This window comes from Shinella sp. G-2, from assembly GCF_050172695.1.
Classification (GTDB): Bacteria; Pseudomonadota; Alphaproteobacteria; order Rhizobiales; family Rhizobiaceae; genus Shinella.
Genome location: NZ_JBBEYH010000009.1, coordinates 57,013 through 112,357 on the forward strand (window position 1 = coordinate 57,013; position 55,345 = coordinate 112,357).

The 55,345-nt window shown below is 63.4% G+C and carries 58 protein-coding genes, 1 tRNA gene and 1 pseudogene (3 of these 60 only partly in view); 30 read left to right on the forward strand and 30 right to left on the reverse strand.

All coding sequences use genetic code 11. From position 1 onward, the window contains the following. A protein-coding gene (locus V8U06_RS15995) for an AEC family transporter (RefSeq protein WP_427141495.1) crosses the window boundary here: on the forward strand, positions 1–20 show its 3' end. It extends 943 nt beyond the left edge of the window; only the last 20 of its 963 coding nucleotides appear in the window; the start codon falls outside the window, past its left edge; the stop codon is at positions 18–20. On the opposite strand, the gene V8U06_RS16000 is transcribed toward V8U06_RS15995, so the two are convergent. Further along, positions 1–1,184, reverse strand: partial view of a UbiH/UbiF family hydroxylase gene (locus V8U06_RS16000; RefSeq protein ID WP_427141496.1) — the 5' portion only. It extends 13 nt beyond the left edge of the window; only the first 1,184 of its 1,197 coding nucleotides appear in the window; it begins with the start codon at positions 1,182–1,184; the stop codon falls past the left edge of the window. The two genes, V8U06_RS15995 and V8U06_RS16000, sit on opposite strands and share 33 nt — an antisense overlap. Positions 1,185–1,427: 243 nt before the next feature. Here V8U06_RS16000 and pcsA point away from each other — a divergent pair, with 243 nt between their 5' ends. The 7 genes from pcsA (at position 1,428) to V8U06_RS16035 (ending at position 8,854) form a co-directional block, all read left to right on the forward strand. Further along, positions 1,428–2,153, forward strand: a complete 726-nt coding sequence (gene pcsA, locus V8U06_RS16005; protein ID WP_226919190.1) for a phosphatidylcholine synthase — start codon at positions 1,428–1,430, stop codon at positions 2,151–2,153. A gap of 78 nt (positions 2,154–2,231) precedes the next feature. After that, positions 2,232–3,203 carry a quinone oxidoreductase family protein gene (locus V8U06_RS16010; protein WP_427141497.1) on the forward strand — a complete coding sequence of 324 codons (972 nt, stop codon included), beginning with the start codon at positions 2,232–2,234 and terminating at the stop codon, positions 3,201–3,203. Between the two features lie 44 nt (positions 3,204–3,247). Continuing rightward, positions 3,248–4,822, forward strand: coding sequence for an ABC transporter ATP-binding protein (locus tag V8U06_RS16015; protein WP_427141498.1), 1,575 nt, complete (start codon positions 3,248–3,250; stop codon positions 4,820–4,822). Continuing rightward, on the forward strand, positions 4,812–5,906 hold the full coding sequence (locus V8U06_RS16020; RefSeq protein ID WP_427141499.1) for an ABC transporter permease: 1,095 nt from the start codon (positions 4,812–4,814) through the stop codon (positions 5,904–5,906). The genes V8U06_RS16015 and V8U06_RS16020 overlap by 11 nt, the downstream gene beginning before the upstream one ends. Then, a complete protein-coding gene (locus tag V8U06_RS16025; protein ID WP_427141500.1) occupies positions 5,906–6,826 on the forward strand; it encodes an ABC transporter permease in 921 nt (306 codons plus the stop codon). The genes V8U06_RS16020 and V8U06_RS16025 overlap by 1 nt, the downstream gene beginning before the upstream one ends. A 48-nt stretch (positions 6,827–6,874) precedes the next feature. After that, a complete protein-coding gene (locus V8U06_RS16030; RefSeq protein ID WP_427141501.1) occupies positions 6,875–7,945 on the forward strand; it encodes a BMP family ABC transporter substrate-binding protein in 1,071 nt (356 codons plus the stop codon). Positions 7,946–8,149: 204 nt separating this feature from the next. After that, a complete protein-coding gene (locus tag V8U06_RS16035; RefSeq protein WP_427141579.1) occupies positions 8,150–8,854 on the forward strand; it encodes a FadR/GntR family transcriptional regulator in 705 nt (234 codons plus the stop codon). Between the two features lie 32 nt (positions 8,855–8,886). Here V8U06_RS16035 and V8U06_RS16040 read toward each other — a convergent pair whose 3' ends face one another. From V8U06_RS16040 to V8U06_RS16070, 7 genes and pseudogenes are all read right to left on the reverse strand, one after another. Then, complete coding sequence (locus tag V8U06_RS16040; protein ID WP_427141502.1) at positions 8,887–9,234, reverse strand: hypothetical protein; 348 nt, start codon at positions 9,232–9,234, stop codon at positions 8,887–8,889. A gap of 24 nt (positions 9,235–9,258) precedes the next feature. Beyond that, the gene (locus V8U06_RS16045; protein WP_427141503.1) at positions 9,259–9,534 is read right to left on the reverse strand and encodes a hypothetical protein; all 276 of its coding nucleotides are present in this window, start codon (positions 9,532–9,534) and stop codon (positions 9,259–9,261) included. Between the two features lie 78 nt (positions 9,535–9,612). After that, entirely contained in the window at positions 9,613–10,137 is a 525-nt protein-coding gene (locus V8U06_RS16050; protein WP_427141504.1) for a DUF992 domain-containing protein, read from the reverse strand. A gap of 169 nt (positions 10,138–10,306) precedes the next feature. Next, complete coding sequence (locus V8U06_RS16055; RefSeq protein WP_427141505.1) at positions 10,307–10,519, reverse strand: hypothetical protein; 213 nt, start codon at positions 10,517–10,519, stop codon at positions 10,307–10,309. A gap of 295 nt (positions 10,520–10,814) precedes the next feature. Beyond that, a pseudogene (locus V8U06_RS16060) lies at positions 10,815–11,448 on the reverse strand (glutathione S-transferase family protein). 159 nt (positions 11,449–11,607) lie between these two features. Continuing rightward, a complete protein-coding gene (locus V8U06_RS16065; RefSeq protein ID WP_427141506.1) occupies positions 11,608–11,757 on the reverse strand; it encodes a hypothetical protein in 150 nt (49 codons plus the stop codon). Positions 11,758–11,915: 158 nt separating this feature from the next. After that, positions 11,916–12,863, reverse strand: coding sequence for a DMT family transporter (locus V8U06_RS16070; RefSeq protein ID WP_427141507.1), 948 nt, complete (start codon positions 12,861–12,863; stop codon positions 11,916–11,918). A 109-nt stretch (positions 12,864–12,972) separates the two neighbouring features. Between V8U06_RS16070 and V8U06_RS16075 the strand changes: the two genes are divergently transcribed. Then, positions 12,973–13,428: an Lrp/AsnC family transcriptional regulator gene (locus V8U06_RS16075; protein ID WP_427141508.1), complete on the forward strand. Its 456-nt coding sequence runs from the start codon at positions 12,973–12,975 to the stop codon at positions 13,426–13,428. Positions 13,429–13,582: 154 nt separating this feature from the next. Here V8U06_RS16075 and V8U06_RS16080 read toward each other — a convergent pair whose 3' ends face one another. Next, positions 13,583–14,137, reverse strand: a complete 555-nt coding sequence (locus tag V8U06_RS16080) for a TetR/AcrR family transcriptional regulator (protein WP_226919175.1) — start codon at positions 14,135–14,137, stop codon at positions 13,583–13,585. Positions 14,138–14,244: 107 nt separating this feature from the next. Here V8U06_RS16080 and V8U06_RS16085 point away from each other — a divergent pair, with 107 nt between their 5' ends. Both V8U06_RS16085 and V8U06_RS16090 read left to right on the forward strand, forming a co-directional pair. Continuing rightward, on the forward strand, positions 14,245–15,735 hold the full coding sequence (locus V8U06_RS16085; protein WP_427141509.1) for an MFS transporter: 1,491 nt from the start codon (positions 14,245–14,247) through the stop codon (positions 15,733–15,735). A 209-nt stretch (positions 15,736–15,944) separates the two neighbouring features. Beyond that, positions 15,945–16,283 carry a hypothetical protein gene (locus tag V8U06_RS16090; RefSeq protein WP_427141510.1) on the forward strand — a complete coding sequence of 113 codons (339 nt, stop codon included), beginning with the start codon at positions 15,945–15,947 and terminating at the stop codon, positions 16,281–16,283. Between the two features lie 69 nt (positions 16,284–16,352). Here V8U06_RS16090 and V8U06_RS16095 read toward each other — a convergent pair whose 3' ends face one another. From V8U06_RS16095 to V8U06_RS16120, 6 genes are all read right to left on the reverse strand, one after another. Further along, the gene (locus V8U06_RS16095; protein ID WP_226919172.1) at positions 16,353–17,450 is read right to left on the reverse strand and encodes an ABC transporter ATP-binding protein; all 1,098 of its coding nucleotides are present in this window, start codon (positions 17,448–17,450) and stop codon (positions 16,353–16,355) included. Between the two features lie 2 nt (positions 17,451–17,452). Beyond that, positions 17,453–18,496: an NAD(P)-dependent alcohol dehydrogenase gene (locus tag V8U06_RS16100; protein WP_427141511.1), complete on the reverse strand. Its 1,044-nt coding sequence runs from the start codon at positions 18,494–18,496 to the stop codon at positions 17,453–17,455. Positions 18,497–18,513: 17 nt separating this feature from the next. Then, positions 18,514–19,326 (reverse strand): carbohydrate ABC transporter permease, encoded by an 813-nt coding sequence (locus tag V8U06_RS16105; protein ID WP_427141512.1) that lies wholly within the window; start codon positions 19,324–19,326, stop codon positions 18,514–18,516. Further along, complete coding sequence (locus V8U06_RS16110; protein ID WP_427141513.1) at positions 19,323–20,186, reverse strand: carbohydrate ABC transporter permease; 864 nt, start codon at positions 20,184–20,186, stop codon at positions 19,323–19,325. Before V8U06_RS16110 ends, V8U06_RS16105 begins: the two co-directional genes overlap by 4 nt. Before the next feature lie 66 nt (positions 20,187–20,252). Beyond that, positions 20,253–21,530 (reverse strand): ABC transporter substrate-binding protein, encoded by a 1,278-nt coding sequence (locus V8U06_RS16115; protein ID WP_427141514.1) that lies wholly within the window; start codon positions 21,528–21,530, stop codon positions 20,253–20,255. A gap of 201 nt (positions 21,531–21,731) precedes the next feature. Continuing rightward, a complete protein-coding gene (locus V8U06_RS16120; RefSeq protein ID WP_427141515.1) occupies positions 21,732–22,673 on the reverse strand; it encodes an AraC family transcriptional regulator in 942 nt (313 codons plus the stop codon). A gap of 211 nt (positions 22,674–22,884) precedes the next feature. On the opposite strand from V8U06_RS16120, the gene V8U06_RS16125 reads away from it, so the two are divergent. From V8U06_RS16125 to V8U06_RS16135, 3 genes are all read left to right on the forward strand, one after another. After that, a tRNA-Ser gene (locus V8U06_RS16125) sits at positions 22,885–22,974 on the forward strand. A gap of 510 nt (positions 22,975–23,484) precedes the next feature. After that, the gene (locus V8U06_RS16130) at positions 23,485–24,204 is read left to right on the forward strand and encodes a hypothetical protein (protein WP_427141516.1); all 720 of its coding nucleotides are present in this window, start codon (positions 23,485–23,487) and stop codon (positions 24,202–24,204) included. A 14-nt stretch (positions 24,205–24,218) separates the two neighbouring features. Continuing rightward, a complete protein-coding gene (locus V8U06_RS16135) occupies positions 24,219–24,713 on the forward strand; it encodes a hypothetical protein (protein WP_427141517.1) in 495 nt (164 codons plus the stop codon). A 175-nt stretch (positions 24,714–24,888) separates the two neighbouring features. On the opposite strand, the gene V8U06_RS16140 is transcribed toward V8U06_RS16135, so the two are convergent. The 3 genes from V8U06_RS16140 to V8U06_RS16150 all read right to left on the reverse strand — a co-directional run bounded on the left by V8U06_RS16140 (position 24,889) and on the right by V8U06_RS16150 (position 28,549). Beyond that, complete coding sequence (locus tag V8U06_RS16140; RefSeq protein WP_427141518.1) at positions 24,889–26,385, reverse strand: RNA-directed DNA polymerase; 1,497 nt, start codon at positions 26,383–26,385, stop codon at positions 24,889–24,891. Further along, positions 26,382–27,248 (reverse strand): restriction endonuclease, encoded by an 867-nt coding sequence (locus V8U06_RS16145; RefSeq protein ID WP_427141519.1) that lies wholly within the window; start codon positions 27,246–27,248, stop codon positions 26,382–26,384. Before V8U06_RS16145 ends, V8U06_RS16140 begins: the two co-directional genes overlap by 4 nt. 245 nt (positions 27,249–27,493) lie before the next feature. Then, the gene (locus tag V8U06_RS16150) at positions 27,494–28,549 is read right to left on the reverse strand and encodes an acyltransferase family protein (RefSeq protein ID WP_427141520.1); all 1,056 of its coding nucleotides are present in this window, start codon (positions 28,547–28,549) and stop codon (positions 27,494–27,496) included. Positions 28,550–28,761: 212 nt separating this feature from the next. Between V8U06_RS16150 and V8U06_RS16155 the strand changes: the two genes are divergently transcribed. The 8 genes from V8U06_RS16155 (at position 28,762) to V8U06_RS16190 (ending at position 36,611) form a co-directional block, all read left to right on the forward strand. Then, positions 28,762–28,977 carry a hypothetical protein gene (locus V8U06_RS16155; RefSeq protein ID WP_427141521.1) on the forward strand — a complete coding sequence of 72 codons (216 nt, stop codon included), beginning with the start codon at positions 28,762–28,764 and terminating at the stop codon, positions 28,975–28,977. A gap of 239 nt (positions 28,978–29,216) precedes the next feature. Then, positions 29,217–30,218: a septal ring lytic transglycosylase RlpA family protein gene (locus V8U06_RS16160; RefSeq protein WP_427141522.1), complete on the forward strand. Its 1,002-nt coding sequence runs from the start codon at positions 29,217–29,219 to the stop codon at positions 30,216–30,218. Positions 30,219–30,330: 112 nt separating this feature from the next. Next, the gene (locus tag V8U06_RS16165; protein WP_427141523.1) at positions 30,331–31,494 is read left to right on the forward strand and encodes a D-alanyl-D-alanine carboxypeptidase family protein; all 1,164 of its coding nucleotides are present in this window, start codon (positions 30,331–30,333) and stop codon (positions 31,492–31,494) included. A gap of 128 nt (positions 31,495–31,622) precedes the next feature. After that, positions 31,623–32,306 carry a dTMP kinase gene (tmk, locus tag V8U06_RS16170; RefSeq protein WP_427141524.1) on the forward strand — a complete coding sequence of 228 codons (684 nt, stop codon included), beginning with the start codon at positions 31,623–31,625 and terminating at the stop codon, positions 32,304–32,306. After that, positions 32,303–33,334, forward strand: coding sequence for a DNA polymerase III subunit delta' (locus tag V8U06_RS16175; RefSeq protein ID WP_427141525.1), 1,032 nt, complete (start codon positions 32,303–32,305; stop codon positions 33,332–33,334). The genes tmk and V8U06_RS16175 overlap by 4 nt, the downstream gene beginning before the upstream one ends. A gap of 112 nt (positions 33,335–33,446) precedes the next feature. Beyond that, positions 33,447–34,997, forward strand: coding sequence for a methionine--tRNA ligase (metG, locus tag V8U06_RS16180; protein WP_226919157.1), 1,551 nt, complete (start codon positions 33,447–33,449; stop codon positions 34,995–34,997). 4 nt (positions 34,998–35,001) lie between these two features. Continuing rightward, positions 35,002–35,781, forward strand: coding sequence for a TatD family hydrolase (locus tag V8U06_RS16185; RefSeq protein WP_427141526.1), 780 nt, complete (start codon positions 35,002–35,004; stop codon positions 35,779–35,781). Between the two features lie 2 nt (positions 35,782–35,783). After that, complete coding sequence (locus V8U06_RS16190) at positions 35,784–36,611, forward strand: MBL fold metallo-hydrolase (RefSeq protein WP_427141527.1); 828 nt, start codon at positions 35,784–35,786, stop codon at positions 36,609–36,611. On the opposite strand, the gene V8U06_RS16195 is transcribed toward V8U06_RS16190, so the two are convergent. After that, positions 36,599–37,552 carry a phosphoribosylaminoimidazolesuccinocarboxamide synthase gene (locus V8U06_RS16195; RefSeq protein ID WP_427141528.1) on the reverse strand — a complete coding sequence of 318 codons (954 nt, stop codon included), beginning with the start codon at positions 37,550–37,552 and terminating at the stop codon, positions 36,599–36,601. The two genes, V8U06_RS16190 and V8U06_RS16195, sit on opposite strands and share 13 nt — an antisense overlap. Positions 37,553–38,523: 971 nt before the next feature. After that, a complete protein-coding gene (locus V8U06_RS16200) occupies positions 38,524–39,042 on the reverse strand; it encodes a hypothetical protein (protein ID WP_427141529.1) in 519 nt (172 codons plus the stop codon). 313 nt (positions 39,043–39,355) lie between these two features. Between V8U06_RS16200 and V8U06_RS16205 the strand changes: the two genes are divergently transcribed. Both V8U06_RS16205 and V8U06_RS16210 read left to right on the forward strand, forming a co-directional pair. Further along, the gene (locus tag V8U06_RS16205; protein ID WP_427141530.1) at positions 39,356–39,883 is read left to right on the forward strand and encodes a GNAT family N-acetyltransferase; all 528 of its coding nucleotides are present in this window, start codon (positions 39,356–39,358) and stop codon (positions 39,881–39,883) included. Between the two features lie 184 nt (positions 39,884–40,067). Next, complete coding sequence (locus V8U06_RS16210; RefSeq protein ID WP_226919149.1) at positions 40,068–40,490, forward strand: DUF4864 domain-containing protein; 423 nt, start codon at positions 40,068–40,070, stop codon at positions 40,488–40,490. A 17-nt stretch (positions 40,491–40,507) separates the two neighbouring features. On the opposite strand, the gene tgt is transcribed toward V8U06_RS16210, so the two are convergent. The 6 genes from tgt to coaD all read right to left on the reverse strand — a co-directional run bounded on the left by tgt (position 40,508) and on the right by coaD (position 44,931). Further along, positions 40,508–41,638: a tRNA guanosine(34) transglycosylase Tgt gene (tgt, locus tag V8U06_RS16215; protein WP_427141531.1), complete on the reverse strand. Its 1,131-nt coding sequence runs from the start codon at positions 41,636–41,638 to the stop codon at positions 40,508–40,510. After that, a complete protein-coding gene (gene queA, locus V8U06_RS16220; protein WP_427141532.1) occupies positions 41,635–42,702 on the reverse strand; it encodes a tRNA preQ1(34) S-adenosylmethionine ribosyltransferase-isomerase QueA in 1,068 nt (355 codons plus the stop codon). The genes tgt and queA overlap by 4 nt, the downstream gene beginning before the upstream one ends. A gap of 8 nt (positions 42,703–42,710) precedes the next feature. Beyond that, a complete protein-coding gene (locus tag V8U06_RS16225; RefSeq protein ID WP_226919146.1) occupies positions 42,711–43,160 on the reverse strand; it encodes a DMT family transporter in 450 nt (149 codons plus the stop codon). Positions 43,161–43,237: 77 nt separating this feature from the next. Continuing rightward, positions 43,238–43,753, reverse strand: a complete 516-nt coding sequence (locus tag V8U06_RS16230) for a peptidylprolyl isomerase (protein ID WP_226919145.1) — start codon at positions 43,751–43,753, stop codon at positions 43,238–43,240. Positions 43,754–43,836: 83 nt separating this feature from the next. After that, complete coding sequence (locus V8U06_RS16235; RefSeq protein ID WP_226919144.1) at positions 43,837–44,403, reverse strand: peptidylprolyl isomerase; 567 nt, start codon at positions 44,401–44,403, stop codon at positions 43,837–43,839. 33 nt (positions 44,404–44,436) lie between these two features. Further along, positions 44,437–44,931 (reverse strand): pantetheine-phosphate adenylyltransferase, encoded by a 495-nt coding sequence (coaD, locus tag V8U06_RS16240; RefSeq protein WP_427141533.1) that lies wholly within the window; start codon positions 44,929–44,931, stop codon positions 44,437–44,439. 249 nt (positions 44,932–45,180) lie between these two features. Here coaD and V8U06_RS16245 point away from each other — a divergent pair, with 249 nt between their 5' ends. Together V8U06_RS16245 and V8U06_RS16250 are read left to right on the forward strand one after the other, a co-directional pair. Continuing rightward, positions 45,181–45,306: a hypothetical protein gene (locus V8U06_RS16245; protein ID WP_256463798.1), complete on the forward strand. Its 126-nt coding sequence runs from the start codon at positions 45,181–45,183 to the stop codon at positions 45,304–45,306. An 11-nt stretch (positions 45,307–45,317) separates the two neighbouring features. Beyond that, on the forward strand, positions 45,318–45,467 hold the full coding sequence (locus V8U06_RS16250; RefSeq protein WP_226919142.1) for a hypothetical protein: 150 nt from the start codon (positions 45,318–45,320) through the stop codon (positions 45,465–45,467). A gap of 149 nt (positions 45,468–45,616) precedes the next feature. Here the strand turns inward: V8U06_RS16250 and gyrA are convergent, their stop codons facing one another. Further along, positions 45,617–48,394: a DNA gyrase subunit A gene (gene gyrA / locus V8U06_RS16255; RefSeq protein WP_427141534.1), complete on the reverse strand. Its 2,778-nt coding sequence runs from the start codon at positions 48,392–48,394 to the stop codon at positions 45,617–45,619. 248 nt (positions 48,395–48,642) lie between these two features. On the opposite strand from gyrA, the gene V8U06_RS16260 reads away from it, so the two are divergent. After that, on the forward strand, positions 48,643–49,272 hold the full coding sequence (locus tag V8U06_RS16260; protein ID WP_226919140.1) for a MarC family protein: 630 nt from the start codon (positions 48,643–48,645) through the stop codon (positions 49,270–49,272). A 28-nt stretch (positions 49,273–49,300) separates the two neighbouring features. On the opposite strand, the gene V8U06_RS16265 is transcribed toward V8U06_RS16260, so the two are convergent. From V8U06_RS16265 to V8U06_RS16275, 3 genes are all read right to left on the reverse strand, one after another. Next, positions 49,301–49,864, reverse strand: a complete 564-nt coding sequence (locus V8U06_RS16265; protein ID WP_427141535.1) for a GNAT family N-acetyltransferase — start codon at positions 49,862–49,864, stop codon at positions 49,301–49,303. 63 nt (positions 49,865–49,927) lie between these two features. After that, positions 49,928–50,353, reverse strand: coding sequence for a cupin domain-containing protein (locus V8U06_RS16270; RefSeq protein WP_226919138.1), 426 nt, complete (start codon positions 50,351–50,353; stop codon positions 49,928–49,930). Positions 50,354–50,452: 99 nt separating this feature from the next. Then, entirely contained in the window at positions 50,453–50,998 is a 546-nt protein-coding gene (locus tag V8U06_RS16275) for a single-stranded DNA-binding protein (protein WP_427141536.1), read from the reverse strand. Positions 50,999–51,287: 289 nt separating this feature from the next. Between V8U06_RS16275 and uvrA the strand changes: the two genes are divergently transcribed. From uvrA to V8U06_RS16290, 3 genes are all read left to right on the forward strand, one after another. Continuing rightward, the gene (uvrA, locus tag V8U06_RS16280; protein WP_427141537.1) at positions 51,288–54,206 is read left to right on the forward strand and encodes an excinuclease ABC subunit UvrA; all 2,919 of its coding nucleotides are present in this window, start codon (positions 51,288–51,290) and stop codon (positions 54,204–54,206) included. A 50-nt stretch (positions 54,207–54,256) separates the two neighbouring features. Further along, positions 54,257–54,532: a DUF4258 domain-containing protein gene (locus tag V8U06_RS16285; RefSeq protein WP_427141580.1), complete on the forward strand. Its 276-nt coding sequence runs from the start codon at positions 54,257–54,259 to the stop codon at positions 54,530–54,532. Between the two features lie 335 nt (positions 54,533–54,867). Beyond that, positions 54,868–55,345, forward strand: partial view of a DUF72 domain-containing protein gene (locus V8U06_RS16290; RefSeq protein ID WP_427141538.1) — the 5' portion only. It continues 326 nt past the right edge of the window; only the first 478 of its 804 coding nucleotides appear in the window; the start codon lies at positions 54,868–54,870; its stop codon lies off the right edge, out of view.

A 55,345-nucleotide genomic window follows, 5' to 3' on the forward strand; every position in this document is an offset into this window, starting at 1 on the left:
CGGGCGACCCGTTCCCGTAGCATGTCGCGCAGGGCTTTGAGCGAGCCGAGCGGCTCGATGCCTTCGCGCATGACGATGCCGCGTAGCGGCCCGAGCGCCGATAACAGATGCAGTCCCGCCGAGCGCAGGAACTGCACGGGCAGGAAATCCGACAGGAGCGAGCGGTTGAGCAGGTCGACGCTGAGCGTGCGCGAGCGCACATCCGCCTGCCGCTTGCGGTCGAAGCGTTCGCCGACGGTGGCCGGCTCACTGGAGAGAGCCTCCCGCAACGCCATGATATCGCGCAGGCTGAGATTGAGGCCCTGCGCGCCGATGGGCGGGAAGGCATGCGCGGCCTCGCCGACCAGCACGAAGCGCCCCTTGCCGAACCGCGCCGCCGTCATGCCCGACAGCGGAAAACTTTGCGCGCCACCCTCGACGGAAACCTTGCCGAGCATGGACTGCATGCGCGCCTCGACCGCCTGGCCGAGATCGGAGGTGGAGAGATCGCGCAGGCGCGCCGCCTCCGCCGGTGGCAGGACCCAGACGAGGCTGGAGCGACGGCCGGGCAGGGGCACCTGTGTGAAGGGGCCGCTCTCGGTGTGAAACTCGGTGGAGACATTGCCGTGCGGGCGTTCATGCGTGAAGTTGAGCACGAGCGCGGCCTGCGGATAGGACCAGGTCTTCACGTCGATGCCGGCGCTGTCGCGGATCTTAGACTTGCGCCCGTCCGCCCCGACGACGAGACCGGCCGTGACGCGCTCGCCCGTGTCGAGCACCAGTTCGACGCCGGCCTCGAACGCGGTTGCTGCCGTCACGCCGTTTTCCAGCCGCGCGATGCCCTGATGCGCGGCGATGCGCGCATCGAGCACGGTCAGGAACGGGGCATTGGGGATGTTGTAGCCGAAGGCCTCGAGGCCGACTTCGCCGGCGCGGAAGGCGACGGGCGGGGCGCGCAGCAGGCGGGACGTGCCGTCGAGAATCTGCATGGTTTCCAGCGCTGCGGCGTGCGGGGCGATGTCGTCCCACAGGCCGAGGGTCTTCAGGAAGGCGATGGACTGGTCCATGAGCGCGGTCGTGCGGCCGTCGCCGGCGCGCGCGGGCGGCGCAATCAGCGCGACGCTGCGGCCCGATTCGGCAAGCGCCAGGGCGGCGAGGCTGCCGGCAAGTCCGGCGCCGACGACCGCGATATCGAATTGTCTCATGACCGACCTCCTGGGCGGGAAGCGTTTCCCACAGATTTGCGCTGCTTCTATCGCGCCAAGACTAGGCCCGCAAAGAGGCAATTTCCATGGGATGAATCGGCGCAGGCCATGGAACCACCCGGCGGCGGGGCGATTTCCACTGGCGATGCCGGGCAATCAATGCATATTACCGGCAGTGACCGCACAAGAGGGCACATCCGGCCACGGCCGGGACAGGCCCCAAGGGATGGACTGCGAACGGCAATGAAGTTCTTCAACTACAAGCGCGTGCCCTACGCGGAAATCCGCGCCTTTTCCGTTCATATCCTGACGGCATCCGGATCGTTTCTCGCGTTTCTCGGCGTCGTGGCCGCCGCCGAACACCGCTTCGTGGACATGTTCTGGTGGCTGGGCCTGGCGCTGCTGGTCGACGGCATCGACGGGCCGATCGCGCGCAAGGTGCGCGTCAAGGAAGTGCTGCCGAACTGGTCGGGCGATACGCTCGACAACGTCATCGACTATGTGACCTATGTGCTTCTTCCGGCCTTCGCGCTTTACCAGAGCGGCATGATCGGTGAGCCCTGGTCCTTCGTCGCGGCGGGCGCCATCGTCGTGTCGAGCGCCATCTACTATGCCGATATGGGCATGAAGACCGACGAATATTTCTTCTCCGGCTTTCCCGTGGTGTGGAACATGGTGGTCTTCACGCTCTTCGTGATCAAGCCAAGCGAATTGACGGCCTCGATTATCGTCTTCGTCTCCGTCTTCCTCACCTTCATGCCGATCAACTTCCTGCATCCGGTGCGCGTCGAGCGGCTGCGCTCCGTCAATCTTGCGATCTTCTTCCTCTGGGCGGCCCTCAGCGGCTACGCGCTTCTCCTGCATTTCGATACGCCCGACTGGGTGGTCTGGGGCGTCGTCGGCACGGGGCTCTATCTCTATGGCATCGGCGCCGTGCTGCAGGCCTTCCCGAATCTTGGCCGCAAGTAGAGCATGTCCAGCCGAAGCGGCATCGCCTCGGTGTCGGACAAGGCGACCAGACAAGAGAACAGAACAACGGAGCATGACATGACCAAGGCGATCGTCGTCCGCAGCCTCGGCGGACCGGAAGTTCTGAAGCTCGAGGACGTGCCGCTGAATGCGCCGGGTCCGGGCGAGGTGCAGATCAAGCAGGCGGCCGTGGGCCTCAATTTCATCGACGTCTATTTCCGCACCGGGCTTTACAAGGCCGATCCGCCCTTCATTCCCGGCAAGGAAGGGGCGGGCACGGTCACGGCGATCGGCGAAGGCGTCACGGATTTCGCCATCGGCGACCGCGTCGCCTATGCCTCGGCCGACGGCGCCTATGCGGCCGAGCGCAATGTCGCGACGAAGCATCTGGTGAAGGTGCCGGACGGCATTTCGCTGGAAACGGCGGCGGCCATGATGCTGAAGGGCATGACGGCGCAATACCTGCTGCTCCAGACCTATCCGGTGAAGCCGGGCAGCGCGATCCTGTTCCATGCCGCCGCCGGCGGCGTCGGCCTCATCGCCGGCCAGTGGGCGAAGGCGCTGGGCGCGACGGTCATCGGCACCGCGGGCTCGCAGGCGAAGATCGATCTCGCGCTCGCCAACGGCTACGACCATGTCATCGACTACGGCAAGGAAGACTTTGTCGCCCGGGTGCGGGACCTGACCGACGGAAAGGGCGTCGACGTCGTCTACGATTCCGTTGGCAAGGATACGTTCCCCAAGTCGCTGGATTGCCTGAAGCCGCGCGGGCTCTTCGTCAGCTTCGGCAATTCCTCCGGTCCCGTCGAGGCCTTCAACATGGGCCTGCTCTCGCAGAAGGGATCGCTCTACGCAACGCGCCCGACGCTCTTCGCCTATATCGCGACGCGCGAGGCACTCGATGCATGTGCAAACTCGCTCTTTGATGTTGTGCAAAGCAACAAAGTGCGTATCAATATTCATCAGACTTATCCGTTGGCGGATGCGGGGCGCGCGCACACGGATCTGGAAACAAGAAAAACAAGTGGAACGACATTGCTCATCCCCTGACAAGCCCCCAATGGGCGCCGGGGCATGAGACGAGAGGGGGCAGAGTGTCAGCCGTTGGAGCACCCGGGGGCAGTCCGTTGCTGGCTGTCCGCAGCCTGACAAAACTTTTCGGTACGTTTGCCGCCTGCAACGGCATCGACCTCGATATCCAGCCCGGCGAAATCCACGCCCTTCTCGGCGAGAACGGCGCGGGCAAATCCACCCTCGTGAAGATGCTCTTCGGCGTTCTGGCCCCGACGAGCGGCGATATCCTGTGGAAGGGCGAATCCGTCCGCATTTCCAGCCCGGGCGCCGCGCGCCGGCTCGGCATCGGCATGGTCTTCCAGCACTTTTCGCTCTTCGAGGCGCTGACGGTGGCCGAGAACATCGCCCTGTCGCTGAGCCCCGGCATTTCGCTTTCCAAGGTGGCGGAAGAGGCTTCGCGTCTTTCCCACCTCTACGGCCTGCCGCTCGATCCGAACGCCCATGTCGCGGATCTGTCGGTCGGCGAGCGCCAGCGCATCGAGATCGTGCGCGCGCTGCTGCAAAACCCCGAACTCATCATCCTCGACGAGCCGACCTCGGTGCTGACGCCGCAGGAGGCGGACCGGCTGTTCGAGACGCTCGCCAAGCTTAAGGCCGAGGGCCGCTCGGTTCTCTATATCAGCCACCGGCTGGAAGAGGTGCAGCGCATCTGCGACCGCGCCACGGTGCTGCGCCACGGCAAGGTCACCGGCGCCTGCGATCCACGCAAGGAAACGCCAGCCTCGCTCGCCCGCATGATGGTCGGCAGCGACGTCGCTTCGGTGAGCGCGGCGGGCACGAACACCAAGGGCGAGGTGCTGCTGGAAGCGCGCCATCTGAGCGTTCCCGCAAGGACGCCCTTCGCCGTCGCACTGAAGAATGTCTGTCTGAAGGTGCGGGGCGGCGAGGTGCTGGCGATTGCCGGCGTCGCGGGCAACGGCCAGGGCGAGCTGTTCGACGCGCTGTCGGGCGAATATCCGGTGGCGGATGCGTCCGCCGTCTTCGTGCGCGGCAAGGCCGCCGGCAATCTCGGCATTACCGCCCGCCGCCTGATGGGCGCGGGCTTCGTGCCCGAGGAGCGCCATGGCCATGCGGCGGTGCCCGGCCTGCCGCTTTCCGACAATCTCGTCCTGGCGCGCAACCAGTCGGACCGCAAGACGTTCCTCTCCGGCGGCGTGCTCGGCATCATCCGCCATGCCGTCGTGCGCATCGCCTCGAAGCGCATTTCCGAAAACATGGACGTGCGCAAGAGCGGCGAGGACCCGGCCGCCGGCTCGCTCTCCGGCGGCAACCTGCAGAAATACATCGTCGGCCGTGAACTCGACCGCCAGCCGGCCGTGCTGATCGTCAACCAGCCGACCTGGGGCGTCGATGCCGGCGCGGCAAGCCGCATCCGTCAGGCGCTGGTGGACCTTGCCAGGGCCGGTTCGGCCGTGCTGGTCATCAGCCAGGACCTCGACGAGATCTTCGAGGTGGCGACGGAAATCGCCGTCATCAGCGAGGGGCGGCTGTCCGACGCCTATCCCGCACGCGAGCTGACGCGCGAGAAGATCGGCCTCCTGATGGGCGGCATGTACGGCAAGACCGAAGGCGAGGAGGCGGCTCATGCGCATTGAACTGGAAAAACGCGCCAATCCGTCCACCTTCTTCTCGCTGCTGTCGCCGTTCCTGGCGCTGGGCCTTACCGTCATTGCCGGCGGCATCATGTTCGCGTTGCTCGGCAAGAGCCCGGGCTCGGCGCTCTACAGCTTCTTCATCGAGCCGCTGCTCGACGTCTGGTCGCTGCACGAGATCGCCATCAAGGCCGCGCCGCTGATCCTGATCGGCGTCGGTCTCTCCGTCTGCTACCGGTCCAACAACTGGAACATCGGCGCCGAGGGCCAGTTCATCGCCGGCGCCATAGCCGGCGCCATCGTGCCCGTCGTCTTCCACGACTGGCATTCCTCGCTCGTCCTGCCGCTGATGCTGATCTTCGGCATGATCGGCGGCGCGCTCTATGCCGCCATTCCCGCCTTCCTCAAGGCGCATATGAACACCAACGAGATCCTGACGAGCCTGATGCTGGTCTATATCGCCCAGCTCTTCCTCGACTGGCTGGTGCGCGGCCCCTGGCGCAGCCCGGATGCCTATAACTTCCCCGTGACGCGCGACTTCGCGCCGGAAGCGATCCTGCCCGAGCTCGTTTCCTCGGGACGGGCCAATCTCGGCTTCGCCTTCGCCGTCATCGCCGCCATCGGCCTGTGGATCATGATGCGCTACACGCTGAAGGGCTTCGAGATCACCGTGCTCGGCCAGTCGGAGCGGGCAGGGCGCTTTGCCGGCTTCTCCTCCAAGCGCATGATCTGGTTTTCCCTGCTGCTGTCCGGCGCGCTCGCCGGCCTTGCCGGCATTTCCGAAGTCAGCGGCACCATCGGCAAGCTGCAGCCGATCATTTCACCGGGCTATGGCTTCACCGCCATCATCGTCGCCTTCCTCGGCCGTCTCAATCCGCTGAGCATCATCGCGGCGGGCCTCTTCCTGGCGCTGACCTATGTCGGCGGCGAGGCGGTGCAGCTGACGCTCAGCGTCTCCGACAAGGTCACGCGTGTCTTCCAGGGGCTGCTGCTGTTCTTCGTGCTCTCCTGCGACACGCTCATCCAATACAAGATCCGGCTGGTCTTCTCCCGCCTCGGCCGGTCCAGCGAAGGCGGAGCGCACTGATGGGCATGATCGAAGCAATCCTTCTGACGGTCATCACCGCGGCGACGCCCCTGGTGCTCGCCTCCATCGGCGAGCTCGTCACCGAACGCACCGGCGTGCTCAATCTCGGCGTGGAAGGCATGATGGTGATGGGCGCGGCCATCGCCTTCGCCGCCACCCAGGTTACCGGCTCGCCCTATATCGGCATTCTCGCCGGCATCGTCGGCGGCGCGCTGTTCTCGCTGCTCTTCGGTTTCCTGACGCTGACGCTCGTCGCCAACCAGGTGGCGACCGGCCTCGCGCTGACCATTCTCGGCCTCGGCGTGTCCGGCCAGATCGGCGAGCCCTATGTCGGCATGTCCGGCGCGAAGCTCCAGCCCATCGAAATCCCTGTCCTCGCCGACATTCCCGTCCTCGGCCCGCTGCTCTTCCGGCAGGACATCATCTTCTACCTGTCGATCGCGCTGGTCATCGGCGTCAACTGGTTCCTGTTCAAGAGCCGTACCGGCTTGAAAATCCGCGCCATCGGCGACAACCATGCCTCGGCCCACGCGCTCGGCATCCATGTCATCCGCACGCGCTACCTTGCCGTGATGTTCGGTGGCGCCTGCGCGGGCCTTGCCGGCGCGCAGCTTTCGCTCGTCTATACCCCGCAGTGGGTGGAGAACATGTCGGCCGGGCGCGGCTGGATCGCACTGGCGCTCGTCGTCTTCGCGTCCTGGCGGCCGTGGCGGGTGCTGCTCGGCGGTTATCTCTTCGGCGCGGTGTCGATCAGCCAGCTGCACGCCCAGGCCTTCGGCATCGGCATTCCCTCGCAGTTCCTGTCGGCTCTTCCCTATGCCGCCACTGTTATCGTACTCATTCTGATATCGCACAATCGACGCATGACGCTGATCAACACGCCTGCCTCGCTCGGCAAGCCGTTCGTGCCCGATCGGTGATGAAGAACAAGAAGACGGGATACAACCACTCCAACCACAGAGGATAAAATGAAGAAAATCATTCTCGCTCTCGCAACCTCGGCCGCGGTTCTCGGCTTTGCCGCCGTCGCCAGCGCCCAGGACAAGACGAAAATCTGCTTTATCTACGTCGGCTCCAAGACGGACGGCGGCTATTCGGAAGGCCACGACCGCGGCCGCCAGGAACTCGAAAAGGCGATGGGCGACAAGATCGAGACCGCCTTCCTCGAAAACGTGCCGGAAGGCCCGGATGCCGAACGCGCCGTCGAGCGCATGGCGCGCTCGGGTTGCGCGCTCGTCTTCACCACGTCCTTCGGCTTCATGGACGCGACGATCAAGGTCGCCCAGAAGTTCCCGGACGTGAAGTTCGAACACGCCACCGGCTTCAAGAGCGCCGAAAACGTCGGCACCTACAATGCCCGCTTCTATGAAGGACGCTACATCCAGGGCGTGATCGCCGCCAAGGTGTCCAAGAAGGGCGTCGCCGGCTACATCGCCTCCTTCCCGATCCCCGAAGTCGTGATGGGCATCAACGCCTTCATGCTCGGCGCGCAGTCCGTCAACCCGGACTTCAAGGTCAAGATCGTCTGGGCCAACACCTGGGCCGATCCGGGCAAGGAAGCCGACGCGGCCAAGGCGCTGGCCGATCAGGGCGTCGACATCCTGACGCAGCACACCGATTCGACCGCGCCGATGCAGGTTGCCGCCGAGCGTGGCATCCACGCCTTCGGCCAGGCTTCGGACATGATCGCCGCCGGCCCGAACACCCAGCTGACCGCCATCGTCGACACCTGGGGCGCCTATTACATCAAGCGCACGCAGGCGGTTCTCGACGGCACCTGGAAGTCGGAGCAGATCTGGGACGGCCTGAAGGACGGCATCCTGACGATGGCGCCCTACACCAACATGCCCGACGACGTGAAGAAGGCCGCCGAAGAGGTGGAAGCCAAGATCCGTTCGGGCGAGCTGCACCCCTTCACCGGTCCGGTGAAGAAGCAGGACGGTTCGGACTGGCTGGCAGCCGGCGCCGTTTCGGACGACGGCACGCTGCTCGGCATGAACTTCTACGTCGCCGGCGTCGACGACAAGCTGCCGCAGTAAGCGGCAACGCACGAAGGAAAGGAAAAGGCGTCTCGCAAGGGACGCCTTTTTCGTGTGTCCCATGGGGATGCGACAGGAACATCCTTTGCGGAATCGGCAGGGCGCTTTATACCTGCGGGATGGTTCCGCAGCAGAAGGAGTGCTTCGGACCGGAGGAGGGGACGATTTTTGCGCAAGGGTCTGCTTGAGACGGTCATCAGCGGGATGAACACGCGCACCAGTCATGCGCAGGTCGTCAACGAGCTGGGCCGGGCGATCATCGCGGGCGAGTATCCCGTGGGCGCCACGCTGCCGGGCGACGCGGAGCTTGCCGCCCGCTTCAAGGTTTCCCGCACCGTGCTGCGCGAGGCTATGAAGACGCTTGCCGCCAAGGGCCTCGTCGTGCCGCGCGCGCGCATCGGCACCCGCGTGACGCCGAACACCCAGTGGAACCTCTTCGACAGCGATATCCTTACCTGGTATTTCGCCGTCGGCATCAACGAGGATTTCCTGCTGCACCTGTCCGAAGTGCGGCTCGCCTTCGAGCCGCATGCCGCGGCGCTCGCCGCGCGCCATGCCACGGAAGCCGATATCAGCCAGATGATGCGGCTCGCCGTCGCCATGGGCGATGCGGAGCACACGGCCGAATCGCTGGCGGTCGCGGACCTGAAATTCCATCTCTCGGTGCTGGAGGCCTCGCGCAATCCGTTCCTGCGCACCGTCGGCAGCCTGATCGAGGCGGCGCTGGTCGGTGCCTTCAAGCTGTCCTCGCCCGCCGACCGGGGCAAGACGGGCGACGTCGCCGCCACCCATATCCGCATCGTCGAGGAAATCGACCGGCGCGACGAGGACGGCGCGCGGCGCGCCATGGAGAATGTCATCAAGGTCGGCCGCGAGCGCGTCGTGCAGGCGCTGCGCGACGGGAAATAACCCGTCGCGCCAAGGTTCTTTCAGGCGGAAGGTCAGTCGTCGTTGCTGGCGTTCAGCTCTTCCGGCCGCTTGCCTTCATCCGCTCCGTGCGTCGCAAGCTGGGCGGCACCCATCGACTGGTAGAGATTGAAGAGGGCTTCGCTGGCGCGTGCCGCGAGGCGGAACCATTCGCTGTTTCCGGCAATCGCCGGATGGTGCAGAAGCTGGTCGTCGACGAGGTCGAGCACGATGGAGGCGGTGTGCACGGCCTCATGGAAACCGAAGGACCCCGAGGCATAGTGCGCCAGCAGCGCCGGCGGTGTCATGGCGCGCTCTTCGGCCAGAATGTCGAGCTGTTTCAGCCGTTCGTCTTCGAGTTCGATGTCGGTGCTTTCCAGCATGGTCGCCTCCATTGGTCTGACGCCTCAGAAGTATTCGATTCGCACGCGCCGGTGGATCAAAAGAAGCGAGCGGTCGGGCTGGATGCGATAGGTTTCCACCACGCGCCGGCCGAGATTGTCCTGGAAGACATGATCGAAGGTGCTGCCCACCGGCGCCTTGCGCAGCTTCGTGCGCGGCTGGCCGCCATAGGTGATGCTGCCGGGAATGGGAGCGATGCCGGGGCCATCGCTGATCGCGCCTTCGGCGACGCAGCCGGCCAGCAGAAGTGCGGCGAGAAACGGTGGAACGAGACGGATCATGGGCGAACTCCTCCGGAACACAGTCTACCGCAAAACGCACAATAGCAAACGGGCGGCCGAAGCCGCCCGTAAAAAGTGTCAGCCCGCGGGCGTCAAAGTCACCGACGTGCCGGTGGCCGCGAGGTTGAGGCCGATCTGGCCGCTGATGCTCACCGTCTGCAGGTGGATCGAGCCGGACGTGCCGCCGATCAGGAGGTTGGTGCCGACACCGACGCCGACCGTGGCTTCCGCCGTCGCGCCCTGGTAGAGGCCGCCGAGCGAGCCCTGGTGATAGCCGGCCGTCGGTGCGAAGACCGCCCAGACGATACGGCCCTGCGTCGTGAAGCCGAGGTCCACGCCCATCTTGCGGATGACGCCGGTATAGGCGTCGCGCTCGCCATTGGTTGCGCTGAAGACGCAATCGACGCTCTTGGCCGAGCCGAGCACGTAGCCGACGCCACCACCGACCTCGCAGGTCAGCATGCCGATCTTCACCCCGTCACGCGCGCCGCGGTCGACATAGACCGGCGCCTCGTCCCGGATGACCATATCCGCTGCGCCAGCCGTCGTTGCGAGAGCCTGCGCGAGGGTCAACACCAGGACGCTTCCAAGCTTCTTGTTCATTTGTGCACTCCTTCTAACTGGCACGATAATGGCGAATCCGGTGCATTGGTTCCCGGCCGCAGGTCATCTCATGGCGAAGATCGTGGCGGAGTGTGGGCGCTCGCGTGTCGCCGCACAGGTAGATGCCGGCAAAAACGGCCTGCGAAACTTCCGCGCAACAGGCGAAGCATCAGACGGTGTTGATGGTCGGCAGGTGCGAGATCACCTCGTCGCGCGTCTTTTCGTCGAGCGGCGCGATGTGCTCGTTCCAGAAGGCTTCGGCAGCGGGGCTTTCGTGCTCCCACGTGCGGGTGCTGAGCTGGTTGTCGTCGATCTTGGCAAGCCGTCCGCCGCCGAGGCGGAGATAGTCTGCGGCAAGTTGTGCTGTCGCGGTGCGTTCCATGGCGGCCTCTCCGGTGGTTACATGGGATGAAACCGAAATCGGAACGGCCGGCGCATTGTTCCGCGCAATAAAAAAGGCCGGGGCGAAAACGCACCGACCTTCCTCATCATCACCTGTTCACCCGTGCCAGTACATCCGTGGTCAAAAGCAGCAGGCGATGGCGGCAGTTGCGAGCGGCAGAGGCCTTCCAGCGCTCCTTAGCAATGCCGATGGGCGTGATATAGGAGGCCATTGTGTTCAAATCAAGGGCAGGGCGGCAGATCGTGCATTTCGTTTGGCGGCGCGCCCGAAAGGGCTAGCCGCGCTGCGCGTCCGCCGCTGCGAAATGCGCCATCTGGTCGTCCCGGGCCTTCAGGAAGGCCGGGCGCTCGGTGATGCGCGCCACATAGGCCTCCGTCGCGGGGCGCGCGCCGAAGGCGCGGATTTTCGGCACGCGCAGCACATCGGCCATCAGCAGGTCCGCCACCGTGAACCGTCCGCCCGCAAGCCATTGCCGCTCGCCGAGAACGCGCTCCATATGGTCGAGGCGGCTTTCCAGCCAGCCGGTGAGGTGGTTGTCCCTGGCGCCCGTCACCTCGAGGAACCACCAGGGCACGGACACCATCTCGACCGAATTGAGCGCGGCGATCGTCCATTGCAGCGTTTCGGCCTCGCCGACGGGATCGCGGGGCATCAGCGTTTCGCTTTTCCGCGCCAGATGCAGCAGGCCCGCACCGCTTTCGAACAGGGTAAGCGCCGTCGCTCAGAAACGGCACCTGGCCGAAGGGTTGCAGCGCCAGATGCGCGGGGCCGCGGTCGTCGAAGGGCACCGTTCGCACGCCATAGGCAAAGCCGGCCTCCTCGCAAGCCCAGCGCAACCGCATGTCGCGCACGAAGCCGCGCGGCCCCTTGGGCACCCAGTCATAGGTCCAGACGATCGGTTCGCTCATGCTGTCCAGTTCCTGTTGGCGCGGCGCACTGCCGAGGCCCGGCGACAAAAGGGCAGGGCCTGTGGTCGTACTCTAGCATGCCGTATCGGCCGCCCGGCGCATTTCTTGGTGGCGCGTAGAGACCGTATCGGACGCAGGCAACCGAACAAGGACTACCGCTCAATTGAGCTTTCGTGTGTCCATCGCCCCGGGATTTTCCCGATTTTCCAGCAACACCATCTGCAGAAGATAGACCAGGAATGGCCGTCCGTCCTGGTCTGCAAGCTTCGTTGCTATTTCGATCAACCGTTCGATTTCGCGCTGATGCACCTCGGTCCCCTTGCAATGCACACCGGTCGAGTTTCACGTCAGACGGGGACAAAGTCCATGTACGGAAGCGTACCGTTCGCCCACAGGGCACCGGAAACTTTGGTGCAAATCGGCGTTGCAGACCGCACCGGGCTGCAACTTTATCGCCTTTGGTCCGCTTACGGCTTCCCGGTCTGAAGGCGTGGGGTTTCCGTCCCGCCGTTCCTGTTGACCGCGATGACACCCATCGTCATCAGCACAATCGCCGCCGCCGTAACGGGGGAAAGCGGTTCTCCGAGAAGCGGAATGGCGAGGAGCGAGGTCAGGCCCGGCGACAGCGAACCGATGGCGGCGCTCTTCGCCGCGCCCAGACGGGATATCGCGAAGGCATATCCCATCGTCGAGACGAGCCCCGTGCCAACACCCTGCACGATGGCGAAGGGCAAGGCATCGTGAAGGCTGAAGCTGCCCAGATTCGTCTGGAAGGCCCCGCAGGCCATGGCGATGACCATGACGATCAGCGATCCCACTGACAGAAGGATTGCGTTCGATATGGCGTCGAGACCGGTCCTGCGCAGGCCGAGCGTATAGGCGGCCCAGACGACACTGGCGAGAAGAAGGGTTGCAACGCCGACCAGGGTATCGGACGTCACCGCGCGCCATTGACCGCCCAGAAGGCAGATGACGCCGAGAAGGATCAGGCCAAGCGGCCAAACCACCCGGCGCGGCACCTTCCGTCCGAGGAACAGGAAACCGATGGCCGCCACGGCCAGCGGCGTGGTGCCGGGGATGAGCGCGCCGACATAGGCCGCGGATGTCAGCCGGGCGCCTTCCGAGGCGATGAAATAGAAGGGTACGCCGCCTGCCAGCACGAGCAAAACCGCCCGCCGGTCTGCCTTGCGGATGGCATCGAGGCGGCCCGGTATCAAGGGCAGCAGGGCGAGGGCGGGAACGGCGAACCGAATGAGGGCGACATCGGCGGTCGCCAGCGGCGACATGCCGATCGCGCGCATGGTCAGGGCGAAACCCGCCCAGATCAACACCACCACCGCCAGGACGACATAGCCTGTAACGGAAGAGTCTTGCCAGCGGGCCGACGGGTAAAGTCCAGCGGATGTATCGGTCATGTGACGCCCCAATGAATCTGACGTCAAATTACACCTGTTCAAAGGGCAGTATCGTGCTAACCTGACCTCAAAACAGGGCATCTTTGGCAGAATCTGCCACGAGGAGATCATGGACGACAAGGATCGGCAGATTATCTGGTCGCTGCAGAAGGACGGCCGCCTTTCAAATCAGGAACTCTCCGAACAGGTCGCCCTGTCGCCTTCGCCCTGTCTGCGGCGCCTGCGGCAGCTTGAGGAAAGCGGCGTGATCAAGGGCTATACCGCAATCGTCGACGAGGAGATGTACGGGCTTCCGATCACCGCCTTCGTCCGCATCCGGCTTGAGCGGCACTCTGAACAGGCCATCGCCACCTTCGAGCGACGGGTGCGCGCCATCGACGAGATCCAGGATTGTTATGTGATGACGGGAGAGGTCGACTATCTCTTGCGCGTCATCGTCGGGAGCCTCAAGGAATACGAAGCTTTCGTCCGCCAGCAGCTTCACGCCATCGAAGGCGTCGCGGGGATCGACACCAGTTTCGCCTACGGAACCGTGAAAAAGTCGACGGTCTTTCCCAAGATCTAGAGTTTGTCAGGGAAAAGTGGGAACCGGTTTTCCCGAACAGACAAACGAAAACAAAAGAATTTAGAGCGTTTCCAGCCGAAGCGGGATCGCTTCGGCATCGGATAATGCGGTAAAACAAAATGCTCCGGGACGCTGGCGGAGCGTCCGTAGACGGTCACATGTCTGCAAAGGACAGGTACACGGAACGCAATCCATCGAGGATCTCCCGGCGTTCCCTGTCGGACCACGAATGGAACCCGAACAGTTCCGTGCTGTAGAACCCCATCAGCGCCAGATACGCCATCAAGGCCGCTCTTGGCCGCTGGCCGGAGGCCATCGCTTTCAAGTCCAGATCGGTCCACGCGCGCATGATGCGTTGCAGTCCGTCGTCGTTCGACATGGAGGCGCTGACGGTGACCGCGACGGCCTTGTCGATTTCGTCGAGCTTCTTCTCGGCCGAGGCGATGCGGCCAAAAAGTTCGGGATGCGGCGTATCGGCGGCATTGGCCACGCATTGATCGACATAGGCCATATCCGCCTTCACGCGGCGATCGACCAGGGCCTCGAGAAGCGCGCTCTTGGATTTGTGGTCGTAGACGACCATCGCCTTGCTGACGCCGGCCTCCTTCGCGACGGCGTCGATCGAAAGGCCCGCCGCCCCGAGGCGCGCGACCACCCTTTCGGCCGCATCGAGGATATCGTCATTCGTTGTCTTGCGCGGTCTGGCCATTTCATTTCCTTGTCAGGGCCCCATGTTCTGCCCCTGTCCGGCTTGCAAACTATACGAACGATCGTATATTTACGCAATAAATAAACGATCGTTCATTAATTAGTGACATGATGCATACGCCCAGCCGCTGGCTTGTTCTCGCCGCCGTCATGATGGCATTCGTTCCCGTCGTCGTGGACATGACCATCCTCCACATCGCCATCCCGTCGCTGACGCTTGCTCTTGGCGCATCGGGAACCGAGGTCCTGTGGATCATCGACGTCTATCCGCTGGTCATGGCAGGCCTGCTGGTTCCGATGGGAACGCTTGCGGACAAGCTCGGATGCCGCCGCCTGCTTCTTGTCGGCCTCGGCATCTTCACGGTGGCGTCCGTCGCCGCCGCATTTTCGACGTCCGCCGTCATGCTGATCGCCGCTCGCGCGATGCTCGGCATCGGCTCGGCGATGATCATGCCCTGCGTGCTCGCCGTGATCCGCCAGGCATTCGAGGATGACGCCGAACGGGCGACAGCGCTTGGCGCGTGGAGCGTCGTGGGGATGGCGGGCGCGGCGATCGGGCCGCTGGCGGGCGGCCTTCTTCTGGAGCATTTCTGGTGGGGATCGGTGTTCCTCGTCAACGTCCCCATCATGATGATCGTCGTACCGATGGTCTGGGTTCTGATCCCAAGGCGTCCGGGAAATTCCGCGGCAACCTGGAAACCGGGACAGGCGCTGATCGTCATCGCCGGCCTCATGCTCACGGTCTATGGTATCAAGACCGGCGTGAAGAGCGGGCTGAACACCCAGTCCCTGGCGGCCCTCTCGGCCGGCGCCGTCCTGCTCGTGTGGTTCGCAAGGATGCAGGTATCGTCGAAGGCGCCGATGCTGGACCTCTCCCTGTGCACGAAGCCGGCGATAGCCGTGGGCTTCCTCATGGCCTTCGTCGCCAACGGATCGCTCGCAGGGTTCGAACTCGTGCTGGCACAGGAGCTGCAGTTCGTTCTCGGCAAGACGCCGCTCGAGGCGGGCCTGTTCATGCTGCCGCTGGTCGCCGCCGCCGCCGTCGGCGGTCCGGTCGGCGGCAAGCTCGCCACGTGGTTCGGGCTGCGTCCCGTGGCCTCGCTGTCGATGGCCGTTTCCTCTGCTTCGCTGGTGGCGCTAGCCTTCGCCGACTTCAAGAACCCCGGGGTGGTCGTTCCCGCCTTATTGGCCGGTCTCGGTTTCGCGCTCGGCGTCGGGCTGCTTGCTTCCTCCATCGCCATCATGGGAAGCGTGTCCGAGGAGAAGGCGGGAGCGGCCGGCGCGCTTGAAAGCGTGGGCTACGAGCTTGGCGGCGGGCTCGGCATCACGATCTTCGGTGTTCTCGTGAACTCCATCTACCGGCATTCTTTCGGTGCGCCTGCGGGCGCGACGGAAAATGCCGCGAACTCCATCGGTGAAGCGATGACCGCCGCGAATGCCGTCGGTGGCGACCTCGGCTCCGAAATTGCCGAGGCAGCCCGGCTGGCATTCGTCGACGCACATGGAACCGTGTTGATGTCGGTGGCGCTCATCATCGCCTTGCTGGCCGTCGTCGTCTTCGTTTCCCTACGGGGCCAGACGCTGGCGAACGCGCACTGACGCCCTGGAAGAGGCAGACGTTGCCGGCGGCGCCAGTCGCTGTCATCCCGGTTGTTGACGCTTCCTCGCTTCGCTACGGTCGCCATACATGCGAAGCTGAATATGAACCGACCCACAGAGGCCAGTTCCGTCGGGAGGCTTCGCGCCGACCTTCGGCGCGCCAAAGGCAGGCCGGTTTGGAAGAGGCACAGATCCCGGGAAGGAATGGAATGTCTGCAATCGACGAGCCCGACGAAGCGAACATGGTCTGCGCCACGGTCAACGCGCCGCATGGTGCAGGGTCGACCACGATCCAGGCCTATCTCGCGGCGCATCGACCCGATCGTGCATTGGCGTTCAAGATTTCAGCGCCATCGGCTGAGGCGGGCCACTGGCTCGAACCGGTGTTCGCCAAGGCGGGCGTCTCTCTGCGCAGATCGGCCGACGGATGTTTCGTGGGAACCGCCACCGGCCAGACCTGGGCCGAACTGCTGGTGAAGCAGGCAGAGCGTCTGGACGCGCAGTCGATCTCGCTGTCTCCCCTTCGTCCGGGAAACGCGTCTCGATGATGCAAATCCTCCCGACAGGAATCGGGAGGGGCTTTGCAATCGGCGCGGAATGGCCGGTCAGGACCGCTGTCAGGATCGATGTCTCAACACCGAAAGACCTGTCGTCCGGTCGAAGAGATGCAGGTTGTCTTCGCTGGCGGAGAAGGCCACCGCTGCACCGCGCGCGGGTTGGCCGGTCGCCGGCACGAGGGCGCCGATCTCCCTGTCGCCCACCCGGAAGGACACGAGGGCGTTGTCGCCGTGGAACTCGATGAGATCGGCGAGGCCGCAGAGCGTGTTTTCCCGATCCTCCGGGCTTGCCGCCACGGACAGGGAGGACGGGCGGATGCCGAGGGTCAGGGCCTGCCCGTCTTCGATGGCGAACCGCGCGCGGCCGACCCGGAAGCGTTGGCCGTCCCCTTCGAGAAGCCAGGTCTCGCCGTCGGAGCGCGCCGTGACGTCGAGAAAATTCATGTTCGGCGTGCCGATGAAGCCGGCGACGAAGAGCGTGCGCGGGCGTTCGTAGATTTCCGCGGGCGTGCCGACCTGCTCGATCGCACCGCCCTTCATGAGGACGATACGATCGGCCAGCGTCATGGCTTCGAGCTGATCATGCGTGACATAGATCGTCGTGGTCTTCAGGCTCTGGTGCAGGCGGGCGATCTCGACGCGCATGTGGTTGCGCAGCTTGGCGTCGAGATTGGACAGCGGCTCATCGAAGAGGAAGACGCGCGGCGTCTTGATCATGGCGCGGGCAATGGCCACGCGCTGCTGCTGGCCGCCCGAAAGCTCGGTCGGCTTGCGCGCAAGATAGGGCTCCAGCCCAAGCGTCGCGGCGACGGTTTTGATGCGCCGGTCGATCTCGGACGCCTCGACCTTCATGCGCCGGAGGCCGAAGGCGATGTTGTCGTAGATCGTCATGTGCGGATAGAGCGCATAGTTCTGGAACACCATGGCGACGCCGCGATCGCGCGGCTCCAGATCGTTGACGGTGCGCCCGGCGATGGAGACTTCGCCGCCCGATATCTCCTCCAGCCCGGCAATCATGCGCAGCAGCGTCGACTTCCCGCAGCCCGATGGCCCGAGGAAGACGACGAATTCGTGGTCCTCGATCTCGAGGTTGAAATCCCGGATGACATTGACGGCGCCATAGGCCTTGTCGACATGGGCGCAGATGATGTTCGCCATGCTCAATTCTCCCCCTGCACGCGGATTTGCAGCTTCACGTCGGTGGGCCTTGCTTCGGCGGCCCGTTCGAAGGCGGCGACGCTCTCGCCAAAGGCATAGGTGCCGGTGATCAAGGGTTTCAGGTCGACCTTGCCGGAGGCGATGAGTTCGAGCGCGCGATCGAAGACATTGGCGTAGCGGAAGACGGTTTCGACACGGACCTCCTTGGAGATCGCGCCGGGCACGTCGAAGCGCACCGCATCGACCGGCAGGCCGACCAGCACGACGGCGCCGCCCGGCCGCACCAGATCGAAAAGGTGATCGAAGGCCTTGGCGCTGCCGCTTGCTTCGAAGACCACGTCGGCGCCCCAGTCCGCCGTTGCCTTGAGGACGGCGGCGGCAAAGGTCGTCTCGGTGAGGTTCACCGGCTCGATGCCGGGATAGGCTGCGGCAATCTGCAGTTTTTCGGCGGAAAAATCGGAAATGAGCACCCGGCTGCAGCCGGCGGCCAGCGCGGCGAGCGCCACCATGATGCCGATCGGGCCGGCGCCGATGACGGCGGCGACATCGCCCGGCACGATGCGCGCCCGCGTGGCCGCCTGCATGCCGATGGCGAAGGGCTCGACCATCGCGCCTTCCGCGAAGGATACGGTGTCCGGCAGGCGATAGGTGAAGGCCGCGGGGTGCACGGCATAGGGGGCGAGAACCCCGTGCACCGGCGGCGTCGCCCAGAAGCGCACGGCCGGATCGACATTGTAGAGGCCGAGCTTCGAGGCGCGCGAGGAGAGATCGGGAATGCCCGGCTCCATGCACACCCGGTCGCCGACCTTCAGCGAGCGGACATTGTCGCCGATTTCGACGACGGTGCCGGCCGCCTCGTGGCCGAGCACCATGGGTTCGTGCACCACATAGGCGCCGATGGCGCCGTGCGTATAGTAGTGCACGTCGCTGCCGCAGACGCCCACCGTGTGAACGGCGATCTTCACATCGTCAGGCCCGACGGAAAGCGGGAGGTCGATGTCACGCAGGGCCAGAACGCCCTTTTTCTCGAGTACCAAGGCTTGCATGGGAGAATGTCCTGTCATCAATTGCTCTTGCGCCGGAACGCGTTGTTGAGAAGGCCGCTCAGGATGCCGATAAGCAGGAGCGGCGGAATGGAAAGCAGCACCACGGAGGCGTTCAGGATGCCCCAGGGCACATCGCGGCCGAGCTGGGTGAGTTCCGAAGCGACGATCGGCAGCGTCTTGGCATCCGAGGTCGTCAGCATCAGCGCGATCAGGAACTCGTTCCAGACCAGCACGAAGGCGAAGGCGACGGCGCCGATGAGCGAGCGCGAGGCGACGGGCAGGGCGATGCGCAGGAACACCGCATAGGGGCCGTAACCATCGACGCGCGCCGCTTCCTCCACCTCCTTCGGCACCCGGGCGAAGGCCGGCACGCCGAGCCAGATGACGGTGGCAAGCGTCAAAAGGGTATAGGTCACGACCAGCGATATCCGCGTGTCGTAGAAGCCGAGATCGAGCCAGATCACCATCAGCGGTATCGCCACCGCCACCGGCGGCAGGAAACGCAGCGACAGCACGAAGAACTGGATATCGGCGGACCACCGGTTCGGATAGCGCGCGATGGCATAGGCGGCCGGCAGGCCGAGCAGCGCGCCGACGAGCACCGAGCCGCCGGCCGCGATCAGCGAGTTGATAAGGCCGGCCGCGACGCTGTCCCGCCCCAGCACATAGGCGAAGTTGTCGAGCGTCGGCGTGAAGAGGAAGAGCGGGGTAGGGGTGACGATATCCACCCGGTTCTTGAAGGCGTTGATCGCCGTCCAGACCATGGGGAAGACCGCCGAAAAGGCCGCAAGATAGAGGACGGATTTGCCGAGAATGCGCGAGAGGCTCATGGCTTCACCCTCTTCCAGATCACGGTGAAGATGACGGTGGTGGCCAGCATCATGAGCACCGCCATGCTTGAAGCGTAAGAGATGCGGCCGGACTCGATGAAACCTTGCGAGAAGGCGTACATGTCGAGCGTTTCCGTCGCGATGCCGGGGCCGCCGCGCGTCATGACATAGATGAGGTCGAAGGCGCGCAGGGATTCGATCATCTTGATGAAGGTGAGCGAGATGAGCGGCGCCTTGAGCATGGGAAGCGCGACATAAGCGTAGACCTGCCAGGGGCGCGCATGATCCAGCCGCGCCGCCTCGAAGGGCTGCGGCGGCAGGGTTTCGAGCAGCTTCAGCACGATCACCGCGAAGAACAGGCCCCACTGCCAGACATCGACCAGCGCGACGGTCATGAGCGCCGTTGTGGGGCTCGACAGCACGTCGAGCGGCTGGCCGGTGATCATCTTGTAGGGATAGGTGATGATGCCGTAGAGCGGGTGGAAGGCGAACTTCCAGACGAAGGCCGCCGAGACGCGCGGCAGGATGACCGGCGTCAGGAAGATCAGCGTCAACACCGCCCGCTGGCGCATCGAGGCGAATTCGAAAAGCAGGATGCCGAACACCACCGCGACGAGCAGCGTCAGCGTCACCGTCACGACTTCCCAGGTCAGCGACACGCCGACCGCATTGATGAAGCGGCGGTCGGAGAAGAGGTCGATATAGTTCGCAAGGCCGACGAAGCCGCCATCGGGACGGCTGAGCTCGCGGTTGCGGAAGGAAATGTAGATGGCATAGGCCGTCGGCACGAAGGCGAGCACCGCGAGGATGGCAAGCGGCGGCGCCAGGAAGACGGCGGGCAGGCGGGTTCTTGATGTCATGGCTCTTTCCTCGGCATCGCGCGGCCGCCGTCTCGGGAGGCGAAAGCGGCCGCGCGGCTCAAAGGCTTACTGGCTGCGGGCGACGAGGTCCTTGGCGAAGCCTTCGAGTTCGGCGAGACCCTCCTTGATGTCGGAGCGCGAGCCGGTGATCAGCTCTTCCAGGATGATGCCCCAGCGGTCGCCGAGATCCGGCCAGAGCGCGCTCTGCCAGAAATTGACCGCGGTGACCTTGCCGGTTTCGGCCAGCGCCTGGCCGAGATCCGGGCCATAGAGCTTGGCGAAGGCGTCGCTCGCCATGATGCTCGTGCGGTTGAGTTCGCCGAACTGGTTGGCTTCCAGACGCCGCTCTTCGTTTTCCTTCGAGGTCGCCCAGGCGATGAAGAGACCCGCGCAGGCCTTGGAGACATCGTCCGGGTTGGCCTTGGCGCCGATGGCGAGGCCATGGCCGTAACCGCCGCCGGTCAGCGGCGTCGGGGGCGGCAGGTAGCCGACCTTGCCGACGACCTGCGATGTCTTCGGATCGATCGCAAGGCCGGCGAGCGGCGTGGATTCGATCAGGATGGCGACCTGGCCGGAGAGGAACGCGCCGGTCGATTCATCCCAGCTGCCGGTCTGCGTGCCGGGTGCGGAATATTTGAAGAGATCGAGATAGGTCTGCGTCGCCTTGACGGCCGCCTCGCTGTTGAATGTCGGCGTGTCGCCATCGAACCATTCGCCGCCGAAGCCCTTGAAATAGGGCATCCAGCGCCAGACGTTTGCGCCCGAGCCGCGCTGGCCGCGCAGCGCGATGCCATAGACGCCCTTGTCCGGCTGATGCAGTTTCTCGACGGCGGCCTTCAGCTCGTCGAGCGTCTTCGGCGGCGTGATGCCGGCGGCGTCCAGAAGGTCCTTGCGATAGACCATGAGGTCGCCGCCGCCGGTGACCGGCGCGAACCACACCTTGCCGTCATAGGTCGCGACCTTCTGGCGGCCGGGATCGAAGTCCGCATAGTCGTATTCGCTCGGGTAGTAGTCGAGCAGGGGAGCGATCCAGGCGGAGGAGGCGAAGAGCGCCACATTCGCCTCGTCGACATAATAGACATTGTACTTGCCGATGGTGGAGGCGTCCGCCTTGGTCTTGGCGCGCCGGTCATTCTCGTTGAGATAGTCGATCTCGAAGGATGCGCCGCCGGACAGCTTCGTAAACTCGTCCTTGTGGCTTTCCAGAAGCGTCAGGCCGTCGCGCGGCTGGGCAAGGACGCGGATCGTGCCGGAGCACTCGGCGGCCAGCGCAATCGACGAGACGGAGCTGGCAAGAAGGCATGCGTAGGCAATGCTCGAAGCGAGCGTCTTCACGGATGTCATGGATGAACCTCCCTCAAGGATCCGTTGCTCGGCGCGACGCGACCTCCTCGCGCTGGCGCCGATCTGTCAGCGAACATCTTCGCTAATGCTGATACTAGCGGAGGAAACCGGGGGAACTAGCGCGCGTGATGCAGCGAACCTGTACTTTAATGCGCAATTGAATGCTGCAATGCAGAAAAGAAGCGTCAGAAGTGCAAGGATTCATCGGCGCGCGGGGTCGTCCCGCATGGACCGGCGATGCGGCGCCAGCCGCCGGTAGGCCGACGGCGTCATGCGGTGCTGGCGCAGGAAGGTGCGGTTGAAGTTGGAAATGTTGAGATAGCCGACCTCGAAGCAGATATCCGTGATCGGCATGTCGCTTTCGGCCAGAAGCTTGCAGGCCTGCCAGATGCGCAGCTTGTTGACATGGTCGGTGAAGGTGTTGCCGGTGTTCTTCTTGAAGAACCGGGAGAAGGCGCTTTCGCTCATGCCGGCAAGGTCCGCGACATCGGCAAGACGGATGTCGGTCGAGAAATTGCGATAGATGAAGACGAGCGCGCGCTGGAGCGCATCGAGCGTTTCGGCATCCAGCTTCGGCGAATATTCCGGCGAAGACAGAACCTCATATTCCGTGGAGCTGGCAAGCAGATGGAGGAGCTGCAGGAAGAGGGTGAGGCGGGCAACACCCTTTTGCGCCCCCATGCCTTCGACCAGCGCCGCGCCTTTCTCCAGGGTCTCGCCACTGAACACGAGACCGCGCTGCGCGCGGGCAAAGAAGTCTTCCAGTTCCGCGAATTCCGGCAGCAGCCGCATGGCCTCGCGGATCCGGTCGGGGTGGAACTGTAGCACGATATCCCGCCCTTCGATGACCTCGCCCGGCGCCGTCATCGTCACCCAGTCATGCGGCAGGTCGCTGCCGATGACGGTGAGATAGGTCGCCGAGAAGGCGCCGATATAATCGCCGACGAACGCGACGCCAGCACCCTTGCGGATGAGGTGGATTTCGAACTCCGGATGGAAGTTCCAGACATTGCGCTCCCAGGGATAATCGTCGAGCCGCCAGAGAAAGCTCTCGTCGATGCCCGTGATGATGTGCTCGAAGGTCGGTTGGCTCGAGGAAAACGGGCTCGGCCGCGGCTCCCGGCCTGTCTTGGAATCGCGCATTGTCGTGACGGTGACCCCGTATTGTTCTCGCGGCATAAGAGCGTTGTGGAGTGGAAATTACAAGCGGCGGCCGATGATCTCGCTTCGACTGAAATCCTCACCCGCCGCGCCGTCGAGGCTCTGCTCAGACAAACACAGGCACTCCCATTCTTCCTGAACGGGTCACACGTTGACGGAACCGGCAAAGCTGCTAAAAAGCCGCACCGCCAGCGGAAGAGTGGCCGAGCGGTTTAAGGCACCGGTCTTGAAAACCGGCGTAGGCGAGAGTCTACCGTGGGTTCGAATCCCACCTCTTCCGCCAAACACTGCCGACGTAGAAGCGCTCTTCGTTACAAGCATCAGTCAATACTAAAGAGTCCGCGTAGCCTCTGCTCTGGCATGACTTGATTGGGGCCGGAAGCGGGCGGGCCGCTTTTGGTATGTCAGGGTCGGAAGCGGACATCGATGACAGGTCGAACAGTTCTTTCGCGGCTTGCACGACGAGGTTCACGGGGATCTTCCAACGGGCATAGCCTGGAAGGATATCGCAACGGCGATTGGTACGGCCATAATGTTCTTGCTGACGGCAATGCGTTTCTTCATACCACAAGCCTTCATTCGGCGTAAGCATGTCACCTATGATATCGATTTCGCGGAGCTGTGCGTGGACGCTATGGTCGAAGCGTTGCGTCATCCCGAAGCCCTAGCCCCGCGCCTCGACGGGGGAGGCGCAAGCCCCAGGTTGCTGAATTTCCTTTGGGACGGGCGCCCGCAGACATTGTAAAGCCATAGGGTTTCACCTACGTTATTGTGGTTGAACTCGGAGGGCTAAATGCCTGATATCTTGGAAGGCATCGACGATCTTCATGACGACGATGAAATCGCTTTCGTCGAGCTGACCATCCGGTACCAGGAGGAATTCGAAAGAGCATTTGACGAGCTAGACGATCGCGCAGACGCAACGCGCGTGTACTTGGTTTACCTTCACAAGGTCCTCGCGGCGGCCCGAACGCTAAACATTGCCCCCTTCGCAGGTTGGGACAATCCAGACCGTGGCAGTGCGCTCGATTTCTTCAACGACTTTTCACTCGCATTCGAACAAATGAAGGTCGCCCTTCAAATCCGCCATGCGCGAACCCGCAAGGTCTATTCCGTCGAACTAGACGGCGCCACAAAGCAGCGCATCCACTTCCTTATCGGGAAAATCCGCACCGTTGTCGAAGATGCCGACCTCGAGGAGAGGAAGAAGAACTCCCTGTTTAAGAAGCTCGCCGCGTTCGCCGCCGACGTTGACAAGGCCCGAACCACTTTCAACAACGCAATGCTCATGGGGCTCGACATCGCCCACCTCGCGAAGAAATTCGGAGACGCGATTAAGCCTGCCACGGAATTCGTCAACAGCATCACCGAGCTACTGGCCGAGGCCAAGGCTCAGGAGCCGGAGCAGCAGCAGCTTCCGCCCGCCGAGGAGAGGAAGAAAATCGAGGCCCCTCGCAAACAGATCGAAGGACCGAAGTTCTCGCGCGATATGGACGACGATATTCCATTTTGATAGGGGCTTGGGGAATGCATGTCGAAGAGGTACTGGCAATCCTCGTGGACGCCGTCCACCGGCTCCTGAAGCAGGAAGAGTTGGTGTATGCCGACAACAACGAGCCCGCGCTCTCGATTGAGCTGTACGGGCAAATGCGCGGCCAATATCCCGGCTGGAACGTAAATGCTGAATGGGACAAGTTTGCCCAAGACCCCAAGCTGATGGACAAGGCCGGGAAATACGACGGGGAACTAGCGACTGTCATTCGTCCCGATGTGGTCGTCCATAGAGTCGGCGAGCGAAAGAACCTGCTGGTCGTGGAAATGAAGCGTGACGTGAACAAGAAGCGTCAGGGCGACATTGACAAGCTCATCGGCCTCACCCGCCAGGACGGTGATTATGGCTATGCAGTCGGCGTCCATCTCATCGTGAACATCAAGGCGAGCATCATCACAGGCTGCGATGCCTACATCGATGGCGCTGTGGATGCAGATTGGACCGCATGGCTCAGGGAACGACTGCCGTAGCAACTCGCCGCTTGTGGCGGCCCTCTCAGACCCCGGCGATGGTGGTGGATGCGGTTGGCGCCGGTTTCCGACAGGTCACAGTGGGTGCAGATTAGCCGGGCGCCGAGCTGACGGGATCAGACGAGAAAGTGGTGCCGCGCTACCTCGTGACAATGCGCTGCTAGTTAAGCTCAGGTCAGTACGACCACGCATTCTTGATAAAAAGCTCGATCTCTTCAGGCTCGATCGTCTCCTTGGTATCGGTGGCATCGGCAACAACGATCTTGGTAACGTCGAGCGCCTTCAGGACATCCTTCGATCCAATCCAATCGTTGTTCCACAACGGTTCTGGCTTGCCGTTCACGATTTGGCAGATTGGCTCCCTGCTGACGAACTCCAATCCCACGGCCTTTGGTTTGGTCACCCGCTGCAGCCAAATTTCAAGGTAGCCATTGTAGGGAAGCCGGGACATCTTCTTGTGCACCTGGCCCCACAAGGCTTCCTTCTCGGCCTGTGGCGCGACGGAGATTAGGTGGCTTAAGATACCAGCCACGGCCGGAAATGTCCCCGGCGATACCATTGCGATATCCGCGGCAATCGCAACCTGGACGCCGAGATCGGCGGGCGTCATCTTCTGCTTGGCGATTTTGGCATGCATTTCCCCAACCAAACGCTTCAAAGCGCCGCTGTTTGGGAAACGACGACCGAAGGCATGCAAACGCATCAACTGCTTCTGTATGGTCTTCGCGTTCGCCTCGCCGAGATCCTGCAGGTCGATCCCAGCAAGTTTATCTGGTTTGATCGACCCTTCGACGACATTGGTGGCCCACACGGTCTTCGACACTCCCAGCTTCATGCCAACGGTTCGCAAGGTGTCGCTGACGACTTTGAGGATTCTCTCCGCATCCTCGTCGCTGTTTGTGAAAATGCGATAGTCGTCGCGGTAGCGCAGGATCCGGAAGTCTACCGGCGGACCCAGCTCTTCATTTATCAGGTGATCGACATACCCAAGGACGATTTCAGCGATGAAATCCATGAGAACGGACCCTTGGGGAATGCCGTTGGTCTGGCCGTAGCGGCTCGCCTGGATATGGCCGTCGATCACGTTGCCCAAGAGCTTCTTGTCGGTCTTCCCTTTCTTTGCCGCCTCGAGGCCATGCAGCGCCCAAGCGATGCTGTGCGTATAAAGGGAACTGTAGCAGTCAGTGACATCGGTATGCAGGATATGCGTAAATTCAAGCGAATGAAGCAGCGAACTCTGTTCGACCTGCTGCCACCAACTCTGGATTTGCGCAGCCTGGTCGGACTGATCGTCGACCGACATCACCAGTGAGCTGCAACAATCGACGGCTCCGCCTTCGAAACTGGCCAATTGCGCGAGGATCTGCTTCCAGTTGCCTTCATCGCATATCAAGTTGACTAGCGATACGTAGATGACCGGGTGAATCAACTCCAAGGGACGCCACGCAAACCGTCCGTCCTTGTTGGAGAGAAAGATGTAATTCACGTCCGACAAATGGTCAGGATTTGAGCTTTTTATACCCCAGAAATAACCATCCTTGAGTGCCGCGGCGACGTCCGTGATGATCGGGCCGAAATTCAGGTAATCTGGAAAGTCTCCATTGAAATAGCTTGTGGCCTTGAGAAAATGCGCCTTAGCCTCGGCTGCGGTCAGCTCAGTCAGTTTCTTCATAGATCGCTCACCCGCACAAATGGCAGGCCCGTCTCGGCGGCTTTCCGGGCCTTATCCCGAAGCAGTTTGTCGAGGGATATGCCGCGCGACAGGGCTTCGTGCATGTCTAAACCGTCCATGCAAATGATGCGCTTGGCACGACCAAAGGCGGCTAGGCCATCTGCCGAGAAGCCCGCGTAGCTGACAAAGAGACCCCGCGACCAATCGGACTTCTCCCCGATCTTGCCCTGAAACACATGAAGATCGGCCGCATCCGATGGCGCATTCTGCCATTTCGCTTCTAATAGATAGGTATGGCCGTCGAGCTGGAAGCTTCCGTCTATCTGCTCGCCTCGGTTCCGAAACGCCTTGTGGGCTTCCAAGCGATAGGCGTCGAACAGGTCGCGCAGAAACTCCTCAAACGCGTAGCCGCGCGGGTGGGGGGCGAGCGAACTAAGATCAAGCAATCGCTTGGTGAAACCGGCAACGTTGGTGGGATCTAGCACGATGGCAGACGCCCGCGGCGCTGGGGGCGCCGGTTTGTCCCATTGGCCACCAATGCTCGAGATCAAGGCCTCCATGCGGTTATCGATGTTGGACAGTGTTTCCTGTTCGCCGTCCCGTTCCATAAGGGCTTGACGGTAGTCCCACAGGGCCTTGATGGCCTTCACGACGACCGGCAGGCTTTCATTCTGGACGAAATATCGGAAGCGTTTGGCTTTCGATCCGCCTTCGACCGAGTAACGGGGAATGTCAATGTCGATGCCGACTTCTTCGCGGAAGAAGTTTCCGAAAGTCTTGTCCGAAAAATTCAAGACGTACCCACCACCCATGCGGAAGACGTCGTCGAGAAGTAGCATCTGCATGGATTTGAGATTAGGCATGCCAAATCATAGCCCTGTTGGCGCGAGCGGGAAACCTGTTCGGCTACAATCTGTTGTGGGTATTTGGCATCGCGCAAGTCGGGCATGCGGTTAACCGCCTGCTGGGGCCATCAGCCGCCGCCTACTTACGATTATCGAAGTGCAGCTTAAGCAACGACCGCTTTCCGGAGACGTTCGCGGAGCTCTAAACGACAGAAATGGAGGCGCAAAGCAGACATCTGACAGCGGCGTCCGATGCGGTTTTATCATCCCCGCGTTGGCAAGGCCCCCTCGGGTTTGCGTAACGCTGATTGCCCCTTCAAGTATCTGTTCAGCGGCGCCTCGACGAGAAGGTGGGCGAGAACGCCGGCGGCGGTGCAGAGCAGGGAGACGGCGATTACCGGAAGGAACTGGTGCAGGCCGCCGAGGGCGGTGGTCTTGAGGAGCCAGCCATAGGCGATCATACCGAAGATGTGGGTGAGACAGAGGGCGTAGGAGGCGTCTCCGAGGAGGAGCATGCCGCGCCCGGCAAGGCCGGTCGGGCGGCGCATGGAAAGGCTTGCGGCAACGATGGCCGTGGCGGGAAGGCCCCAGGCCAGAACACGCGCCCAGCCGTCGAGGCCCGCCGTCGAGACGGACGGGATCGCTAAAGGCGCGAACAGCGCGGCGGCTGCAGCGAGGGCGCCGAAGACGAGGACGGCGCGCCCCTGCGGGATTCTCGAGGCGAGGAGGGCGAGGGCGATGCCGAAGGAAAATTCGAGCATCACGGGGTTGGCGAGAAAGGGGACGTCGGCCAGCATGCCCGCGCCGAGCGTCAGGACGATGGCCGTGATCGAGAGGAGGGCGGTCATCGTCCTTGATGCGGAAAGCAGCGAGGCGGCGAAGAGGAGATAGAAGAAGACCTCGTAGCTGAGGGTCCAGGACACGTTGATGAGCGGATCGTTCGGCAGCAGCAGGGCGGATTGCACGATCTTGCCGGCGCTGATCGAATGGCTCTTCATGAAGCCCAGGAAGAAGGCGGCGCTCATGGCGATGAGGCAGAGCCAGTAGAACGGATAGATGCGCAGGAACCGGCGCTTGAGGAACGCTGCCGGGTTCAGCGGCGGGCGTGACGGCCGGAAGGCGGTGTGCAGAATGATGAAGCCGCTGATCACGAAGAAGATGTCGACGCCGACGGCGCCGCTGGTGGTCAGCCAGTCGGGGCTGAACCGGCCCGGGCTTCCGTTGGACATTTCAAGGGCATGATGAACGACCACGGCCAGCGCCGCGATGCCGCGCAGCACCTGAATGCCATGGATTTCGTCGGTTTCGGTGGCGCTCATGCTCGTTCCCCGGGGTCGGGAGAGGATTTTCACACCTCGGCGCGGAAGTAAAACGGATCGTTACTATAGTGTTAATGCGCCCGTGCCGGTGTGCCAGCCGGGCACACCCGGCTACAACTTTTCCCGACTTGTTGCTGACGCATTGTGCCCCTAGAATCCGCCTGCACCCGAAAGCAATGATGCCGGCTGGATGCGAACAAGGGGAGGCAGCAATGGATGTGCTTCGAGACCCCACGCATATCGGCATGTTCGAACCGCAGGATCTCGAGATCCTGAAAGGCGTGTTCACGCGGCTGACGGTATCCGAGAGTCCCCGCCTCGACGATGCGAAGGCCCGCTCGCTGGCCCGCTCGATCATCACGCTCTATCGCCATGGCGTACATGATCCGGACCGGATTTTCGACGTGCTGCAGGCCGAGGCCTCCTGACGCGAAAGCCGCTTTCGCGCCGGTCGCGCCCGCAGGGTTTGCGGCGGGCGTCTTAACCAACCGGAAACCATAAATCATCGAACCTGACCCCGGGCAGGCCGTCTACTCGCAATTTCGCCATCTTGTTGGCATGATTAACGCACTGTTATTTACTGAGTGGCATTGACGGCCGACTTGCAGGGGCAAGGCAGTTGGCTGGGACCGTCGGGGACAATAGCGGCGTGGGACACAAAATCTCTATGAAGAATGCGACCCGGTTCGGCATGGGCCTGAGGTTGCTGGCTATTCCGCTGGTTTGCGCGGGCCTCGCGGCCTGTGCGACGACGACATCCGCCCCCAAGAAGAAAGTCCGCAGCAAGGAGTTCTTCTCCGAAACCGAATATGGCGTGAAGGCAAGCCCGCGCGTCGTGGAGGAGGGCCAGATCGTGCCGAAGGGTGGCGGACGCTACCAGCTCGGCAAGGCCTATCAGGTTCGCGGCAAGTGGTACCTGCCGAAGGAAGAGCCCGGCTACAACAAGACCGGCCTTGCCTCCTGGTACGGCTCCGCCTTCCATGGCCGCCGCACGGCCAATGGCGAAGTCTACGACAAGTATCATCTGTCCGCCGCGCATCCGACCTTCCCGCTGCCGAGCTATGCGCGCGTCACCAATATGGAAAACGGCACGTCGGTCGTCGTGCGCGTCAACGACCGTGGCCCGTTCCATGAGGGACGCGTGATCGACGTGTCCTCCAAGACCGCTGATCTTCTCGACATGAAGCGCACCGGCACGGCCAAGGTGCGCGTGCAATATGTCGGCAAGGCGCCGCTCGAGGGCAACGACATGCCCTATCTGATGGCGTCCTACGTCACCAAGGGCTCGCGCGTGCCGGCCGTCGATCCGGGCGGCCAGATCGCGACCGGCGTGATGGTGGCCTCGGCCGACAGCAACGCGCTGCCGGGCGTCGGCGCGGAAGACAACGTGCTCAAGGTTCCCGCCGAGAGCACCATGACGGCGCTGGCCAAGACCCAGCCGACGACGGATGCCTTCCAGGCGATGGACACACAGTTCGTTCAGCTGCCGGAGATCGGCCCGCTGCCGATGGAGCGCCCGAATTTCGTTCCGCAGCTTTCCGCCGACCCGAGCTACGCCGCCGCCTATGCCGACGAGCGGGTGCGCGATGCGGCCGGCGCCTTCGATGCCATCCTGACCCTCGACGGCAAGCTGACGCCGCTTTCGGACCTTGCCGGCAACGCCGGCTGACGGGCGGGCCGTTCGGCCCGCGCAAGGCTGTTTGCCTATGGGTATTGGTCCCCGCGCAAAGCTGTTTGCGCAATGGTCCCCGCTGTGGGAGTGTGCGGCAACCGGAGTCGCCATGCCTGTCCGCCTAGCCGCCAGCCTTCTCTTCCTTCTTTCCCTTTTCGCCGTCGCGCATGCCCAGTCGGCCGCGCCGCAGGCAGGTTTCGACGTCAAGGCGAAGCAGGTCTACCTGATCGAGGCGGAGACCGGCACGGTGCTGTTCGCACGGGGCGAGGACGATGCGGTGCCCGCCGCCTCGCTCGCCAAGCTCATGACGGCCGCCACGGTGTTCAAGGCGCTCGCCGCCGGCGAAATCACGCCCGACACGCAATACCCCGTCACGGAATATGCCTGGCGGACCGGCGGCGCGCCGTCCCGCACCTCCACCATGTTCGCGGCGCTGAAATCCTCGGTGCGGGTGGAAGATCTCGTGCGCGGCGTGACGGTGCAGTTCGCCAACGATGCCTGCATCATCCTGGCCGAGGGCATGGCCGGCTCCGAGGCCGCCTTCGCCGAACGGATGACCAAGGAGGCGCGCGCCCTTGGCCTTGTCAAATCCACCTTCGCCAATGCCACCGGCCTGCCGAACCCCACCAACAAGGTCACGATGCGCGAGATGGTGACGCTCGCCCGCCACCTGCAGACGACCTATCCCGACGCGATGCGCTACTATCTCGAACCGGAATTCGAGTGGAACAAGATCAGGCAGCGCAACCGCAATCCGCTGCTGGCGCTGAACATCGGCGTCACGGGCTTCGTGACGGGTTTTTCGGAGGAGGGCGGCTATTCCATCGTCGCCAGCGTGAACCGGGACGGCAAGCACCTGCTGCTGGCCATGGGAGGCCTCGAAAACGACAAGGTGCGCGTCGAGGAATCCCGCCGCATCATCGAATGGGCGCTGTCCTCCTTCGAGCGGCGTACGCTGTTCAAGGAAGGCGAGACCATCGCCGACGCCAGCGTCTATGGCGGCGATACCTCCACCGTGCCGCTGGTCGCGGGGGAGCATGTGGATGTCTTCCTGCCGAAGGACAATTCGCAGCGCCTCGTGGCGCGCGTCGTCTACACCTGGCCGGTGCGCGCGCCGGTGCAGCCGGGGCAGGCGGTGGGCACGCTGAAGATCTGGAACGACAAGCAGCTGCTGCGCGAAGTGCCGGTCAAGACGGCCGGCACGGTGGGCGAGGGCACCTTGCGCGCCCGCGCGCTCGATGCGCTGATCGAGCTGTTCTTCTTCTGGATATGACCGGGCAGGGTGGGGCGAAAAGCATTTCGCCGGCCGAAAACATCGGCTAGTAGTGATTTGACTCGCCGGCCCCGGCCGGGTTTCCTGGAAAGAGCCGCTGCGGCGGCCAGCATAACGGAAGTTGGGATTTGTCGGCCGCACCCGGTTTGTTTGTCACATTTGAAGGCGGCGAAGGCGCCGGAAAGTCGACGCAGATCCGGCTTCTGGCCGAGGCCCTGCGGGCGCGCGGCTTTACCGTTCTGACGACGCGCGAGCCCGGCGGCTCGAAGGGAGCGGAGGCCGTGCGCCATGTGCTCCTTTCCGGCGCGGCCGAGCCCTATGGCATCCGCATGGAGGCCGCGCTTTTCGCCGCCGCGCGCAGCGACCATGTCGAACAGGTCATCCGTCCGGCGCTGTCGGCCGGCACCATCGTCCTGTGCGACCGCTTCATGGATTCCTCGCGCGTCTACCAGGGCATCACCGGCAATCTGGAGCCCGCCTTCGTCGAGGCGCTGGAGCGCGTGGCGATCAACGGCGTCGTGCCGGACTGTACCGTCATCTTCGATCTTCCGGCTGCCGTCGGTCTGGAGCGTGCCCGCCGGCGCGCCGCGGGACTGGACGCCAACGAGGCGCCCGACCGGTTCGAGAAGGAAGAGCTGGAAACCCACGAGAAGCGCCGCGAGGCCTTTCTCGACATCGCCGAGCGCGAACCCCTGCGCTGCCGCGTGATCGACGCGGCCAGGCCGCAGGAAGCCGTCGCCGCCGAGGTCCTCGCCATCGTCGAGCCCCTGCTGCCCGTCGGCGCGCATGGCCACCCGGAGCGCGTCTCGTGAGCGAGGACAGGCCCGGCATTCTCGACGGCGCCGTGCACCCGGCCGAGCAGACGAAGCTCTTCGGTCATGCGGCCGCCGAGGAATTCCTCGCGCGCTCCTATCGCTCCGGCAAGGGCCACCACGCCATCCTCGTCGAAGGGCCGGAAGGCATCGGCAAGGCGACGCTGGCCTTCCGCTTCGCCAACCATGTGCTGCATCACCCGGAGCCGGCAGACGCGCCGGAGGCGATCGCCGATCCGAACCCGGCCTCCGCCATCACGCGCCAGCTTGCGGCGGGCGCATCGCACAATCTGCTGCATCTCACCCGCCCGGTGGACGAGAAGACCGGCAAGGTGAAATCGGCCATCACGGTGGACGAGGTCCGCAGGGCCGGCAAGTTCCTGGCGCAGACCTCCGGCACCGGCAACTGGCGCATCGTCATCATCGATCCGGCGGACGATCTCAACCGCAACGCCGCCAACGCCATCCTGAAAATCCTCGAGGAGCCGCCGAAGCGCTCGCTCTTCCTGGTGCTGACCCATGCCCCCGGCAAGCTGCTGCCGACGATCCGTTCGCGCTGCCTGCCGCTCGCCCTGTCGCCGCTGTCGGAGACCGATCTTGCCGCCGCGCTGGACAGTCTCGGCGCGGCACCCTCGGGCGCGCGGGCAGGCGAGGTGCTGGCCGCCGCCCATGGCAGCGTCTCGCAGGCGCTGAAGCTGGTGAACTATGGCGGCTTCGATATCGTCGAGGCCTTCCGCGCCATCGTCGAGGCGCCGGCCGAACCGCCGCGCCGCGACGTACACAAGCTGGCCGACGTGCTGTCGGCGAAGGACAGCGACACGGTCTTCTCCTTCTTCTGCCAGCACGCCGCCGACTTCGTGACCGACGCCGCCCGCGCGGCCGCCCTTGCCGGCGACATCGGCCGCGCCGACCGCCTGGCCCATCTTTCCTCCCAGCTTGCCGAGCGCATCGCCATCGCCCAGGGCTACAATCTCGACCGCAAGCAGACGATCATCAGCGTGCTGGACGATATCCGCGCCGCGCTGTAGCCACCGACCGAAAACCCAGACGGTAACCCGAACGGAAACTTGCTGTTTCCCTCCGCGTCCGCATGGTCTAATACCTTGCGGCATTGCACAACCGAAGACAGAACGCACTCCCATGACCGACACGTCCCGCTTCTACATCACCACCGCCATTTCCTATCCGAACGGCAAGCCGCATATCGGCCACGCCTACGAGCTCATCGCGACGGATGCCATGGCGCGCTACCAGCGGCTCGACGGACGCGACGTCTTCTTCCTGACCGGCACGGACGAGCACGGCCAGAAGATGCAGCAGACCGCACGCAAGGAAGGCATCACGCCGCGTGAATTGGCCGATAAGAATTCGAAAGAATTCAAAGATATGGCCGTTCTTCTTAATGCGTCGAACGATGATTTTATCCGCACCACCGAAGAGCGCCACTACGAGGCCTGCGCCGAAATCTGGCGCCGCATGGCCGCCAATGGCGACATCTACAAGGGCGGTTATGCCGGCTGGTATTCCGTGCGCGACGAAGCCTACTACCAGGAAGGCGAGACGGAGCTGCGCGACGATGGCGTGCGCTACGGCCCCCAGGGCACGCCCGTCGAATGGGTGGAGGAGGAGAGCTACTTCTTCCGCCTCTCCGCCTATCAGGACAGACTCCTGAAGCACTATGAGGAGAACCCCGATTTCATCGGTCCGGCCGAGCGCCGCAACGAGGTGATCTCCTTCGTGAAATCCGGCCTCAAGGATCTCTCGGTCTCGCGCACGACCTTCGACTGGGGCATTCCGGTTCCGGGCGATCCGGCCCATGTCATGTATGTCTGGGTCGACGCGCTGACCAACTACGTCACCGCGACCGGCGCCCTGACCGATCCGGATGGCCCGCGCGCCAAGTACTGGCCGGCGAGCATCCACATCATCGGCAAGGACATCATCCGCTTCCACGCCGTCTACTGGCCGGCGTTCCTGATGTCGGCCGGCCTGCCGCTGCCCGAGCGCGTCTTCGCCCACGGCTTCCTGCTCAACAAGGGCGAGAAGATGTCGAAGTCGCTCGGCAACGTGGTCGACCCGGTCAATCTGGTGAACCATTTCGGCCTCGACCCGATCCGCTACTTCTTCCTGCGCGAAGTCTCCTTCGGCCAGGACGGCAGCTATAGCGAGGAGGGCATCGCGACCCGCATCAACTCCGACCTTGCCAACGGCATCGGCAACCTCGCCAGCCGCTCGCTGTCGATGATCGTCAAGAACTGCGACGGCAAGGTGCCGGAGTGCGGCGATCTCAGCGATGCCGACAAGGCGATGCTCGCCTCCGTCGATGCGCTGCATGCCATCACCCGCGAGGAAATGGGCAAGCAGCAGATCCACAAGGCGCTGGCCGCGATCATCGCCGTCGTCTCCGAGGCCGACCGCTACTTCGCCGGCGAAGCCCCGTGGGCGCTGAAGAAGACCGATCCGGTCCGCATGGGCACCGTGCTCTACGTGACGGCGGAAGTCGTGCGCCAGATCGCGATCCTCCTGCAGCCCTTCATGCCGAAGTCCAGCCGCAAGCTGCTCGACCTCGTTGCCGCGCCGGTCGAAAAGCGCGACTTCGCGGCGCTGGGCGAGGCGGGTCGTCTCGTCAGCGGCACGCCGCTGGAAGCGCCGACGCCGGTCTTCCCGCGCTACGTCGCGCCCGAGGCCTGACGCCGTGCTGATCGACACCCATTGCCATCTGGATTTTCCGGATTTCGAGGCGGAGCGCGACGATATCGTCGCGCGGGCGCATGCGGCCGGCGTGAAGCAGATGATCACCATCTCGACGCGGGTGCGCAAGTTCCCGGCGATCCTGGCGATCGCGGAACGCTATCCCTCGGTGTTCTGCTCGGTCGGCACGCATCCGCACAATGCGGATGAGGAACTGGACATCACGGTCTCCGAACTGGTCGAACTCTCCAGGCATCCGCGCGTGGTGGCGATCGGCGAGGCGGGTCTCGACTATTTCTACGACAACGCGCCGCGCGAGGCGCAGGCCATCGGCCTGCGCAATCACATCGCCGCCGCCCGCGAAACCGGCCTGCCGCTGGTCATCCACAGCCGTTCGGCCGATGAGGACATGGCGGCTATCCTGACCGAGGAAACGGGGAAGGGGGCATTCCCCTTCCTGCTGCACTGCTTCTCCTCCGGCGCGGACCTGGCGCGCGTCGGCGTCGACCTCGGCGGCTATGTCTCCTTCTCGGGCATCCTGACCTTCCCAAAATCGGAAGAGCTGCGCGCCATCGCCAGGACCGTGCCGCTGGAGCGCATGCTGGTGGAAACCGACGCGCCCTACCTTGCGCCCAAGCCGTTCCGCGGCAAGCGCAACGAGCCGGCCTATACGGCGCATACGGCGGCGGTGCTTGCCGAAACCGTCGGCGTCAGCGCGGACGAGATCGCCCGCATCACCACCGAAAACGCCTTCCGCATCTTCTCCAAGATGCCGCGGGTGTAGCCGTGGCCTATACGCGGCGCTTCACCATTCTCGGCTGCGGCTCGTCTCCGGGCGTGCCGCGCATCACCGGGGACTGGGGCGCCTGCGATCCCGCCAATCCGAAGAACCGCCGCACCCGCGCCGCCTTCCTCGTCGAGCAGATCGGGCCGCAGGGCAAGACGACCGTCGTCATCGATACGGGGCCGGATTTCCGCACGCAGATGATCGCCGCCGGCGTGACGAGCATCGACGCGGTGCTCTACACCCATCCGCATGCCGACCACATCCACGGCATCGACGACATCAGGGGCTTCGTGCTGCAGAACCACCAGCAGGTGCCGATCTGGGCGGACGAGGCGACGATGGAGCGCATCCGCGAGGGCTTCGGCTATTGCCTGAAGACGCCGGCCGGCAGCATGTATCCGCCCATCGTGACGGAGAACCTGATTGCGCCGATGGACGCGCCTGTCGTCATCGAAGGGGCAGGGGGCGCCATCACGTTCCAGCCCCTCCTCCAGGTCCACGGTTCGATCCATTCGCTCGGCTTCCGCATCGGCGACGTCGCCTATTGCAGCGATATCAGCGACTTTCCCGAAGAGACCGTTCCGCGCCTTGCCGGCCTCGACAGGCTGATCATCGACGCCCTGCAATACCGCTACCATTCGAGCCACCTGTCGCTCAGCCAGGCGCTGGAATGGATCGAGCGGCTGAAGCCGGCGCGCGCCATCCTCACCCATATGCACGTGCCGCTCGACTACGACACCGTGCAAAAGGAAACGCCGGATCACGTGGAACCGGCGTTCGATGGTCTCAGCTTCGAGATCGCGCTTTCCGCCGGTCAGCTGAAATAGGGCTTCAGATTGGTGCGGATACGGTCGAGAACCGTGGCGCCAGAAAGATCAGGCGCAAAGGCCTTTCCGGTAATCTGTTCAAAGGCTTGTATGTAAACCTTCGAGGTCTGCTCGATGAGATCGCGCGGGATTTCCGGGATCGGGTCCTTGTAGGGGTCGCAGCGCTCCGTGACCCAGGCGCGCACGAAATCCTTGTCGAAGCTCGCCGGGCGGCCGCCCTTGGCGAAGCTCTCTTCGTAGCTGTCGGCGATCCAGTAGCGGCTGGAATCCGGCGTGTGGATTTCGTCGGCCAGCACGATGCGGCCGTCCTTGTCCGTGCCGAATTCGTATTTGGTGTCGACGAGGATGAGCCCGCGTTCGGCCGCACGCGCCTGTCCACGCGCAAAGAGCGCCAGCGCATAGCGCGACACCGTTTCCCACTGTTCCGCCGTCAGCAGGCCCTGGGCGAGGATCTCTTCGCCCGAGAGCGGTTCGTCATGGCCGCCGTCGAAAGCCTTGCTGGTGGGCGTGATGATCGGCGCGGGAAGCTTCTCGTTGTCCTTCAGGCCATCCGGCAGCGTGATGCCGTACATCTGCCGCTCGCCCTTGCGGTATTTCGTCAGGATCGAGGTGCTGGTCGTGCCGGCGAGATAGCCGCGCACCACGATCTCGACGGGCAGGATATCGAGCCGCGTGCCGATCACGACGTTCGGGTCCGGATAGGACAGGACGTGGTTGGGGCAGATGTCGGCGGTTTCCTCGAACCAGTAGCGCGCCGTTTCGGTGAGCACCTGGCCCTTGAAGGGAATGGACGTCAGGATGACGTCGAAGGCGCTGAGCCGGTCCGTCGCGATGATGATGCGGCTGCCGTCCGGCAGGTCGTAATTCTCGCGAACCTTGCCCTTGTAGCGGTTCGGCAGTTCCGGGATATGGGCGTCGGAGAGAATGCGCAAATCGCTCATCGTGCAGGCTTTCGCTGTTGGTTCCGTCTGCCGTTTCGCTTACGGCCCCTGATGGTTCGCGGTCAAGGCGGAATCGCGGGCAGGGGGCGCGTTACCGCTCCGGCGCTGGCCGCGGCAGGGCCGTCTTCAGCGCCCGATTGCGCTCGGGAACAGATCGCGCCAATCACTTTTCGTAAGCGCTGCGCCCATGGTCCAGAACGCAACTCCCGTAACCAGCGTCTGATTGCCAATATCCGGAGGAGTTCACATTCGAATGTCACTGCTTGCCAGAAAAGTCCTGACGGAGCAAAGGACGAACTATGGCCGCGAAGACTTGAAGTGATCGAACGTTGTTTCGAATTTCCCGATGAGCCGCGCTTCAAGCCGTGCATTGAGGGGCGTGAGGCCCAGTTCGTGGTTCTTCCTATGCGCAGCGAACAAGGTCTTTACACTCGAAGACTCTGCGGTTCCCACGAAATACCGATCACCCTTGTAAACATCGTTCAGCAGCCCCAAGAATGAGCGTCCTAGGGCAATCCCAATACCGGAGTTCAAATAATACTTGCATTCGACGGCGAGCACGAGCTTGCTGCTACGAGGTTCGACATTCTCGGCACGGCAGATGTCAGCCTCGCTCTTGTAGAGCACTGCGACATCGCACTCGTGCGCGATATGGGAGCGACCTGCGACATAAATGCCAACGTGAGCCTCTAATGTGGGCCGCCCTGGGAAGTCGATCTCGGCGTGGCAGAAGTCATGAGCTCGCGACGAGATGTTCGAAGGAGACGTTCTGAACCAGAAGCTTACCGGACTTCTTCCGTGTCTGTTTCGGAACCTAATCGTCGCGCCTTCATTACGTGCGGCTCTCAATACGAGGGCCCAGATGTAGGCCTCGTAAAGATCGTACCCGGCTGATGCGCTATTCAGATTGGCTTTAGGAAGACCTGCAAGCGCGGCGTCGATCTCGGACAATAAATTTGGACGTAGTGGCATTAAACAGTGACCTCGAGTGATTTGGCCAGTCCGGTTCGGATCTCGTTGATAAGCGCCTCCAGCGTCGATGTTTCGCTCAATGTCGTGGCGAGCTCGGCAGAGGTTACGGTCCTTGTCGGAGCGCTTACAACATCATTGCCAAACAGCAGAACGCCATCAAACTCATCAATGTCCAGCCCCTCCAGTGAGTTGATGATCTCGGCCGCCATCTGAACAGGTGCGACGACGGACATCTCGACGCCGCGAAGCAAAATTTCAAGCTTCTCGCGACCGGAGAAATCCTGTCTTTGAATGAATTCCGCACTCGATGAGCTTCCTGGTCGGCGACCAGCAACAGGATCAACAATTTCCCGCTCTCCAGGCACTTTAAGCTTGATTGAAACAGGCTTCCCAGCCTCAATTTCCGCCAGTATAGGGGTCAAATAATCGTCTCGTCCCTGCAGCTCATCCGTATCTTTTCGCGACATTAGGATCGTAACCAGCTGATCGTACAGGGCTTCCACTTCGTCTTCATCCATCGTCACACCGTCGGCTCACAGTAAGTTGCACTCTTATTGGAAACTCTATCTCGACGAGCGAAAACCTCAAGCGACTTCAATCGTTTCCACAGGAGTTGGTGCTTCCGAATTGTCGCTTGCTGCGAGGAGTTGAGGAATGCGATTGTGAGTTTCATCCTCCCCAATAGTTCCATAATCTATCTTATGCGATATTTGTCCGGCTGGCTTTGACGCCCGTTCCATAGTAGATGATGGCAGCGAAATCGGCGTCTCCTGCCCGGCCGGAAATGTCCGATTGCGTCCCGCCCTTGTTTCATTCCCAAATGATATTGCGATGTTCGATATACCCGTTCTCGAAACCGACCGCCTCATCCTGCGCGGCTTCCAGCTTGATGATTTCGATGCCCTGATCGCCATGTGGGCGCTGCCCGAAACCGTGCGCTACATCGGCGGCGTGCCGCAGACGCGCGAACAGACATGGATGCGGCTGCTGCGCCATATCGGCATGTGGAACGCCATGCAGTTCGGCTTCTGGGCCGTGACCGACAAGGCGTCCGGTGACGTCATCGGTCAGGCCGGCTTCCACGAGATGCGGCGCGACCTCACCCCCAGCATCGAGAATACGCTGGAGGCCGGCTGGGGCCTGCTGCCCGAATACCAGGGCCGCGGCTATGCCAGCGAAGCGCTGCAGGCCGCCCTGGACTGGGCGGCCAGGACCTATCCGGAAAAGGCGATCACCTGCATCATCGATCCGGAGAATACGGCCTCGATCCGCCTTGCCGAACGGCACGGCTTCCGGGAAATCGCCCGCTCGGCCTATCAGAATTCAGGGGTCGTCGTCCTGCGCAGGACCGAGATGTAGCGCGGCCCATGCCGTGCACCCTACCCTGCGCAAATATGATCACTTACTTTTAAAAACACGTATAAAATATTGTTTTAAAATGGAATATTCTAGTTTGTAAAATACTGAAGGGTGCGTGAATTCCACCGCGACCCAATGCCGTCAGGCATGGTATTCTGGCATCTTCGGAAAAGGAGTGTGCGCCATGAAAATGCCTGCCGCCGTGTTCCTTTGCGTTTCCCTGCCGCTGATCTGGCTTGCCGATGCCCGGGCCGAAGAGCCCGTCGATACCGTGCGGGGCATTATCCAGAACCAGATCGCTGCCTTCCTCAACGACGATGCCGAGGCCGCCTATTCCTTTGCCTCGCCGACCATCCGCGGAAAGTTTCCGACACAAGACGCCTTCTTCGACATGGTGAAGAAGGGCTACGGTCCGGTCTACCGTCCCGGCAATTTCGCCTTCGGCCGGTCGAAGATCGACGGCGGCACGGTGATGCAGGAAGTGCTGATCTCCGGTCCCGACGGCAAGGACTGGACGGCGCTTTACCAGGTCGTGCAGCAGCCGGACGGCAGCTACAAGATCAACGGCGTCTACATGGTGCGCGCCGCGCCGGGCCCGGAAATCTGATACGGGTCTGAAACCGCTCAGAGCGGGGCGAGATCGCCCCTCGCCCACATCTCCTGCGTTTCCGCCATGAAGTCGGCGAAACGGCCCTCTTCGATCGCTTTGCGAATACCGGCCATCAGGTCCTGGTAGTAGGAAAGGTTGTTCCAGGTCAGCAGCATGCCGCCGAGGGATTCGTTGGCGCGGATGAGATGGTGCAGGTAGGCGCGCGAATAATCGCGAGCGGCCGGGCAGCTCGATTCCTCGTCGAGCGGACGCATGTCCTCCGCATGGCGGGCATTGCGCAGGTTGATGCGGCCGCGCCGCGTGAAGGCAAGGCCGTGACGGCCGGAACGGGTCGGCATCACGCAGTCGAACATGTCGATGCCGCGCGCGACGGATTTCAGCATGTCGTCGGGCGTGCCGACGCCCATCAGGTAGCGCGGCTTCTCGAAGGGCATGTGCGGAATGGTCGTGTCGATCATGTCGAGCATGACCTCCTGCGGCTCGCCCACGGCAAGGCCGCCGATGGCATAGCCCTTGAGGTCGAGACCGGCGAGCGCCTCGGCCGAGCGCACGCGCAGATGCGGGATGTCGCCGCCCTGCACGATGCCGAACATCGCCTTGCCCGGCTGGTCGCCGAAGGCCACCTTGCAGCGCTCGGCCCAGCGCAGCGACATTTCCATGGCGCGCTCGATTTCCTTCGGCGAGGCCGGCAGCGCCACGCATTCGTCCAGCTGCATCTGGATATCGCTGTCGAGCAGGCCCTGGATCTCGATGGAGCGCTCCGGCGACATATGGTGCAGCGCGCCGTCGACATGGCTCTTGAAGGTGACGCCCTGCTCGTCCAGCTTGCGCAGGCCCGAGAGCGACATGACCTGGAAGCCGCCCGAATCCGTGAGGATCGGGTGCGGCCAGCGGATCAGTTCATGCAGGCCGCCGAGACGCGCCACGCGCTCCGGACCGGGGCGCAGCATCAGGTGATAGGTGTTGCCGAGAATGATGTCGGCGCCGAGTTCGCGCACCTGGTCGAGATACATCGCCTTGACCGTGCCCACCGTGCCGACGGGCATGAAGGCCGGCGTGCGGATCGTGCCGCGCGGCATGGAGACCTCGCCGCGACGGGCCTTGCCATCGGTGGCGAGAAGCTTGAACTGGAAGGTTTCGGTCATCGGTGGTCCCGGAAAAGCAGGCTGGAGTCGCCGTAGGAATAGAAGCGGTAGCCGGTCGAGATGGCATGGGCATAGGCCTCGCGCATGGTCTCGAGGCCGGAGAAGGCCGAGACGAGCATGAAGAGCGTCGATTTCGGCAGGTGGAAATTGGTCATCAGCATGTCGGCGGTGCGGAAGCGGTAGCCGGGCGTGATGAAGATGCCGGTCGCGCCCGACCAGGGCTGGATCGTACCGTCAGGATCGGCGGCGCTTTCGAGAAGGCGCAGCGAGGTCGTGCCGACCGAGACGATGCGCCCGCCCCTCGCCTTCACGGCGTTGAGCGCATCCGCCGTCTCCTGCGAGACATAACCGATCTCCTCGTGCATGACGTGTTCGGTCGTGTCATCCGCCTTGACCGGCAGGAAGGTGCCGGCGCCGACATGCAGCGTCACGAAATGCCGCTCGACGCCGAGCGCGTCAAGTTTTTCGAAAAGCGCGTCGGTGAAGTGCAGGCCGGCGGTGGGCGCCGCGACGGCGCCCTCCTCGCGGGCATAGATCGTCTGGTAGTCCTTGCGGTCCGCCTCGTCGTCGGCGCGCTTGGAGGCGATGTAGGGCGGCAGCGGAATGTGGCCGACCGTGGCGATGGCGCGGTCGAGATCGGGGCCGGAGGCGTTGAAATGCAGGGTGACTTCCCCGCCATCGCCCTTTTCCTCGACGATGGCCGAAAGGGTCTCCTCAGGGCCGAAGGTGATGCGGTCGCCGAGCTTGATGCGCTTGCCCGGCTTGGCGAAGGCCTTCCAGCGGTCGCCGGCAATGCGCATGTGCAGCGTCGCGGACACCTTCTGGCCGCCTGCCCCGTCGCGATGGCGGATGCCTTCGAGCTGGGCGGGAATGACGCGCGTATCGTTGAAGACCAGCGCGTCGCCGGCCTGCAGCAGCGACGGCAGATCGCCGACGGTGCGGTTCGCATAGGGCGTTTCGGTTCCCGGCTGCACGACGAGCAGCTTCGCCGCCTCGCGCGGCGTCACGGGGCGCAGCGCGATATTGTCTTCCGGCAGATCGAAATCGAAAAGGTCGACGCGCATGAGGGCTCTCAGAGGAAGCGGATCATCAGCGCGCCGCCGACGAGCAGCACCGCGCCGGCGATGCGGCCCATCGAGACTTCACGGACGGCCATGCCGAGGAAGCCCATGCGGTCGAGCAGGATGCCGGCAAGAAGCTGGCCGGAAACGGCGAAGGCCATGACGGCGGCCGCGCCGATGCGCGGCGTCAGGAAGATCGCGGTCGTGACATAGATCGTGCCCAGCGCGCCGCCGGCGATGTAGAGCCAGAGATCGGGGCCGCGCCAGTCCGGCGCCCGGCCCTCGAAGGCGGAGGTCGCGAACATCACGAGGGCCAGCACGAGCGCACCCGAGAAGAACGAAACGAAGGCCGCCGCGACGGGCATGCCCAGCCCGCGGCCGAGCAGCGCATTGATGGGAGCCTGAATTGCGATGCACGCGCCGGCCGCAATGCCGAGCAGCGCCCAGAGGAATGCAGCCATATCGCCGGTCCTTGAAAAGCGCACAAAGAAAAACCGCGCCCGCCGTGGCGAGCGCGGTCGAAATCGACGGCGTTCTATCAGGCCGCTACGTCGGCGGCAACCTTCATCGAGACGATGGTGTCGGGATCGCGCACCGGCTCGCCGCGCTTGATCTTGTCGATGTTTTCCATGCCTTCGATGACCTGACCCCAGACGGAGTACTGCTTGTTCAGCCACGGCGCGTCCGTGAAGCAGATGAAGAACTGCGAGTTGGCCGAGTTCGGCATCTGGCTGCGGGCCATGGAGCAGGTGCCGCGCACGTGGCTCATGTTGGAGAATTCGGCCTTAAGGTCCGGCTTTTCGGAGCCGCCCATGCCGGCGCGGGCCGGGTTGAAGTCCTTGCCGCCGGTCTTGCCGTACTGCACGTCGCCGGTCTGGGCCATGAAGTCTTCGATCACGCGGTGGAAGACGACGCCGTCATAGGCGCCTTCGCGTGCGAGTTCCTTGATGCGCGCGACATGTCCCGGCGCGAGATCCGGAAGAAGCTGGATCACCACCTTACCCTTGGTGGTTTCCATGATGATGGTGTTTTCCGGATCCTTGATCTCGGCCATGGTCTCTCTCCTTTAGAAGCCTGCCCCGCAGAAGTGGGTCGCGGTTTTGCGATTGCAACAGGCTGAAAATCAAAATGTGGGGCTTACTTGCCGACGGTGACCTTGATCATGCGGTCGGGGTCCGTGACCGAGCCGTTGTTGGCGTCGTCGCCGCGCTTGATCTTGTCGACATTCTCCATGCCGGAAACGACCTGGCCGACGACCGTGTACTGGCCGTTCAGGAAGTCGCCGGGGGCGAACATGATGAAGAACTGCGAATTGGCCGAGTTCGGGTCCTGCGCGCGGGCCATGCCGACCGTGCCGCGCTTGAACGGAATGTCGGAGAACTCCGCCGGAAGGTCAGGCTGGCTGGAACCGCCCGTGCCGGCGGCCCCGGCCTGGTAACCATCGGCCATGTCGCCATACTGCACGTCGCCGGTCTGGGCCATGAAGCCTTCGATCACGCGGTGGAACGCGACATTGTCGTATTCGCCGGCGGCGGCGAGCGCCTTGATGCGCTCGGCATGCTTCGGCGCCTTGTCGCTGAGCTCGATGACAACGGGACCGTCCTTGAGCTGGATCTTGATGAAGTCGGCGGCCTGGGCCACGACCGCACTGGTGGCGGTCGCAAGGAACAGGGCTCCTGCAAAGGCATGGCGGAGAATGGTCATGATAGCTCCCTTGAGGGGTTCAGGATGATGGGCTCAGCCCTTCTTGCGGGCTTTGAGGGCCGTGAAGACGGGCGCCGGAACGAAGGCACTGACATCGCCGCCCATGGCCGCGATCTGGCGGACCAATGTGGCGGTAATGGGCCGCGAGGCGACGCCGGCCGGCAGGAAGACGGTCTGCACGTCGGGCGCCATCTGGCGATTCATGCCGGCCATCTGCATTTCGTAGTCGAGGTCCGTGCCGTCGCGAAGACCGCGAATGAGCAGGGACGCGCCATGCGAACGCGCGGCGTCGACGACGAGATTGGCGAAGGAGACGACGCTGACATCCCCTGCCCGCTCCGGCAGCGCCTCGGCTATGGAAAGACGGATCAGCTCGGCGCGTTCTTCGAAGGAAAATAGCGGCGTCTTGCCCGGATGGATGCCGATGGCGACGATGACCCTGGGCGCGACGTTCAACGCCTGGACCAGCACGTCGATATGGCCGTTGGTGATCGGATCGAAAGAGCCAGGGTAAAAGGCAACTGTCATCGGCGGGGTCCCGTTTGCCGCCTTTTGTCACGGACCGTCCGTTTCCGCAAGGGCGCGGCCCGTCGCAGCCGGCACTGTCCCCTGTCAAGAACATGAACGGCGCATGAACCGGCCGTTCAAGACCATTTCAGGTGCAACCTGTTTAGATGACACCATCGAAGCCGGGAACAAAGTTCGCCCTCGTGCATTTTCCCGGCCAGACACAGTGAAACAAGTAATGCGTTTCCTTAGGCTGGAAGGAACACGAAAATGGCACTCGCTCTACTCTCGATGACCATGTTTATCGCACTCACCGTCGCGACCATCCATGCATTGCGCGAAGAGGAGCGGCCGCTGTCGCCCAAGATCGGCGCGCGCGGCAAGTGGCTTCGCTGAGCGGGATCAGTATGATGGCGAGCCTCGCGATCCTCTTTGCAGTTTTCATCAGCACCGTCTTCACGCTCGACTTCGCGCGCACCATTCTCGACCTCCAGCGAGACCGCGCCGAGCTCAAGGCCGCAAGGCTGAAAACGGAAGCAGGCGGCTTCGGCGTCTGAGAACGCCTCCCTGCGGCGCCTGGCGCCGGCAGCATGTATGCCGCCGAAAACGCGGGTAGTCCTCCCTCCAGGCTACCCGCGACAAATGAAAAGCCGGACGGTCGTTCCCTGCCCGTCCGGCTTTTTCGTGTCTTCAGCGAAGCGAGGATTTAGTCCTCGCTCGCCGTTCCCTCTGCGGCGTTGATATCGCCTTCGGCTTCCGTCGCCTCGCCATCGTCCTCGCCTTCCGGCTCGCTGATGCGTTCGACGGACACGACCTTCTCGTCCTTGGCGGTGGAGAAGATCGTCACGCCCTTCGTCGCGCGGCTGGCGATGCGGATGCCGTCGACCGGCACGCGGATCAGCTGGCCACCGTCGGAGACGAGCATGAGCTGGTCCTTGTCCTCGACCGGGAAGGCGGCGACGACTTCGCCGATCTCGCTGGTCTTGGACGTGTCGGTGGCGCGGATGCCCTTGCCGCCACGGCCCGAGGTGCGGAAGTCGTAGGAGGACGAGCGTTTGCCGAAGCCCTTCTGCGAGACCGTGAGCACGAACTGCTCCTGCGCCTTCAGCTCCTGATAGCGCTCTTCCGAGAGATCGCCGACCTCGCCGACCTCCTCGCCGACCAGCGCGATGTCTTCCTCGTCGACGCCGCTGGCGCGGCGTTCGGCGGCGGAGCGCTTCAGATAGGCGGCGCGCTCCCACGGCTCGGCCTCGACATGGCCGACGATGGTCATGGAAATGATGCGGTCGCCATTGCCCAGCGTGATGCCGCGCACGCCGACCGAGTTGCGGCCGGCGAAGACACGAACGTCATCGACCGGGAAGCGGATGCACTGGCCGAGCGCCGTCGTCAGCAGCACGTCGTCACGTTCCGTGCAGGTCTCGACGTTGAGGATCTCGTCGCCCTCTTCCTCGAGCTTCATCGCGATCTTGCCGTTGCGGTTGACCTGGACGAAGTCGGACAGCTTGTTGCGGCGAACCGTGCCGCGGGTCGTCGAGAACATGACGTCGAGGTTTTCCCACATCGTCTCGTCTTCGGGCAGCGGCATGATGGTCGTGATGCGTTCGCCGGGCTCCAGCGGCAGCATGTTGATCAGCGCCTTGCCCTTCGACTGCGGCGTGCCGATCGGCAGGCGCCAGACCTTCTCCTTGTAGACGATGCCACGCGAGGAGAAGAAGAGGACGGGCGTATGCGTGTTGGCGACGAAGAGACGGGTCGCGAAATCCTCGTCCTTCATGGCCATGCCGGAGCGGCCCTTGCCGCCGCGGCGCTGCGCGCGATAGGTCGCGAGCGGCACGCGCTTGACGTAGCCGGCATGCGAGACCGTCACCACCATGTCTTCGCGGGCGATCAGGTCCTCGTCGTCCATATCGGGACCGCCTTCGGCGATCTCGGTGCGGCGCGGCGTGCCGAACTCGTCCCTGATGGCGCCGAGCTCGTCCTTGACGATGGTCATGATGCGCAGGCGCGAGGACAGGATATCGAGGTAATCCTTGATCTCTTCGCCGATCTTGTTGAGCTCTTCGTCGATCTCGTCGCGGCCGAGGGCCGTGAGGCGGGCAAGACGCAGCTCGAGGATCGCGCGGGCCTGCTCTTCGGAAAGATTGTAGGTCAGGTCCTCGTTGATGCGATGGCGCGGGTCGTCGATGAGGCGGATCAGCCCCTCGACGTCCTTGGCCGGCCAGCGGCGCTCCATCAACTGCTCGCGCGCCGTCTGCGGATCGGGTGCGCGGCGGATGAGGTTGATCACCTCGTCGATGTTGGAGACGGCGATGGCGAGGCCCACCAAGACGTGGGCGCGGTCGCGCGCCTTGCGCAGCAGGTACTTGGTGCGGCGGCTGACGACTTCCTCGCGGAAGGACACGAAGGCGCGCAGCATGTCGAGCAGCGTCATCTGCTCCGGCTTGCCGCCGTTCAGTGCCACCATGTTGGCGCCGAAGGAGGTCTGCAGCGGCGTGTAGCGATAGAGCTGGTTGAGGATGACGTCCGCATTGGCGTCACGCTTCAATTCGACGACGACGCGGTAGCCGTCGCGGTCGGATTCGTCGCGCAGATCGGAAATGCCCTCGATGCGCTTGTCGCGCACGAGTTCCGCCATCTTCTCGATCATCGAGGCCTTGTTCACCTGGAACGGGATCTCGGTGATGATGATCTGCTCACGGTCGCCGCGCATCGGTTCGATGGTGGCGCGTCCGCGCATGACGATGGAGCCGCGGCCGGTCTCATAGGCCTGGCGGATGCCGGCGCGGCCGAGGATCAGGGCGCCGGTCGGGAAGTCCGGGCCCGGGATGATCTGCATGAGGTCGAGCAGGTCGATCGCCGGATTGTCGATCAGCGCGATGCAGCCGTTGATGACTTCCGAGAGGTTGTGCGGCGGAATGTTCGTCGCCATGCCGACGGCGATGCCGCCGGCGCCGTTGACGAGCAGGTTCGGGAACTTCGCCGGCACCACGACCGGCTCGCTCATCGTGCCGTCGTAGTTGTCGCGGAAATTGACCGTTTCCTTGTCGAGGTCGTCGAGCAGGGAATGGGCGGCCTTTTCCAGGCGGCATTCCGTGTAGCGCTGGGCCGCCGGCGGGTCGCCGTCGACCGAGCCGAAATTGCCCTGACCGTCGATCAGCGGCAGGCGGAGCGACCAGTCCTGCGCCATGCGGGCCAGGGCGTCGTAGATCGCCGAGTCGCCGTGCGGATGGTATTTACCCATCACGTCACCGGTCACGCGGGCCGACTTCACATATTTCTTGTTCCAGTCGACACCCATCTCGCTCATCGAGTAGAGGATGCGCCGGTGCACCGGCTTCAGACCGTCGCGCACATCGGGCAGCGCGCGGGAAACGATCACGCTCATGGCGTAATCGAGATAGGACCGCTGCATTTCCTCGATGATGGAAATCGGCTCAATGCCGGGAGGGTTCTTGCCGCCGGGTGTCGATTGTTCTGTCAATTTCGGTCACGATCGTTGTTCAGAATCAGATGTAATTTTATAGCCTACCGAGGCTGGAAGCGCCAATTTCGCAAGGGTTTTGAACAGGCTTTTCCCACCCTTTTCCAAGTAAAATCCGCGAATTTGCGCATTTTCATGGCCGGATCGGTCCGCGTTTTCACGCACCCTTCCCTTCCGCGCCGCCCTCGCCTAACAATGCGGCAACAAGGCCGCCGGAACGGCCGCTCAATGGCGAGGGGAACGCCCGAATGCTCAACATCGATCTCGTGGTCAATGCGATCACGACGCTGCTCGTGACCATCGATCCGCCGGGCCTTGCGCCGATCTTCCTCGGCCTCACGGTCGGCATGACGCGGCCGCAGCGCAAGCAGGTGGCCTTGCGCGGCTGCATCATCGCCTTCTGCATCCTCGCCGTCTTTGCGCTGACGGGCGCGGGCGTGCTCTCGCTGCTCGGCATCTCCATCGGCGCCTTCCGCATCGCCGGCGGCCTCCTGCTGTTCTGGATCGCCTTCGAGATGATCTTCGAGCGGCGCAACGAGCGCAAGGAAAAGACCAGCGAAGTGGCGATCACCCGTGACCACATCCACAACATCGCCGTCTTCCCGCTCGCCCTGCCGCTGATCGCCGGCCCCGGCGCGATTTCAGCGACGATCCTGCTGTCGGGCTCCTTCCCCTCCGCCCTCGAACGCGGCGCGCTGATCGGCGTGCTGGCGCTCTGCATCGCCATCCTCTTCCTGTCGCTCGTCATCGCCGAGCGCATCGACCGCTTCCTCGGCAATACCGGCCGCGCCATCCTGACCCGCCTGCTCGGCGTGATCCTTGCGGCGCTGGCGGTCCAGTTCGTGGTGGACGGGGTGAAATCGGCCTTCGGGATCTGACGGTCCCGCATTCAGGGTTGCTGCGGACTCAGCCCCGCCGCGCCCGCCATTCGCGGGCAAGCACGGCATAGATGTACTCGTCGCCCCAGGTGCCGTCGAAGCGGTCGTTTTCGACCAGATGGGCCTCGCGGCGCAGCCCGAGCCGTTCGACGACACCGACCGAACCCCGGTTCAGCGCGTCGAGCCGCGCGAAGATGCGATGGAAGCCGAAGGCGGAAAAGCCGATGTCGATCATCGTAGCGACGGCCTCCGTGGCATAGCCCCTGCCGCCCTGTTCCGGGTCGAAGACATAACCGACCTCGGCCTGCAGTGCCGCCCGGCTCTCCAGTTTCAGCAGCACTTCGCCGAGCAGCCGGTCGTCGTCCCGACGCGCGACGGCGAGCTTGAGAATGTCGCCATCCTCGGCAAAGGGCGCCGTCCGCGCCTTGTCGAATTTCTGGCGCAAGGCCGCGCCCTGCGGCGGGGCGGCATAGAGATAGCGATAGACATCCTTCCGGCTGTGATAGGCGGCGAAGAGGGGAAAGTCGCTGTCGGAGAAACGGCGCAGAACAAGGCGGTCCGTCGTGACGGGCAGTGTCGGATCCTGATGCATGGCCGTTGATCTAGGAAGGTAGGACACGCTTTGCAAGCACAGGCCCGGTCGCTGGCGGTGCGGTCAGGGATGATCGGCAAACCATTGCACGATGGCCGGCATGTTCTCCTCGAAACCACCGGGCAGGAAAACGTTGAGCAGACCGACGCGCTCGTCCGTGCGGTTCTCGAAATCGTGCATCACCGTGGGCGGAATGCGCACGAAGCTGCCGGCCGGCGCCTCGAGCCAGTCCGCGCCGGCAAGAATGCTGGCGACGCCTGAAAGCACATAGAAAAGTTCGGTATTGCCGTCGTGGGAATGGGCGCCCGGCCCGCTCGTGCGGGGCTCCAGCCACCATTCGGAAACGCTGTAGGCCTCGCCAGTCTCGCCGTGGTCGGCCTTGAAGATCGCCTGCATGCGACCAAGCGGATAATTCCGCCCCTCGCCCGGCCGCAGGAACAACACATCTGCGGCCGTCTTTTCGCCTGTCGTTTTCGCTTCACCTGCCATGACACGCCTCTATCCGCATTGCTGCTCCGTCGAAAGCGCCAAGGCAGAGGCCGGCGCATCCGCCGGCCCGACCAGTCCATTCCAGAACGGGTTGTCTTCTCAGAACGGGATGTCGTCGTCCATGTCGCGGGAGAGCGAACCACCGCCGCCGCCGCCCGAACGGCTGCCGCCACCGCTGCTGCCGCCGCCCGAAGACGGACGCGAGCCGTAGTCGTCGTAGCTCGGTGCGCCGCCGCCGTAATTGCTGCTGCCGCCGAAGTCGCCGCCGCCGCGGCGCTCGCCGCCGCCTTCACCGCGACCGTCGAGCATGGTCAGCGTCGAGTTGAAGCCCTGCAGCACGACTTCCGTCGTATAGCGGTCGTTGCCCGTCTGGTCCTGCCACTTGCGGGTCTGCAGCGCGCCTTCGATATAGAGCTTGGCGCCCTTCTTCACATACTGCTCGATGACCTTGCAGAGCGGCTCGCTGAAGACGACGACATTGTGCCATTCCGTCTTTTCGCGGCGCTCGCCGCTGTTGCGGTCCCGCCAGGTTTCGGACGTCGCGATGCGCAGGTTGGCGATCGGCCGACCGTCCTGCGTCCGCCGGATTTCCGGGTCCGCCCCGACATTGCCGATCAAGATCACCTTGTTGACGCTTCCAGCCATACCCGTACTTCCCGTTGTCGCGCCGGACGAAGGCGCCCGACATCATTTCACTACACGAATGCGTCATCTTATCGGCTGACGACCGCCGACGCCGCCCCGTGCAAGTGGTAATCCACAGATCAATTGTAAATTTTCGTTCTTTTTTTGTTCTAATAATTCCCTACACTCTTGTCAACCGAATCGGAAACAGGCACGGAATCTTCCCATCGCGCATGGACAGGCTCCACCTAATCCCTACATAGGGGCCGATCCCACTTGCAATGCGCAACGATTTCTGACGCTGGACACCATGAGCGAACTCAAGACCATTTCCATTCGCGGCGCGCGCGAACACAATCTCAAGGGCATCGACCTCGACCTGCCCCGCAACAAGCTGATCGTCATGACCGGGCTTTCCGGATCGGGCAAGTCGTCGCTTGCCTTCGACACGATCTATGCCGAGGGCCAGCGCCGCTATGTCGAGAGCCTGTCGGCCTATGCCCGCCAGTTCCTCGAAATGATGCAGAAGCCGGACGTCGACCAGATCGACGGCCTGTCGCCGGCCATTTCCATCGAGCAGAAGACGACCTCGAAGAACCCGCGTTCGACCGTCGGCACGGTCACCGAGATCTACGACTACATGCGCCTGCTCTTCGCGCGCGTCGGCGTGCCCTATTCGCCGGCGACGGGCCTGCCCATCGAAAGCCAGACCGTCAGCCAGATGGTCGACCGCGTGCTGGATTTCGGCGAAGGCACCCGTCTCTATATCCTCGCGCCCGTCGTGCGCGGCCGCAAGGGGGAGTACAAGAAGGAACTCGCCGAGCTGATGAAGAAGGGCTTCCAGCGCGTCAAGGTCGACGGCCAGTTCTACGAGATCGCCGACGTTCCGGCGCTCGACAAGAAATACAAGCACGACATCGACGTGGTGGTCGACCGCGTCGTCGTGCGCGCCGACCTTGCCTCGCGCCTCGCCGACAGCATCGAGACCTGCCTGAAGCTCGCCGATGGCCTCGCCATCGCGGAATTCGCCGACAAGCCGCTGCCGATCGAGGAAACCGCCGCCGGCGGCTCGGCCAACAAGTCGCTGAACGAGACGCACGAGCGCGTGATGTTCTCGGAAAAATTCGCCTGCCCGGTTTCCGGTTTCACCATTCCGGAAATCGAGCCGCGGCTGTTCTCGTTCAACAACCCCTTCGGCGCCTGCCCGACCTGCGACGGCCTCGGCAGCCAGCAGAAGATCGACCCTGATCTCATCGTGCCGGAAAACGAGCGCACGCTGCGCGACGGCGCCATCGCGCCCTGGGCCAAATCCTCGTCGCCCTACTACACCCAGACGCTGGAAGCACTGGGCGCCGCCTATGGCTTCAAGCTCTCCAACCGCTGGTCGGAACTGTCGGCGGAGGCGCAGAAGGCGATCCTGCATGGCACGGACGAGAAGATCGAGTTCAACTACAAGGACGGCGCGCGCTCCTACAAGACGGTGAAGACCTTCGAGGGCATCGTGCCGAACCTCGAGCGCCGCTGGAAGGAAACGGACTCGGCCTGGTCGCGCGAGGAAATCGAGCGCTACATGTCCGCCGCGCCCTGCCCGGCCTGCGCCGGCTACCGCCTGAAGCCCGAGGCGCTGGCGGTGAAGATCAACAAGCTGCATATCGGCGAGGCGACGGCCATGTCGATCCGCGTCGCGCGCGACTGGTTCGAGGCGCTGCCGGAGCATTTCAACAGCAAGCAGAACGAGATCGCCGTCCGCATCCTGAAGGAGATCCGCGAGCGCCTGCGCTTCCTCAACGACGTCGGCCTCGAATATCTCTCGCTCTCGCGCAATTCCGGCACGCTGTCGGGCGGCGAAAGCCAGCGCATCCGCCTCGCCTCGCAGATCGGCTCGGGCTTGACGGGCGTGCTCTACGTGCTGGACGAGCCCTCCATCGGCCTGCACCAGCGCGACAATGCGCGCCTGCTCGACACGCTCCGGCACCTGCGCGACATCGGCAACACGGTCATCGTCGTCGAGCATGACGAGGACGCCATCCTGACGGCGGACTATGTGGTCGATATCGGCCCCGCCGCCGGCATCCATGGCGGCGAGGTCATCGCCCAGGGGTCGCCCGAGGAGGTCATCGCCAATCCGGCCTCGCTGACGGGCAAGTATCTTTCGGGCGAACTCGCGGTCGCCGTGCCCGGCGAGCGCCGCAAGCCGAAGAAGAAAAAGGAAATCAAGGTCGTCGGCGCCAAGGCCAACAACCTGAAGAACGTCACCGCCTCCATTCCGCTCGGCGTCTTCACGGCCGTGACGGGCGTGTCCGGCGGCGGCAAGTCGACCTTCCTGATCGAGACGCTCTACAAGTCCGCCGCCCGCCGCATCATGGGCGCGCGCGAAATCCCGGCCGAACACGAGCGCATCGACGGCTTCGAATATATCGACAAGGTCATCGACATCGACCAGTCGCCGATCGGTCGCACGCCGCGCTCCAACCCGGCGACCTATACCGGCGCCTTCACGCCGATCCGCGACTGGTTCGCGGGCCTTCCCGAAGCGAAGGCGCGCGGCTACCAGCCGGGCCGCTTCTCCTTCAACGTCAAGGGCGGACGCTGCGAGGCCTGCCAGGGCGACGGCGTCATCAAGATCGAAATGCACTTCCTGCCCGATGTCTACGTCACCTGCGACGTCTGCCACGGCAAGCGCTACAACCGCGAAACGCTCGACGTCACCTTCAAGGGCAAGTCGATCGCCGACGTCCTGGACATGACCGTCGAGGAAGGCGTCGACTTCTTCGCCGCCGTTCCGGCCGTGCGCGACAAGCTGGTGACGCTGAACCAGGTCGGTCTCGGCTATATCAAGGTCGGCCAGCAGGCGAACACGCTGTCGGGCGGCGAGGCGCAGCGCGTCAAGCTTGCCAAGGAGCTGTCGAAGCGCTCCACCGGCCGCACGCTCTACATCCTCGACGAGCCGACGACCGGCCTTCACTTCCACGACGTCGCAAAGCTTCTCGAAGTGCTGCACGAACTGGTCAACCAGGGCAATTCGGTGGTCGTCATCGAGCACAATCTCGAGGTCATCAAGACGGCCGACTGGATCATCGACTTCGGCCCCGAGGGCGGCGATGGCGGCGGCGAAGTGATCGCCGAGGGCACGCCCGAGGACGTCGTCAAGGTCGAACGCTCCTATACCGGCCAGTTCCTCAAGGAGCTGCTGGAACGGCGGCCGATGAAGCGCGTGGCGGCGGAATAAATGTGAGCAATACGTTTCGGGACGTCGTCTATCTAGTTGCGGTCGGTAAGGTGCGCGTTTCGCTCCATGCTGTACAGGAATTGATAAACGACGGTCTTTTGATTGAGCCCTTGGTCACTAATCTATCGAAGGCGACGCTCGTGGAGGATTATCCAGACTATCACAAAGGTCCTGCTATCCTTGTGCTTCAAAGAGACGAGACTGGCGAACCGGTGCACTTGGTTTGGGGAATACCCGCGGGTGAAAAGGAACCGGCCGTTTTGGTAACGGCCTATAGACCCGATCTCAGAAAGTGGGATCCTTCGTTCACGAAGAGGCGGATATGACAAGAACAACAGTTCAGTTCATCCGTGAGGGTGACCGCTTGGCCGAAGTTGAAATTCAGCTTGAGGATGCTGATGTTCACTGGGGGCCGACCTTGAACATGGAGCAGGTTCGTAGGCTCGATCGCGTTCGCCAGGCGTTACGCATCGGTGACGTGGCGACTGCTTCGCACGATGCTAAAATCTATCGGCTTCAAGCCGAAGAATTCGACATGGAAGCCTCAGCAGTTCACGGGTTTGGAGAAGGGGCGACACCCTATTCCTTGCCCCCGCAGGTCCGGAATGACGGACGGTCGGCTACGGTCGACGCAATTATTGCGAAAATGGAGGATCATGCAGTGAGCACATCGGGCACCATCAGAACCGGCATCGGCGGCTGGACCTTCGATCCGTGGGAAGGCACCTTCTATCCCGAGAAGCTGCCGAAGAAGCGCCAGCTCGAATTCGCCAGCCGCGAGCTTACGGCCATCGAGGTCAACGGCACCTATTACGGGTCGCAGAAGCCCGAGACCTTCGCCAAATGGGCCTCCGAAGTGCCTGACGGTTTCATCTTCTCCCTGAAGGCCAGCCGCTTCACGACGAACCGCAAGGTGCTCGCCGATGGCGGGGAATCCGTCGAGAAGTTCCTGACGCAGGGCCTCACCGAACTCGGCGCGCATCTCGGCCCGATCCTCTGGCAGTTTCCGCCGACGAAGAAATTCGAGCCCGACGATTTCGAGGGCTTCCTGAAGCTGCTGCCGGAAAAGCTCGATGGCCTGTCGCTGAAACACGCACTCGAAGTGCGCAACGACACCTTCATGACACCGGAATTCGCCG

Excerpts from the sequence above, each read along its gene's own strand:
- queA (WP_427141532.1), bottom strand. The coding sequence starts at position 42,702 with ATGCGCGTCGACCTTTTCGATTTCGATCTGCCGGAAGACAATATCGCG.
- V8U06_RS16090 (WP_427141510.1), top strand. The coding sequence starts at position 15,945 with ATGTCTGCAATCGACGAGCCCGACGAAGCGAACATGGTCTGCGCCACG.
- V8U06_RS16200 (WP_427141529.1), bottom strand. The coding sequence starts at position 39,042 with ATGGATGAAGACGAAGTGGAAGCCCTGTACGATCAGCTGGTTACGATC.
- V8U06_RS16130 (WP_427141516.1), top strand. The coding sequence starts at position 23,485 with ATGCCTGATATCTTGGAAGGCATCGACGATCTTCATGACGACGATGAA.
- V8U06_RS16050 (WP_427141504.1), bottom strand. The coding sequence starts at position 10,137 with ATGAACAAGAAGCTTGGAAGCGTCCTGGTGTTGACCCTCGCGCAGGCT.
- V8U06_RS16035 (WP_427141579.1), top strand. The coding sequence starts at position 8,150 with ATGAACACGCGCACCAGTCATGCGCAGGTCGTCAACGAGCTGGGCCGG.
- V8U06_RS16070 (WP_427141507.1), bottom strand. The coding sequence starts at position 12,863 with ATGACCGATACATCCGCTGGACTTTACCCGTCGGCCCGCTGGCAAGAC.
- V8U06_RS16100 (WP_427141511.1), bottom strand. The coding sequence starts at position 18,496 with ATGCAAGCCTTGGTACTCGAGAAAAAGGGCGTTCTGGCCCTGCGTGAC.
- V8U06_RS16135 (WP_427141517.1), top strand. The coding sequence starts at position 24,219 with ATGCATGTCGAAGAGGTACTGGCAATCCTCGTGGACGCCGTCCACCGG.
- V8U06_RS16165 (WP_427141523.1), top strand. The coding sequence starts at position 30,331 with ATGCCTGTCCGCCTAGCCGCCAGCCTTCTCTTCCTTCTTTCCCTTTTC.
- V8U06_RS16140 (WP_427141518.1), bottom strand. The coding sequence starts at position 26,385 with ATGAAGAAACTGACTGAGCTGACCGCAGCCGAGGCTAAGGCGCATTTT.
- V8U06_RS16245 (WP_256463798.1), top strand. The coding sequence starts at position 45,181 with ATGGCACTCGCTCTACTCTCGATGACCATGTTTATCGCACTCACCGTC.
- V8U06_RS16120 (WP_427141515.1), bottom strand. The coding sequence starts at position 22,673 with ATGCGCGATTCCAAGACAGGCCGGGAGCCGCGGCCGAGCCCGTTTTCC.
- V8U06_RS16150 (WP_427141520.1), bottom strand. The coding sequence starts at position 28,549 with ATGAGCGCCACCGAAACCGACGAAATCCATGGCATTCAGGTGCTGCGC.
- V8U06_RS16095 (WP_226919172.1), bottom strand. The coding sequence starts at position 17,450 with ATGGCGAACATCATCTGCGCCCATGTCGACAAGGCCTATGGCGCCGTC.
- V8U06_RS16155 (WP_427141521.1), top strand. The coding sequence starts at position 28,762 with ATGGATGTGCTTCGAGACCCCACGCATATCGGCATGTTCGAACCGCAG.
- V8U06_RS16145 (WP_427141519.1), bottom strand. The coding sequence starts at position 27,248 with ATGCCTAATCTCAAATCCATGCAGATGCTACTTCTCGACGACGTCTTC.
- V8U06_RS16265 (WP_427141535.1), bottom strand. The coding sequence starts at position 49,864 with ATGCATCAGGATCCGACACTGCCCGTCACGACGGACCGCCTTGTTCTG.
- uvrA (WP_427141537.1), top strand. The coding sequence starts at position 51,288 with ATGAGCGAACTCAAGACCATTTCCATTCGCGGCGCGCGCGAACACAAT.
- V8U06_RS16115 (WP_427141514.1), bottom strand. The coding sequence starts at position 21,530 with ATGACATCCGTGAAGACGCTCGCTTCGAGCATTGCCTACGCATGCCTT.
- V8U06_RS16160 (WP_427141522.1), top strand. The coding sequence starts at position 29,217 with ATGAAGAATGCGACCCGGTTCGGCATGGGCCTGAGGTTGCTGGCTATT.
- tgt (WP_427141531.1), bottom strand. The coding sequence starts at position 41,638 with ATGACCGAAACCTTCCAGTTCAAGCTTCTCGCCACCGATGGCAAGGCC.
- V8U06_RS16075 (WP_427141508.1), top strand. The coding sequence starts at position 12,973 with ATGGACGACAAGGATCGGCAGATTATCTGGTCGCTGCAGAAGGACGGC.
- V8U06_RS16275 (WP_427141536.1), bottom strand. The coding sequence starts at position 50,998 with ATGGCTGGAAGCGTCAACAAGGTGATCTTGATCGGCAATGTCGGGGCG.
- metG (WP_226919157.1), top strand. The coding sequence starts at position 33,447 with ATGACCGACACGTCCCGCTTCTACATCACCACCGCCATTTCCTATCCG.
- V8U06_RS16085 (WP_427141509.1), top strand. The coding sequence starts at position 14,245 with ATGATGCATACGCCCAGCCGCTGGCTTGTTCTCGCCGCCGTCATGATG.
- V8U06_RS16055 (WP_427141505.1), bottom strand. The coding sequence starts at position 10,519 with ATGGAACGCACCGCGACAGCACAACTTGCCGCAGACTATCTCCGCCTC.
- V8U06_RS16040 (WP_427141502.1), bottom strand. The coding sequence starts at position 9,234 with ATGCTGGAAAGCACCGACATCGAACTCGAAGACGAACGGCTGAAACAG.
- V8U06_RS16205 (WP_427141530.1), top strand. The coding sequence starts at position 39,356 with ATGTTCGATATACCCGTTCTCGAAACCGACCGCCTCATCCTGCGCGGC.
- V8U06_RS16105 (WP_427141512.1), bottom strand. The coding sequence starts at position 19,326 with ATGAGCCTCTCGCGCATTCTCGGCAAATCCGTCCTCTATCTTGCGGCC.
- V8U06_RS16195 (WP_427141528.1), bottom strand. The coding sequence starts at position 37,552 with ATGAGCGATTTGCGCATTCTCTCCGACGCCCATATCCCGGAACTGCCG.
- V8U06_RS16045 (WP_427141503.1), bottom strand. The coding sequence starts at position 9,534 with ATGATCCGTCTCGTTCCACCGTTTCTCGCCGCACTTCTGCTGGCCGGC.
- V8U06_RS16235 (WP_226919144.1), bottom strand. The coding sequence starts at position 44,403 with ATGACCATTCTCCGCCATGCCTTTGCAGGAGCCCTGTTCCTTGCGACC.
- pcsA (WP_226919190.1), top strand. The coding sequence starts at position 1,428 with ATGAAGTTCTTCAACTACAAGCGCGTGCCCTACGCGGAAATCCGCGCC.
- V8U06_RS16110 (WP_427141513.1), bottom strand. The coding sequence starts at position 20,186 with ATGACATCAAGAACCCGCCTGCCCGCCGTCTTCCTGGCGCCGCCGCTT.
- V8U06_RS16250 (WP_226919142.1), top strand. The coding sequence starts at position 45,318 with ATGATGGCGAGCCTCGCGATCCTCTTTGCAGTTTTCATCAGCACCGTC.
- V8U06_RS16225 (WP_226919146.1), bottom strand. The coding sequence starts at position 43,160 with ATGGCTGCATTCCTCTGGGCGCTGCTCGGCATTGCGGCCGGCGCGTGC.
- V8U06_RS16230 (WP_226919145.1), bottom strand. The coding sequence starts at position 43,753 with ATGGCCGAGATCAAGGATCCGGAAAACACCATCATCATGGAAACCACC.
- V8U06_RS16025 (WP_427141500.1), top strand. The coding sequence starts at position 5,906 with ATGGGCATGATCGAAGCAATCCTTCTGACGGTCATCACCGCGGCGACG.
- coaD (WP_427141533.1), bottom strand. The coding sequence starts at position 44,931 with ATGACAGTTGCCTTTTACCCTGGCTCTTTCGATCCGATCACCAACGGC.
- V8U06_RS16030 (WP_427141501.1), top strand. The coding sequence starts at position 6,875 with ATGAAGAAAATCATTCTCGCTCTCGCAACCTCGGCCGCGGTTCTCGGC.
- V8U06_RS16020 (WP_427141499.1), top strand. The coding sequence starts at position 4,812 with ATGCGCATTGAACTGGAAAAACGCGCCAATCCGTCCACCTTCTTCTCG.
- V8U06_RS16080 (WP_226919175.1), bottom strand. The coding sequence starts at position 14,137 with ATGGCCAGACCGCGCAAGACAACGAATGACGATATCCTCGATGCGGCC.
- V8U06_RS16210 (WP_226919149.1), top strand. The coding sequence starts at position 40,068 with ATGAAAATGCCTGCCGCCGTGTTCCTTTGCGTTTCCCTGCCGCTGATC.
- V8U06_RS16270 (WP_226919138.1), bottom strand. The coding sequence starts at position 50,353 with ATGGCAGGTGAAGCGAAAACGACAGGCGAAAAGACGGCCGCAGATGTG.
- V8U06_RS16010 (WP_427141497.1), top strand. The coding sequence starts at position 2,232 with ATGACCAAGGCGATCGTCGTCCGCAGCCTCGGCGGACCGGAAGTTCTG.
- V8U06_RS16260 (WP_226919140.1), top strand. The coding sequence starts at position 48,643 with ATGCTCAACATCGATCTCGTGGTCAATGCGATCACGACGCTGCTCGTG.